The sequence below is a fragment of the Paenibacillus haidiansis genome (assembly GCF_036553665.1).
In the GTDB taxonomy this organism is placed as follows: Bacteria; Bacillota; Bacilli; order Paenibacillales; family Paenibacillaceae; genus Fontibacillus; species Fontibacillus haidiansis.
In genome coordinates, this window is sequence record NZ_JAZHPZ010000005.1 from 288357 (window position 1) to 346027 (window position 57671).

Below are 57671 nucleotides of genomic sequence, written 5' to 3' on the forward strand. Positions count from 1 at the left end.
CAGTCAAAATTGTTATTGGGGATCGGTATAACAGCTTAACAGGTAAATTGAAGGATATACTGCGAGTTCCAAGCAATCTATTTATTTGGAGACAGTTAGACACCAGTAAAGAATATAATGAATGTTCAACTGCAAATCATTTGGTTTCGGAATGGTGGAGACAACTAACAAGAAAATGTTTTGAAGTCGGTTTGAGCGAGGGTGATCTGAATGAAACTAAGGGGAAAATCATTAATTATTTTGATAAATTAGGTCGAATATGTATTCCATTGAATATACTGAGTGTCAATGGATCATGCCTAGATTTTTTGACTTCGAATGGTTTTTTGTTGGTTCAAGGTAATAAAATTTCATTTGCTCATCAATCAATATTAGATTGTTTTTTAGCTGATGAAATGCTGAAGAAATATTATGAAAGCGAAGATATATTAGAAGTTATAGGGCCTAAAGAAAGACAGTCTCCCGGAAGAAGATATCAGGTGCAAATGCTTCTACAGAATTTAATTGAGTTCGATAGCGGGGATTTTCTTAAAGCCGGTCAAAAAATGCTTGCATCCAAGCAAATCAGATATAGTGTAAAATTTGTCTTTTTTGAAGTACTAAATCAACTGGATATTTTAAACAGGAATATTCAGAACTATATAGTTGAAAATTGTGAAGATGAAACATATGGTACTCAAATAATTAATAATGTCATATATTCCAAACCACAATATATTAGATTACTTAGGGATTGCGGTCTTTTAGACAAATGGTTTGATACCCCAGAGAAAAAAAGTATTGTATTTAATCTGCTTATAAGTATGTCACCTAAATATGAAGTAGAAGATGTTGCGTTTATAGAAAAGCATGCCTTTAAATCAAAAGAAGATGATAGTTATTTTTCACGATGCTTTTTACACGATATCAATCAAGATACGGATGAAATGTTTGAATTGCGAATGAAATTTTATCATAAGTATCCACAAATGGCCGACACATATCTTGATTTTAAGGAAATGTTTAAGCGTTGTGAAATGAGAACCATAAAAGTGTTTGCATTTCTATTAGAGAATAAGCTTAAAAAAAATAGTGAGGATATCTATAGATATGAAGAGGGGCTATTGCAAGAGGATTCAGAAATATTAATTGAAAATGGTTTTGAAGTGCTTAGTCTACTATTACCATATATTCCGACTGAAAAAGATGAGATGTTGTCTTATAGTGATTGGTCTGGGAGATCAGGTCTTGAAAGAACATGCATTCAAGTTATCAAAAAGGCGAATGCAGCATTAATCGGTATAAATCCAGAAGCTTTTTGGGAACGGTATAAAGAATATATGGGAATGGGAAATGATTTATTTAACGAGATAATATTAGATGGATTTTGCAAGTTACCGCCTATGTATAGCGACTCAGTTACTAGGTATTTATGTAGTGACTTTGACAGTAACCTATTTGAAAAAACAAGTGGTAATGGCGATGAATTATTACTTGCCAAAAAAGTATTATCTAAGCATTCTGAGCACTGTAGCCAAGATGTTTTTGATGTATTAGAAAAAACGGTTATTGGTTACATGTCACCGCGCAGTAAAGATTTATATCAACGTAGAATTGAATTCAATAGGGAAGATAATGGTTATGATAGAGTCTATTGGAGTTTTTGGGGAGATCTCCAAAAAGAAATCCTGGAAGTGCTTCCGTATAATCGACTAAGTAGCAAGGCAAGAGATTTATTAAGTATTTTAAGACGTAAATTTCTCAAAGAACCTACTTTATATAATTATTCAGATGGACATAGCGGATCTGTAAGTTCCCCTATTTCGGGGAAAAAGCTAAGTAACAAAAAATGGATAGAGATATTGACTAATAATAAACTAAATAAAAAACATACTTCCCGTTGGAAAGAAGTGACGGGGGGATTTGTAGAGAGTTCGGTTGAAATGTTTTCGACGAGTTTTAGTAGTGCTGTCTCAATGGAACCTGAAAGAATGATAAATTTGGTGCTGTCGCATAACAGCATTTTAAATGTATATATTGACTCATTATTTAGCGGGGTGGCATATAGTGAAAATATGAATAAAGTACCACTAGAATTATTGGAGAAAATGATATTGAAATACTCATACGATTATACTTCACACAGGGCAAGTTACATTTGCACCCTTATTCAGAAAAGGGAAGAAAAGGAATGGTCGCAAGAGATTCTTGATATTCTTAAAGACATTGCGATTAACCATAGAAATCCCGAACTTGGCAAGCCAAATGTAACCAATAATGAAGATAAAGAAATGCGTAGCTTTAACATGTTACAAACTAATGCGATAAATTGCGTAAGAGGTAAAGCTGCTCAAGCAATTGCTAACCTTCTATGGAAAGATAGTGATTTGTTTGAACAATTTAAAGACACAATTGAAAAGTTGGTATTGGATGAGAATCCAGCAGTTAGATTGGCAAGCTTATCTGCGTTATGGCCCTCATATAATATTAATAGAGGGTGGGCTTCTGAAAAGATACTTGAACTTTATGAGCAAGATTATCGGCTAGCAGGATTCTATGGTACAAAAAATATGTTTTTTTTATTGTATCAGCAACAGCAATATCGTCAACGTGTTTTAGAAATTATTAAACAATGCTTCGATTCTGAAGATGAGGATTTAATCAAAAGAGGAGCACATTGCTTATCAGAAATGTTTATTCTTAAAAATGAATTCGTTGATGAAATGACTAATGTAGATACTATGAGCAAACTACAAGCTGAAGAAGTTCTTTATATGGTTATGTTATATTTTAATAAAGATGAATATAACTCATTAGCTAAAACTATCATACGAAGATTTAATACGAGTAAATTAGATTTAGAAATGCCGATTTCGAGATTATTTTATGATAATTTAATTGATTTAGAGAGAGATAAGGATTTTTTGATAGAAATATTGAGTTCTGATTTAAGTCGCAGAACGTTGCATGCATTTGTACATTATCTAGAAGAAGAATCGAGGTCAGTAATTGAATATAGTGATATTATACTGAAAATGAGTTGGCATCTAATTAATAGTGGCTTTGAAAAGTACGAACATGTTTGGGGAGTACAAGATGAAATTTCTAAGCTAGTTATTGGACTATATGATGAAACTTCTGAAGCCATGCGACCTGAGTTAAGAATGATTGCACAAGAATGTCTCGAAATTTGGGATATGATGTTTGAAAAACAAATCGGAACAGTTAGAAAGTTGAGTAAGGCAATAATGGAAAGGTAGCACTGCTTATTATCGATGATTTGCTGATCATCATGGATTCATTCAAAATAAATTTCTCCTTTAGGTTCTTTTCAGTTTAACTTATAATTTTAGTTTGTTGCATTTCCCATTAACATGTGGTGAAGACACTCGGTTCAAAGGACCGAGTGTCTTTTTGTAGTGCTTAACTTAACCAATCGCTGTAAGAAACAGCCTTAACAGAGCAAAGGCATCTTTCCGCTGTTTTTCGGTGCATTGATTCAGAGCATCGATAATGATTTCCGTTTCATCATGGACTTGGCTTTGCCCCAAATCCCCGAGAAGGAGTTGATTGGGGGACATCTTAAGCAGAGAGCAAATACCGAGCATAGTTTCAATGGACATTCCGACTTGTCCTCGCTCAATATCTGCGCAGAATTTAGGGACTCGTCCAATTCGCTCCGCAAAGTCCTCTTGCGAGAGTCCCAACGCTTTTCGTCGAGAACGAATACGTTCGCCTACGGCTCTTTTATCGTAATCACTCATGTCAAAACCTCCCTAAATCGGAGTTTTCAATTCATATTATGGTGTAGTTTATAATTGACTTTAATGAGTTATAAAGGTATTATTTTTAGTAGTTTTAAAAGTGTATGATTTCTAGTATTCCCAATAAAATTGAGCCAATTCTTGAGTTTCACGCTAACGCTCAAGATCAATCTTTATTCTTGACAAGAAATGGAGAGATGATTAAATGAACCAATGGGTGAGGTTACTTGATACTGAAAGGCAAAAGCTGAACCAGCTAGGTAACGAATCGCTTGCGAATGGAACTCCATTATTTGAAAACGATGCGCTCCAAGCCCAAAGCAGAAAAGTGGATGAACTCATAATCCAGTTGCACGAAAAAAGAGGATCCGTACAGCGATCAAGCTAGTTTGGAAGGAGGATCAGAGGTGATACAGATTCCGGCCTGGTTTCAAAGTGCGATTCAGCAACGATTGGACCACGTTTCGGCTCGAATCGAAAGTCATCCCGAGTTTCGGAAGCTCCGCGCCGAAGAGCACGAAGCCTTTGATGCGTTGTTTCTCGGGGTAGATAAATCGAATATGCCGGGATATATGGAATGGGAGGATAAGCACCTCTTAAGGCGTGCTTCTGAAAATGAACGTTTGTATAAACAAGGGCTTCGAGACGGCGTGCAACTTATGATTACGCTATTGAATGATTCGGACCCAGGCAAATAAGTCCGGTAGAACTAATTAAAGACGATCATCAGATCAAATGCACCCTTCAGGGGTGCATTTCTTTTACCGATCATGAAGGAAATACATGCACAATTGTCGAAAAATGGATGTATACATAAAAGGAGGGAAGAGTACATAAATGGCCAGAACATATAAGGCAGAAGGGAAGCAAGTCGCTTATGTGCTAAGAGGTTTATTCATTATTGGCGGGCTTTCTCTGTATTTCAGCATTCCGGGGTTACATTGGGGATTCTTCTTCGGAATTTTGCTTGGTTCCGTCATTGTGGCAGAGATCCTTGGTGCGATGTGGACACGATCACGACGTAATCGGAAAAAGCAGAAGTCCAAGACATCGAATAAAAAGAAAACTGCACAGACGGCTTCGAGACGTTCAAGTAATTCGGTTAGATCTGATGAAATTATTTTGACGAGCCGTTTAGATGATTTATCAGGAGCAGAGTTCGAACGGCTGCTTGCTCTTTACTTCCGAGATCAGGGGTACACCGTTAAGGAGGTTGGCGTGGGCGGCAATGATGGTGGGGTTGACCTCGTTATTATCGATCGACGCGGCGAAAAAACGGCGGTACAGGCCAAGTGTTATGCCGACCATCATCTTGTTCCAGTTATGACTGTACGTGAACTGGTTGGGGCAAAACGAAATCATGATTGTATTTTGTCCTTACTGATCACAACCTCCGATCTGACGCCTCCTGCCAAGAAAGAAGCGGAACAGTTCAAAGTTGACTACTGGCATGGTGGACTTGTTGAGCAAAAGCTTAGCGTGTGGGACAAATGGCAGCCCGGCAAGAAACGACGCCCGGCCGAAAAGAAAGAAGCCGCCTACCCTTCAGATATCGATAAGGCCAGAAAGGAAGTTGCTGCAACCAATACCGTCATCTGCAAATGTGGCGCTCCGATGGTTCGGAGAAAGAGCAAGCAAGGCGTTGAATTTTTGGGGTGCAGCAACTATCCAAAATGTCGCCATACCAGAGCTTTATGACTTTAATAAATCCACCGCACGTTAGGGTACCCTTTGCGGTGGATTTTTTCAGCCTTCTCCGCTTCGTTTAAAACACCTCCGCATATTCTTCAAATTTGATATTGACGTACGATAATCAAAAATATTAAAATTTCAATCATGAAAGCGTTGACACAAAATCGACAAATTGATATGATGAAGCCATGAAAGCCAAGAAACAATAGAATGGCAGAGGATAGTATGGGACAAGAGAAACGACTAACCATCAAAGAATTGGCCAAGCAAATCGGGGTTTCCGTCGCCACGCTCGACCGGGTACTCAACAACCGGGGGAATGTGAAGCCGCAAACCTACGATAAGGTCATGGAGAAGATCAAAGAGCTGAATTACATGCCCAACAGATCGGCGAGCTTCTTGTCGCGGATGAATGATTTCTCTATGGCAATCGTATATCCGGAGCTGCCGGAGTACTTCTGGAATCAGGTGGAGAAGGGCATCCAAGTCGCCGTCGACGATTTCCGCGATTACGGCCTGAATGTCAGCATCATCCGCTCCGAGGGCTACGATCTGGTGCCGCAGAAGAAGGTGGTGCAGCAGCTCATCGATTCCGGGAAATACGACGCGATCGCGCTGTCGCCGAACGATCCGCAGGAAATGGCCGATCTGATCGACCGCGGCGTGGACCAAGGGATCGCCGTCTGCACGTTCAACAGCGACTCGCCGCTCAGCAAGCGGCTGTTCTACGTCGGATGCGATTACCGCATTGCCGGCCGCCTGGCCGCCGACGCTTTGTGCAAGTTCATCGGACATAAGACGAGAGTCGGCTTGGTGATGTCGTACACCAATTTTCAAATGCAGCAGAAGATCACCGGCTTCCGGGAAGTGGTCGCGGAATACGATCATATCGAAATGATCGGGCCGCTCAAGCTCCGCCAGGAGGACTACGATTCGCCCGATGCGTTCGCCGATTACTTCCGCGAAGTGGACGGTATTTACGTATCCAGCGCCCGGCTGGACGTGGTTGCGAAATACCTGGAAGAACTGGAGCCGGAGCACCGGCCGGTACTGATCGGCCACGATATGACGGAAGAAACTTATCAATACATGAAAAAAGGGGTCGTCACCGCGACGATCTGCCAGGACCCTTTCAATCAGGGATATCTGACCGTCCGGTCGATGTTCGACCATCTCGTGACCGGCGACAAGGTCGCACAGAAAGAGAACATCACCAAGCTGGAACTGGTGACCAAAGAAAATGCGCGTTATTACATTTGAACAGCTTCATCGTAATAACGCTGTTTTTTAACCCAAAATGATGTACGTACATCATTTTATGAGTGATTGATGATTGCTTAGCAATCAAAATCACTCAGGACGATTTACCGGCATAACTGCCTCCCGTTTTCAGCCAAGATCTATGACAAAACGGCAGTGCATGCAAATATGCAAAATACACACAGCAGGGGGAATGGGTAATGTTCAAAAATGTAAGGGCTCTCATGGTTGCATTGGTCGCGTTGGTTGTGTTGTTGACGGCATGTGCTCCCAGCACGCAATCGGGCTCGGGCAATTCCGGAGGCTCCGGGAATGACGGGGACAAAGTGACAATCCAGTGGTGGGATTCCATGACCAGTGATGCCACTCAAGGCGCGATCCAAACGATCATCGCCGATTATGAGGCCGCTCACCCGAATGTCAAAATTGAGCGCACATATATTTCGTTCGCGGACATCAAAAACAAGCTGCTGCTCGGGTCGGTCGGCAATCAAATGCCGGATATTGTCTGGCTCGATAACCCGGACCACCAGGCTTTCGCCGCGGCGGGAATTCTGGCGGACCTGACCGAGCCGATCAAGGAATGGGGACAAGCGGATAAGTATTACGAAGGTCCTTGGTCCTCGACCATGTATGACGGCAAAAACTACGGCGTCCCGATCGGCAGCAACAATCTGGCGCTCTACTATAACAAAGATATGTTCGAAGCCAAGGGGCTGACGCCGCCGACGAACTGGGAAGAGCTGAAGGAAGCGGCCAAGCAGCTGACGACCAAAGATGTATACGGTTTCGCGATGACCGCGGTGAAGACCGAAGAGGGCACGTTCCAATTCCTGCCGCTGATGTACCAGTCGGGCTCCGACATCGATAACTTCAACAGCGAAGGCACGATTGAGGCGGCGACACTGGTTTCCGATATGGTGAAGAACGGCTACATGTCCAAAGAAGTCATTAACCAGAAGCAATCCGACACCGTAGTGCAATTCTCCACGGGCAAAGTCGCAATGATGATCAACGGCACCTGGCAAATTCCGCTATTGAAAAAAGAAGGCAAAGTCAACTGGGGCGTCGTGGAATTGCCGGTGAACAAGCAAGGCGGCACGATCCTCGGCGGGGAGAACTGGGCGATTACCAACGCCTCGAAAAATAAAGATATCGCCTTTGATATCATCAAATTCGCCAATGAGCCCGAACGTTTGAAAGCGTTTGATCAGGCGGCCGGACGTCTGCCGGCCCGCTCCGACCTGCTGCAGGATCCGTTCTGGCAGGACGACAAGGACCTGAAGGTGTTCGCCGACGCGATGGAAGTGGCCAAGGCCAGAGCTTACGGACCGGAATACCCGAAAATTTCCGAAGCGATTCAAATCATGCTGCAGGAAGTCATTACGGGCGGCAAGACGCCGGAGCAAGCGGTGAAAGAGGCGGGGGACAAAATCGACACGATTCTCGGTAAATAAGACCGCAATTGTATTTGCATAAGACATTAGACAGCTATGACAGCGGGATGCGCCGGGCGGCTATCGTCCGGTGCATCCCTAAACCAAGGAAATAGGGGGAGAAGTCATGTCCCACAAATCGGAAGCAAGCGGGAGCTATACGCTGTCCCGTAGAGCGAAATGGTTTTCGTCGTGGAACAATTATCTGTTTGTACTGCCCGCACTTCTATTCATGGTTGTATTCATCGGCTTCCCGCTGATTTACAACCTGATCATGAGCTTCCAGAACGTCAATGTTTACAACTTGACCGGGAAGCATGATTTTCTCGGATTCGCGAATTACATCAAGACGCTGCAAGACCCGGTATTTTATGTCTCTCTGAAAAATTCGGTTATTTTCACGGTGCTGAGCCTGGTGTTCCAATTTACGATCGGCTTTGCGCTGGCGCTGTTCTTTAATACGAAATTTCCGGGACGCAACCTGTTCCGTTCTTTGATGCTGTTGGCCTGGATGCTGCCGGTCGTGATCAGCGGCACCGTGTTCCAATGGATGATGTCCGGCGATTTCGGGGTCATCAACTATTTCCTGCAAACCCTCGGAATCATTGATCATCCGGTCAATTGGCTGAGCGAAAGCAGCACGGCGCTGCTTGGTACAGTTGTAGCGAATATCTGGATCGGCGTTCCGTTCAATATGATCATTCTGCTGTCCGGTCTGCAAGGCCTTCCCGATCACCTGTACGAAGCGGCGAAGCTTGACGGAGCGAACCGGCTGGTGCAATTCCGCCATATCACACTCCCGCTCATGCGTCCGACCATTCTCGTGCTGCTGATTCTGGGTATCATCAATACCTTCAAAGTTTTCGACCTGATCTTTATCATGACTGCGGGCGGACCGGTCACCTCTTCGACCGTGCTGCCGATCTACGCGTACCAAATGTCCTTTACGACGCTTGAATTCAGTCAGGGCGCCTCGGTATCGATGATCATGTTCCTGATTCTGATCCTCATCTCCATCGTATACCTGAGAATGTCCAGCAAAGAGGAGGTCCACTAAATGACGAAGACAAAATGGCGTGCAGCAGGTGGGACCCTCATTGGCATTCTGATCATGATCGTCTTTCTGTTTCCGGTGTACTGGATGATCAAAACATCGGTGACCCCGGTTACCGAGCTGTACCATAATCCGCCGCATATTTTGCCGGTGGCGGCTACATTCGATTCCTACATCGACAACTTTATCCGTAACCAGGATATGATCGGCTATATCGGCAACAGCTTCATTATCGCGCTTGGGACGATGATCTTGTCTCTGTTCATCTCGGTTCCCGCCGCCTATGCTTTGGCGCGGCTGTCGATTAAGGGCAAGGCGCTGATCATGATCTCGATCCTGTCGATTCAGATGCTGCCGGGGATTATGATGGCGATGCCGCTCTATATCATGTTTTCCAAGGTAAGGCTGATCGACAATTTCGCCGGATTGATCTTTGCCGACCTGATCCATGCGCTGCCTTTTGCGATCATTACCCTTCGTCCGTTCTTCCTGGCGCTGCCGGGCGGTCTGGAGGAAGCGGCCAAGATCGACGGCTGCAACAAATTCACTTCCTTTACGAAAATCATTCTGCCGCTGGTGAAACCGGGTCTCATGACCGTCGCGGCGTTCTGCTTCCTGTTCGGATGGGGCGACTTCATCTTCGCCTTGACGCTGACTTCCGACAATGCGGTCAGACCGCTGACGCTCGGCCTGTACCGGTTCATCGGCCAATACGGCACCGAATGGAACAACCTGATGGCCGTGGCGACGCTGGCGGCTCTGCCGATTATCGTGATCTTCGTTGCCATGCAGAAATACATCGTCGGCGGCGTGACGGCGGGGGCGATGAAGGACTAACAGAGAGCGGTTGGCTTATACTGAGGTTATGTCAAAGCCAAAAAAGGGAGCTGAAACTTAGTCATGTCTAAAAGACCAAAAGTATATATCGCCCGGGATTTGCCGCAGCCTGCGGCAGCCCTTATTGAAGAACATTGCGAGCCCCGTTATTGGCGGGGCCCGGGAAACATCGACGCCGCCCGGCTGTCGGAGGAGCTCGGCGATGCCGAAGGACTGCTCGTCACGGGCACGCCGATTGACGGCAAAGTGCTGGCGGCCGCACCGAACCTACGGGCCATCAGCGATTTGTCGGCCGGATACAACAACCTCGATCTTCAGGCGATCCGGGAGCGGGGAATCATGGCCACGCATACGCCGTATGTGCTCGACGATACCGTGGCCGACCTGGCGATGGCCCTGATGCTGGCCGCCGCCCGCAGAGTGACCGAGCTGGATCGCCTGGTGAAGGACGGCCGCTGGATTAAGGGTATGGGCGATGAGTTGTTCGGGCTGGATGTGCATCATAAACGGCTCGGCATTATCGGAATGGGCCGGATCGGGGAACGGGTAGCCCGCCGGGCCAGCCTCGGCTTTGAGATGGACGTGGTGTATTACAACCGCCGCCCGAAGCCGGAAGCGGAGGCGCAGCTAGGACTCGCCTACTGCACCTTGGAAGAACTGCTCCGCACCTCCGATTACGTGCTGCTGCTCACGCCGCTAACCGCGCAAACCCGGCATTTAATGGGTGAACGCGAGTTCAAGCTCATGAAACCGAATGCCATCTTCATTAACGTATCCCGGGGAGAAACGGTCAACGAAGCGGCCCTCATCCGGGCGCTGGAGGACAAGACGATCGCCGGCGCCGGTCTGGATGTCTTTGAACAGGAGCCAGTTTCCCCGGATAACCCGCTTTTGCGCATGGATAACGTGGTTACCCTGCCGCACATCGGCTCGGCCACGGCCGAAACCCGGCTGAACATGGCGATGTCGGCGGCCCGAAATCTGGTCAACGCCTTAACCGGACAAGGACCGGTGGATAAAATTCCCGATCTTTAAGAACAAGTCTTTATAAATATAAATAATAGAGTGGAGGAACAGAGATGAAATTTACGGACGGGTACTGGCATGTCAGACCAGGGGTCACGCTAAATTATCCGGTGGAGGTGCGCGCGGTCCGCACTACGCCCGAGAAGCTTACTGTACTGGCATCCTGCAAGAAAATCGTGACGCGCGGGGATACGCTGAATACCGCGGTGTTGACGGTAAACTATACTTCCCCGATGCCCGACGTCATCGCGGTGGAACTGATTCACCATGCCGGCAAACAACCGAAAGGGCCGGTGTTCGACAAACAGATGGAAGAGGGTTTACAGGTATCGATCGAAAACGGCGAGGAAATCGCCAGACTGACGAGCGGAAAGCTCAGCGTCGAGGTATATAAGAATGAAGGCTGGAGCACGCATTTCATGTATGATGGCAAGCGGCTGACCGGCAGCGGCTACAAAAGCCCGGGCCACATGAAAATGCCCAATCAGTCGACTTACATCCGCGAGCAGCTCGATTTGGGCGTAGGCGAGTACATCTACGGTCTCGGCGAACGGTTTACCCCGTTCGTGAAGAACGGGCAGGTCGTCGATCTGTGGAACGAAGACGGGGGAACGTGCAGCGAGCAGGCTTACAAGAATGTGCCTTTCTATCTTTCCAACTATGGCTACGGCGTTTTCGTCGACCATCCGGAGCGCGTCTCCTATGAAGTGGCTTCGGAGGTCGTGTCCAAGGTGCAGTTTAGCGTACCGGGCGAAACGTTAAAATATTATATCATTGGCGGCGCTAACCTGAAGGAAGTACTGAACAATTACACCAAACTGACCGGCAAACCGGCGCTGCCGCCGGCCTGGTCCTACGGACTGTGGCTGACGACGTCGTTTACGACCAGCTATGACGAAGGGACGGTCAACAGCTTCATCGACGGCATGCTCGAACGCGATATTCCGCTGCATGTATTTCACTTCGACTGCTTCTGGATGAAGGAATTCCATTGGTGCGATTTCCAGTGGGACAAGGATGTGTTCCCCGATCCGCAAGGGATGCTGGACCGGCTGAAAGCCAAGGGCCTGAACATCTCCGTCTGGATCAACTCCTACATCGCGCAGCAATCGTATCTGTTTGACGAGGGCAAGGAGAACGGCTATTTCGTCAAAACGAAGGAAGGCGACGTATGGCAATGGGACCGCTGGCAGGGCGGCATGGCTTTGGTCGATTTTACGAACCCGGCGGCGGTCAAATGGTACCAGGATAAGCTGAGAGCGCTGATCGACATGGGCGTCGACTGCTTCAAGACCGATTTCGGCGAGCGCATTCCGACCGATGTCGTGTACTACGACGGCTCCGATCCGGTGAAGATGCACAACTACTACACGCATTTATACAATAAGGCGGTCTTTGAGGTACTGGAGGAGACGAAGGGGAAAAATAACGCGATGGTATTCGCCCGCTCCGCCACGGCGGGCGGCCAGCAGTTCCCGGTCCATTGGGGCGGCGATTGCTCGGCGACCTACAACTCGATGGCGGAAACGCTGCGCGGCGGTTTGTCCTTAGGTCTGTCGGGCTTCGGCTTCTGGAGCCACGACATCAGCGGCTTCGAAAGCACGGCCACCCCGGATCTGTACAAGCGCTGGAGCGCGTTCGGGCTGCTGTCCTCGCACAGCCGCCTGCACGGCAGCCAGTCTTACCGGGTGCCTTGGCTGTTCGACGATGAAGCCAGCGATGTGCTGCGCTACTTCACGAAGCTGAAATCGACGCTGATGCCGTATTTGTACAACGCCTCCGTCGAGGCAACCAAGACGGGCGTTCCGGTCATGCGCGCCATGGTGCTGGAGTTCCCGGGCGACGCGGCCTGCGAAACGCTGGACCGGCAGTACATGCTCGGCGACTCCCTGCTCGTCGCGCCGATCTTCAACAGCGAAGGCTTGGCCAAATATTATTTGCCGGAAGGCCGCTGGACCAATTATTTGAGCGGCCAGGTCATGGAAGGCGGCCGCTGGGTACAGGAGCGGCATGATTACTTCAGCCTGCCGCTGATGGTCCGCCCGGGCAGCCTGATCGCGGTCGGCGCCAACGACCTTCGCCCGGACTATGACTACGCCGACGGCGTGGCCTTGCATCTGTTCGAGCTCGGCGACGGGGAGACGGCGTCAACCTCCGTCTGCAACACAAGCGGCGAGCTTGAGCTGCAAGTAAAAGTTGAACGCACGGGCGGCAAGCTGACGGTAACGGCCCAAGGCGCAGTCAAACCGTGGGAACTGGTCCTGCGCGGCATCGGCAAGATTGCGGCCGTTCAAGGCGGGACTTCCTCCGAAGGTCCGCAGGGCGTACGGATTGCGGCTGAACAAGGCACTCATCGTATTGTAATCGATTTGTAAGATGGGACACCCCGATTAGCGGATTTTCACCCTACCCGGACTCCTTGGAACAAGATACAATTTGTGTAAACGCTTTTCCAAAGGGGGAGGAAGGAATGAAGCTGCATTTTACCGGCGATGTGAAGGAGCTTTTGCCCGGTACCCGGGCGTTGTTGCCGGAGCTGGGAATTACCGAGGCCGAGGACGGCCAGCAAGTCCAGGTGGAACAGTCGGATGGCGGTCTGGAAGTCGGTCTTGAGGATGGCGCGGCCTACATCCGTTATGCGCGAAAGCATCAATTTTTCCGCGGGCTCGGTCTGCTGGTACAGTACGGGCGGGCCGGGAAGGCTTTTCGGATCCGGGAGGAGCAGCATTTCGATACGATCGGGCCGATGTTCGACTTGTCCCGCAACGGGGTGCTGAACATCGACAGCTTCAAATTCATGCTGCGCAAGATGGCCTTGATGGGTCTCAATACGGTCATGCTGTATATGGAAGACACCTACGAGATCGAGGGAGAACCCTACTTCGGATATATGCGGGGCCGTTATACAACGGCCGAACTTATGGAAATCGACGATTACGCCGATCGGTTCGGCATCGAGGCTTTTCCGAGCATACAGACCCTCGCGCATTTGGAGGAATTCCTCAAATGGGAGGCGGCAGCCGGATACCGGGACACCAAGGGCGCGCTGCTCGTCGGCGACGAGGCGGTGGAGCGACTCATCGGAAAAATGCTGGACGCCGCGAGCGCGCCGTTCCGCAGCCGTAAAATCCACGTCGGCATGGACGAAGCGGAGGAGCTGGGCCGGGGCAAATATTTGGACCGGAACGGGTACAAGGACCGCTTCGACATTATGACCGGGCATCTGGAGCGAGTGTTGGAGGCCGCGCGCGGCCGGGGATTGAAACCGATGATGTGGAGCGATATGTTCCTCAAGTTCGCCTCTGCGGACGGCAGTGAGCATTACGACGCCGACACGCCGATTCCCGAGGAAATGGCCCGCCGGGTACCGAAGGATGTGGACCTGGTGTATTGGGATTACGCGCACCAGGAGCAGGCGGACTACGAGAAGCTGATCGCCAAGCATAAGCCGCTCGGCTGCAATCTCGCGTTTGCCGGGGCGGTCTGGGTGTTCAACACCTTCGGCGTTAATTACGGCCTATCGCTGCGGGCGACCGATGCGGCGCTTCAAGTTTGCAAGCGGGAGGGCATCCGCGAGGTGTATGCCACGATGTGGGGCGACGACGGGATGGAGAGCAGCCCGTTCGGGGCGCTGCTGGGGCTGCAATTCTATGCGGAGCATGCCTACGCGGACGGACAGCCCGCTTGGGAGCAGGTGGCGGAGCGGGTCAAGTTCTGCACCGGAATCGACGCCGACCTGTTCCTCAAGCTGAAGGATCTCGACGAGACCCCGGGGGCGGAGCCGGGCAACGTGATCCAGAGCAACCCCTCCAAGTTTCTGCTCTACCAGGACGTGCTGCTCGGCCTGTTCGACAAGCAGATCGAAGGGCTGGCGATGAACGCTCATTACGCCAACCTGGAACGGGAGCTTCACGAGCGGCGGACGCCGGACGCCGAGCTGGATTACCTCTTCGAGGTGCCGGAGAAGCTGTGCGCGGTGCTGAAGCATAAGGGCGAGCTCGGCATCGAGCTGAAGCGGGCTTACGACACGGGGAATCCGGCCGAACTGAGGCGGATCGCCGAGGACGTGCTGCCCCGGGTCGCGGCGGCGGTCGGCGAGCTCCGCGCGGCGCACCGGACGCAATGGCTGCGCATGTTCAAGCCGTTCGGCTGGGAGGTGCTCGACATCCGCTACGGCGGCGTCATGAACCGGCTGGATACGGCGTCCGCCCGGCTGCTCGATTATGCGGAGGGGCGAATCGCCCGGATCGAAGAACTGGAACAGGAGCGCCTGGTGTACAGCTCGTCCAACCGCTTCAACCATAGGGGCGCGGGCTGGTGCAGCTATTATTACCGGATGGCCTCGCCCAACGTATTCTTCCATGTGCTGTATCCTTTCTGAGATACAAAACAAAACAACCGGACGGTGCCAGATACCGTCCGGTTGTTTATGTTAGCCGCAGCCGTACTTTGACTTAATACGCCACGCCGTTTGGCGGGATTGGATTGCCCAGCTGATATGTCGTCTCGCTGGAGTATCCCCAAACCATCCATAGAATCATGTACACCGGGGCTAATAAAATGTTAAAAATGACAAAAGCCCCGTTCTTCCCGAAAGCGTTCAGCAATTGGACCTGCCAGATGATCGCAAACACGAAACTCGCAATCGGCACGAAGTACATGAGTACCCACCACCCGCTTTTCTGGATCATCCGCAATTGCAGGATACTGCTGAGAATCGGGATGAAAGCGAACCAGGCGATGTGGTCGAGCCCCGCCTTCTTGGCGAGCGAGAAAAAGGCGCCCGCGTAAAGAAAATAGAGTGCGAGTGCAAGCAGAAAAGCAAACCACAACATATACAAAAATCCTCCCTCAAAAAGTTTGAATATCCCGACTATATTTCGACAAATTGCCCGAAATTCCTTCTTGAGAAAGGAAAATTATGTTTATAGCAGCTCCTTCCGTTTCTTTAAACGGACGTAAAGAATCAGGCTGACCAACGAGCAGATCACCGCGCACAGGCCGATGAAAGCATACCCCGCTTGCAGGCCCCTTAATAGGCCGATCTCCGGGTCCTGAGCGCTCATAAACAACCGCTTGATGCCGTCCGTAATCGCTCCGATCAAATAGTTGCCGATGACGCTGCCGACGCCCATCATCGTGACGATGAAGCTGATCGCCGTGTCGCTGTTCGACCGGTACCGGTCGGCGATGAGGGCCATCACGGTCGGGTATACCGGGGCGATGCCGGCCCCGGCGACGGCGAATAATACGGCCCCGGGTTCGCCGGCAAGGATGGCCGCAAAGGTGCATATGCCGGTGAAGCCCGCGAACAGAATGAGGGACAGCGTGTAGCCGATTTTGTCCGTAATCGGCCCGGCCACGAGCCGGGCGAAGGTGAAGCAGAGGAAGAAGGCGGACAACATGCCGGACGCGGAGCTTGTGTCCCAGCTATAGGCTTTCTCCAGGAAGTTGACCAGCCAGCCGCCCACCGCCATTTCGGAAATGACGCCGAACGATAAAATGATCACCAGCAGCCAGATGGCGGGATCGCGCATCAGCGACTTGGTCGGAATCCGTTCCTCGGCGGGCGTCTCTTTATCCGGAAAACGGCCCGGAAACGCCGGGATCATCGGAATGACCGAGAGCAGCAGAATGATCAGGTACATGCCTCTCCAATCAAGTGTATAACCGCCGATCGTCAGCTTCATCAGCCCGGAGGCCAGCATCGGCGCGACCGTGGAGCTGAGTCCGTAGAAGAAATGCGCCAGGTTCATCATCGTGCCCGTGTTCTTTACAAAGATTTGCGCGCCGAGCACCGCCAGTGCGATTTCCAGCATCCCGTTGCCGATGTACATGAGGAAATAGGAGCCGGACAAGGCCGGATAAGTCTGGGAAAAGAACATCAGCACTCCCGTGAGCGCCATCAGGCCGAAGGACAGGATGCTGACCCATTTCACGCCCCATTTGCGTACAAGGAGCCCCGTAAAGGAACAGGCCAGCAAGTAGCCCAGCGAGTTGAGGGACAATAGCGTCCCGATTTGCATTTCATCCAAATGAAAGTCGGTCTGAATCCGGGGAATAGCCGGACCTTTGACATTTTCGGAGAAACCGAAGATAAAGAAACCGACATATACGGTCAGGATCGGAAAAAGAACGGTGGTATAAAAATTTCGTTTGGTTTTCGTTTTCGTTAATTCCGGTTGCGTGCTGTTCATGTGCCCTCCGTGAAGTGATTGAATTGCCGAACAGGGAGAATCGTATCACAAATCACAGAGGGCAACCATACAACTTTTATAGATATTTTGCAGGTTGAATTACTTTGTTAAAATTTCCGGCGTGACGACCGTGTACTTCTGAATGTCTTCCGCCCGCACCTGCTTAATCCGTTCGATCTCTTTGTCGCTAATACGGTACCGGAACAGCTCCATCACGTCCGAGGCGGTCTCGCTGATATAATCAAAGCTGCTCCCGTCGGCATGCCACAAAATCGGAGAGACGCTAATGTACCCTTTGTCGATGGGGAGGTACTCGAAGGTTTCGGATTCCATCCGATAAAGTCCTATCTTTTCAACGGAGATCAGCCCGTAACTGAATGCGAAAGACTTCCCGTCCGGCGACCAATTTCCGCTGGCGATTTCAACCGGACCCTGTCCCTCCGATTCCAAAACGTCATTTAGCACAAAATAATCGCCCTCCGACAAATCAACCAGAATGACTCTTCTATACTCCAGATTGTAGACGGTTATGGCAAGCTGCTCACCGGTCGAGGACAGGGAGACGCTTTCTATTTCCGTAGGTTCCGGGCTCACTTTAACCGCGAAGCTTTGGTCTCCCCTGGTCAACGTCATGGAATCGATTCTCTGCTTACCTTCAGCCATTTCCTCGCTTGTGGCATCCCTTTTATGCGCCAGAAAGCTTACCCCGTTCTCCTGCCAGGAAATTTGGTCGCCGGTGACTGCGATCATTGCGTCCTTGTCTTGTTCATAATAAAGGGAAATATCAACCTCGCCATTGTTCGAATCGGCAGCTTCTTCACTTGCCTGATTTCCGGGGGAGTTCGTCGCGGATACCTGAATCGCAGGATCTTGTGCTTCCGTCTTGGGCTCCGCCGCCTCCCCATTATTTGAGCACCCGGCCAGTAAAGACAATACTAGCATTGTTGCAGCCAATACAAATTTAATATTCTTCATCAGTTCCACCCTCAATATACGTTTGATATAAAGTTTTTACACTAAATTGGGGAAAAAATCCAGTGCCCCCGATTCGATGAAACAGCCGCACCTATAAAAACACCCCCTTAGAAACTTCGCAGTTTCAATGGGGGTGTCGGTGATTCCCATGTAATTTGCCTTAATGGTTAATATCGCATTTGTTCATTATGAACGAGATTTGATTCTCCAGCCGGTGGATGCGCTCCTGGGTTTCCTTGTCCTCGGCTCCCTGGCCCCGCAGGGCGGCCAGCTCCTGTTTGAGCTGATGCAGATCCTCCCCGGCACTCGCGCAATCATAGTCGCTTTCCAGATTATCCAGCATGGTGCTTCCTCCTTGGTCGGATATTGTTCATGTTGTCCTTAACCTATTATGGAGGATTGTTCCTGAGTTATGCATGGAGCGTGGGCACGTTTGGTTGGGAAAGCTCATGGTACCTTGCCATGCGCTTCTCCGGTTACACCAGCCTTTTCCGGATCGCGCCGGAAACGAAATCGAGCACCGTAATCATAACGATGATACCGAGCAGGATAATGCCGACGCGGTCCCAGTTTCGCGAACTGAGCGCGAAGATGAGCGGCGTGCCGATCCCTCCGGCGCCGATGACGCCGAGAATGGTGGCGGAGCGGAGGTTGATTTCGAACCGGTACAAGGTGTACGACAGAAAGCCCGGCAGCACCTGGGGCAGGACGGCGAAGCGCAAAATCTGCAGCCGGCTCGCCCCCGAGGCGATCAGCGCTTCGGCCGGGCCGGGGTCGATATTCTCGACCTCATCGGCAAACAGCTTGCCGAGCATGCCGACCGAGTGCAGGCCGAGCGCCAGCACCCCGGCGAACGATCCGGGGCCGACCGCCTTGATGAACAGCAAGGCCATCACGACTTCCGGGAATGTACGGATCAGGCTGAGCAGCATTTTCCCGGAGCCGGAGGTGAACCGGGACCGGCTCATATTCGTCGCGGACCAAAAGGCGAAGGGGATGCAAATCAAGGTGGATATTATCGTTCCCAAGATAGAAATCGCCAGCGTATCGAGGAGCCCCCGCAGCAGATCCTCCCCGTCCGGCAAATATACATAATCCCAATCCGGAGAAAACAAGCCCGCAAGAATCGCCTTCGTCACTTGACCGGCCGTTTCCTTGATGCCGCTGTAAGGGACGCCGGCAAAGGCCCAAATGTACACGGCGGCCAAAGCGAGGTAGATCAGCCAGCGGGCGCGGCTTTTCTTCGGCTTGGGGACAAGTTCGCTCCAGATTTTCGGTTCGGTCATATTCGTCGTATTCCTCATATTCGTCATAACAGTTTCTCCCGCAGTTTAGTGCTGACATAATCGATGACCAGGACGACGGCCAGGGTAAACAGGATGATCATGCAGGTCTTGTCGTATTCCAAAAAGCCGAGCGTCACTTCATAATAATGGCCGATCCCCCCGGCGCCGACGAGGCCAAGCACGGCCGCGGCGCGGACGTTGATTTCGAAGGTGTACAGGACGAACGAGACGAAATGGGACCGGATTTGCGGGACGACGCCGTAGACGATGATCTGAACGAGGTTGCCTCCGGCGGCGGTAATCGCCTCCAGCGGTCCGGACTCGATGGCCTCGAGCGCCTCGTAAGTGAGCTTGGCGATCAGACCCAGCGAGAAGACGGACAGGGCGAAGATTCCCGGCAAGGGGCCAAGCCCGAAGATGGCGACGAACAGAGCGGCCAGCAGCAGATCGGGGATCGTCCGGATCAGGTTGAGCAGGAAGCGGACCGGGTAATAGATCCATCCGCTTTTGATCAGATTGGCGGCGCACAAGAGGCCGACCGGAATCGCCAGGAGGGCTCCGGCCGTCGTGCCGATCAGAGCCATGCGGATCGTCTCCAGCATCGCCTCCAGAATATTGTCGAGATAGCTCCAGCGCGGCGGGAACATTTCGCGCAGCAAATCGAGCATATTCGGCAGACCTGCGGCAAGCTCCTTCAGGCTTGAATCCGTCTGCACGAAGCTCCCCCAGACCAAGAGCAGGATAAAGACCGCCGTGAGGTAATGCTTGGTCTTGCCCGGCGGTTTCGGCCGGATTGGCGAAGCCCCCGGAGAGCCTTCTTGCTGCCCCGCTTGCAGATGGGTATTCATACGACCGCTTCCTCCAACAGTTCTTCTTTGCCGACAGGCCGGCCGTAGATTTCGGCGAACCGCTCGTCCGTCGCCTCGGCGACCGGGCCGTCAAACACGACCTCCCCCGCTCTTAAACCGATGATCCGGGTGACATACTGCCGGGCCAAGTCGATAAAATGCAGGTTCACAATCGTGGTAATGCCGGATTCGAGATTGATCCGTTTGAGATCGTCCATCACCTGCTTGGTCGTCAGCGGATCGAGGGACGCGACCGGCTCGTCGGCGAGAATGATCTTGGCCTCCTGCGCCAGCACGCGGGCGATCGCCACGCGCTGCTGCTGGCCGCCGGACAATTCGTCGGCCCGGGCGTAAGCCTTCTGGGCGATCCCGACCCGGTCCAGCGCCCGAAAGGCCAGTTCCACATCCTGCTTCGGGAACCGGCCTAATACGGTGCGCAAGGTAGAGTGATAGCCGACTCGTCCGGCCAGCACATTGCGGAGCACGGACGAGCGCTTCACGAGATTGAAGCTTTGAAATATCATGCCGATATCGCGGCGGATCAGGCGCAAGCTCTTGCCCTTGGCCGCGGTAATCGACTTGCCGTCGATCAGGATCTCGCCTTCGGAAATGTCGTGGAGCCGGTTCATCGACCGTAGTAAGGTCGATTTGCCGGCGCCGGACAATCCGACGATCGCCACGAATTCGCCCTGGCCGATCGTCAGATTGATTTGATTCAGTCCTTTGGTTCCGTTAGCGTAGGTCTTGGATACATTGCGGATTTCTATCACTCGGTCTTCACCTTTTCGTCGTATTCGCGGACGGTATCGAACATACTGTCGTCGGATTTTACGTATCCTTCATGCGTATAAATTTCGGAAATGATCTTGTGCCCTTCTTCTTCCTGGCCGATTTCGATGAAGGCGTTTTGCAGCTTCTCGATCCATTCCTGGCTCATGTCGGAACGGACGCTGACCGTGTCGTTCGGAATTTCCTCCGTATAGGTCAGTACGCGCGTATTTTCAAATACGGTCGGATAATCGTTCTTAACCGTGTTGCGCGCATCCTGGAAGATGCCGGCGGCGTCGACATCGCCGTTCAGTACGGCGAGCACAGCCTGGTCATGCCCTTTAACCGTGATCGGCTCCACGTCCTTCAGCGGATCGATTCCGGCATCCATCAGAGCGGCGGCCGGCCATACATAACCTGCGGACGAGGTCACGTTCTGGTAAGCGATCTTTTTGCCTTTCAGGTCGGCAACCGATTGGATCGGGGAATCTTTCTTGACGATGATCATCGCTTTGTAAAAGTCGACCAGCTCGTCGGTCGCTTCTCCGGTTTCATCCTTTACGCCGTAACGCTGCGCTTGGAGGATGACTTCGGCGGCGCCTTTTTCTTTAGCGAGAACATAAGCGGTCGGAGGCAGGAAGCCGACGTCGACCTTCTTGGAAGCCATAGCTTCGATGATCGTGTTGTAATCGGTCGATACGCTGACCTCGACCGGAATGCCGATCTTGTCCGACAGCAGCTTCTCCAGCGGCTTCGCTTTGGCTTCGAGCGTATCCGCGTTTTGCGACGGAACGAATTGCACGGTCAGCTTCTCGGGAACATAGCCGGTATCTTTGGCGGCCTCGGTATTCGTCGCGTTCCCCGCCTGCGCATTTCCTTGGGCGGCGTTTGCCGCGGCTTGCCCTTCGGTGCCGGTGGCGGCGTTATTGGCGCCGCAGCCGCTGATCACCGCGACGGATACAAACAGGGGCATGATGAATTTCATGATTTTTTTCAAAGGGTTGACCTCCACTCTTTTTTTAAAAATATTTACGAGCCTACTTTTTTTACTTTAAAGAGGTACTATTAAGCGCATGTCATCAATTTGAAAAATATATGTAAAGTTGTGGGATTTTTATATTGCTCTTAAATTTCGATGCTAGAATGTTCGAAAAGAGCTTACGGAGGTGCCGGCAGTATGGGATTAACGGAATCAAAATGGATTACAGTGTTGGCTACAAGCGATATTCACGGGCATATTCATCCTACGGATTATCGGGGTCCGGGCAAACGGAATCTGGGTTTGGCAAAGCTGGCTTCCTTGATTCACAAGGAACGGGGGGACAACCCGGATCTGCTTCTTTTGGATAACGGGGATTTGATCCAGGGGTCCCCGTTGGCCTCCTACGCGATCAAAACGGGAACTCGGATTCACCCCGCCGTCGCGGCGCTGAACGAACTCGACTATGATGCCGCCGTACCGGGGAATCATGAATTCAATTACGGGTTATGGACGCTGGACAAGGCGGTGAAGGATTCGCGGTTTCCCTGGTTGTCCGCCGGAATTGCGGCGGCAGGAAGCACGGAGCCGGCTTTCGGCAAGCCGTATCTTATTAAAATGATCGATGAGATCAAGATAGCGATCCTGGGGGTTACCACCCACTATATACCGAACTGGGAAAATCCTTTACATATCGAAGGTTTGGAATTTCATGACGCGCTGGCGGCGGTAAAAGAGTGGGTCCCCCGCATCCGCCGGGAGGAACGGCCCGACGTATTGATCGTGGCCTATCACGGCGGGTTCGAACGGGATATTGAGACGGGTGAACCGGCGGGGCAAGACACCGGCGAGAATCAGGGATATGCGATGTGCATTGAGGTGGAAGGGATCGATGTACTCATCACCGGGCACCAGCACCGGCTTATCGCCGGGGAGGTGAACGGGGTGACGGTCGTGCAGCCCGGCTTCGCCGGGCAGGCGCTCGGCAAAATCAGCGTTGAGCTCGTCTTGGAGCGGGGCCGCTTTGTGATCCGCGATAAGCGGGCGGAGCTGCTCAAGCCGGACTCTTCGTTAAAGCCGGACGCGGCCGTGCTCGGGCTGAGCCGGGAGCTGGAGGAAGAAACGCAGCGGTGGCTGGATCAACCGATCGGGCGGAGTGACGGGGGCATGATATTGGCCGATCCGTTTGTGTGCCGGCTTGCGGAGCATCCGTTTATCGAATTCGTCAACCGGGTTCAGATGGATTGCGCGGGCGTCGAGGTTTCGTGTACGGCCCTGCTGAGCGAGGAGTCGAAGGGCTTCGGGGAGATCATTACGCGGCGGGATGTGCTGACGAACTTCATGTACCCGAACACGCTGACCGTACTAAAGCTGACCGGCGGCGACATCCGGGCGGCCCTGGAGCAGACGGCGCGCTATTTCGAACTTGGGCAGGACGGCAAGCCCGCGGTTAATCCGGAGTATCTCTCGCCTAAAGTTCAGCATTATAATTATGACATGTGGGAGGGCATCGAGTATACGCTTAACATTGTGAAGCCTCCCGGGCAGCGGGTTGTCCGCCTGCTCTACAAGGGTGAAGATCTTCGCGACGAGACGGAGCTGGATGTCGTGCTGAACAGCTACCGGGCGGGAGGCGGCGGAGACTACGACATGTTCCGGGGCAAGCCCGTCGTCAGAGAAATCATGACGGAGTCCGCGGACCTCGTTGAGGAATATATCGCGAAGCTGGGGAGTATTCCGGCCGTGTGCAATCATAATTGGGAAGTTGTGTGGGAGAACTGACGGGGTGACTTCATGAATCTTTTCTACTCCATATTATCGGGTCTATTAATTGCCATTTTGTTGATGGCCGTATTGTCTATCGTTTATGTAAGCTGGAGAAACGGAATTTCGCCGATGCCGTCCTCGGCCCCGGTCCGGCAAAGGGCGGTCGGCGAATTGAAACGCTTCGGCGACGCCTCTGTCATTGTCGAAGCCGGGTCGGGCTGGGGGACGCTTGCGTTGCAGGCCGCCCGGTCGGACCCGAGGCTGAAGGTCATCGGTATCGAGAATTCTCCGCTGCCGCTCGCCGTTTCCAGGCTTGCCGCCCGGTGGGGCGGGGCTCGGAACGCGGTCTTTAGGAAAGGAAACCTCTATGAATTTCCCTATGAGCAGGCGGATGTCGTCGTTTGTTATTTATTTCCCGGCGCGATGAAGCGGCTGGACCCTCTTTTTCGCGAAAAGCTGGCTCTCGGAGCCTGCGTCATCAGCATCTGCTTCGCGCTTCCCGGCTGGCGGCCGGAACGTGTCATCACCTGCCGGGATATGTACCGGACAAAGATTTACGTCTACCGAAAAGACGAATAATCGCATATTTCGACAAAAAATGTTTCCCATGGAACAATTTTTACGAAATATCGTCAAAATGTGAATCATTTCTAGTATTTTTTCTATATTCCACCATTTATAATATATCTGCTTCCGCTATGGATTGATGAATTCAGGCAGCCCGGAATGGAAGACAGAGGAAAACGGAAAGGTGGAAACTAAAGGTGCGGGGAAGAAGTATCGGAACCAAAATCAACCTGATCGTCGTCAACATTTTGTTGGTATTCTCGGTGGCTACCGCGATTGTGGCCGTGGGGCAAATGAACAAGGGGATCGAGTTGTTCGCCACCGCCAAGGCGAAGAGCGATTTGGAACTGGCTCATCAATGGCTGGACGCCAAATACCCCGGAGATTGGGACATTCGTGACGGGCTGCTGTTCAAGGGCGATATCAAAATAAACGACAATTCGGAGCTTGTGGATCAGATCGGCGAGGCCACAGGCGATACGGTAACGATTTTTCAAAAAAATGTGCGCGTGGCGACCAATGTGATGAGCGAGGGACAGCGGGCCGTAGGCACAACTGTTTCACAAAGGGTCGCGGACGCGGTGCTGACGCGGGGAGAGAAATTTTCCGGGAAAGCCGAGGTGTTGGGCCAAACCTATCAAGCCGCTTATGAACCGATCAAAAATGCGGGAGGGGAAACGATCGGCATTTTCTATGTCGGTGCCTCCCAGCATCTGATTCTGGATATTCAGCAGGATTTTCTGACGACTTTCGTGATCGTGGTCGTGCTCGCCATCCTGCTCGCGTGCGTCGTCGTTATTTGGTATATCAAGCGGATGCAAAGACGTCTTACCGCCGTGACGAAAGCGATGGAGCAGGCGGGGTCAGGCGACTTTACGGCCGTGGTCCGGGACAAGTCCGGAGACGAGATCGGCCGCCTCGGGACAAGCTTTAACCAAATGGGAGCCAGCCTGAAGGAGTTGATCCGCCAGGGGCTGCAAGCCTCGGAGGAAGTTGCGGCTTCCACCGGACGACTTAAGGAGATTGCCGGGACAACTGCGGAGGAGTCCTCCCGGATCGCGGAATCCATGGAGCGGGTGAGCGAGGGCGCGGAGAACCAAACCCAGAGTACGGCGGAAAATGCGAGAGCCGTCGAGGAAGTCTCGATCGGGGTTCAAAGCATCGCCGAGCATGCGCAGGAGGTGGCCGAATCGGCGGGCCGTTCGAAGCTGCAGGCCGAAACCGGGGCAAGTCATGTCCGCCGGACTTTGGAGCAGATGGATTCGATTTCCCGGTCCGTTCAAGAAACGGATATGCTGATGAAGCGGCTGGATGAGAAGTCCCGGGAAATCGGCGAGATGATGGAGCTGATCCGCGGCATTTCGACGCAGACCAATCTGCTCGCTCTGAACGCGTCGATTGAAGCGTCGCGGGCCGGGGAGCAGGGACGCGGCTTTGCGGTGGTGGCGTCGGAAATCCGCAAGCTGGCGGAGCAGTCGGCGGCCTCCTCGAACCGGATATCCGAGGTGGTCACCGAGATCGGAGCGGACGTCCAGGTGTCGCTTGGCGCCATGGAGCATGTCATGCGCGAAGTGGCAAGCGGCTTGGAAATCGCAAAGGAGACGGATCGCAGCTTTGCCGGGATCGTGGACACCAGCGGCCGGATTGCGGAGCAAATGGAGCAGCTCGCCGCAACCTCGGAGCAAATGTCGGCCGGGATTGAGGAAATTACCGCTTCCGTTACGGTCATATCGGAAATAGCCAAAGAGACCAGCCAGAGCTCCCGCCAGGCCACGACTTCCACGGCCAGCCAGATGGAAGCGATCCGGGAGCTGAACGATTCGGCCGCCTTACTGGCCGAAATCTCGGGCGAACTGCACCGTACCTTGGATAAATTCAAGATGAACGGCTGAATTTCATTAATTTTATAAGCTATTATCAGCTTTGCCCAAGCCCCGTTTTCGGGGCTTTTTTTCGTATGGAGATCATTGCGGAACGAATTCGCTACTTGAGCGTCTTGTCTAGGCGATCGAAAACCGCTGCACCAGCGCTTTCCGTGACATAACGAGCCGTAGAGGAACGAGCTTCTCGGTATGCGGACCAATGCGTCCTCCGTTTTGGGGATGAAAGACGGTAAGCAGCAGCCGCAGGTAGGATGTGGTGAGCGTCCGGAAGGTTCCTTGTTTTAAAGGATAGGTCTCGAACCCCAAACCATGAGTAATTCCTCTATGCAGCAAAGTGATGCCCTGCAGCGCCTTTACTTGCCCGAGCTGGGGATGCGTCTGCAATTCCGCGCAGATTTGCCGCATGGAACCGCGCGTCAGCCGAGCGACCCGCAGCGCCACCTGATTGGCGTCATGATTCCGGAGCATATCCAGAATAAGCCGGTTATTCAAATGCAGCTCGCCGATCCAGTCCCCGCTTTGAATCCAAGTTCCGTCCTGGCAGGGAATGCTCGGACCGCGATATTTTGTGACGAACATTTTGCATATGCCGTATTCTCCGGAGTAGAGGGCCCGGGCCCGGCCGAATTTCTCAAAACATTGCTCCCAGCCCATCCAGACCCATTGAATCAATCGTTTAAACTTTGTTGCATCCGCCGCTTGCATGTTAATACCCCTTCTTTCATTCCGTTTGGAAATTCGTCTTTAGTATAGCGACTGGAAGGGCATATGAAATCGGGCGGACGACGTGGGCCCCGCCAAGACTCCGGTCGGGTTATCCTACTGGACCATAGGGTGGGAATCGCCGAGATTAGTTTTCTGGTAAATAAGTGCAACAAAATATTAAAAATTAATATATAATAATTCTAATTTATAAAAGTTTAAAATTCATAGAATTTAGCCGGGAGGAGCACGATACATGGGGTTAAGCAAGAGGAGGCTTTTCGGCACTACTTTTAAGACGTTTTTGGTATTTTTACTGGGGCTTCCCCTGGCATTCGGCGGAGGCGGGGGATTTACGGCCGTCAAGACGGCCATGGCCGCGGCAACGCAGCCGTTTATCAGCGAAATCCGACTGTTTCCCTACAATACGGGGATTAACGGATGGATCTATTGTGCGGGGCAGGAATTGTTTTTCGCCCAATACCCGGCGCTATTTTCTATCTTTGGAAATAAGTTTGGGGGAGACGGCAAAACTACATTCGCTCTGCCCGATTTAAGGGGCTATGAGCCGCTTAAAGGTACGGGCTATTACATTGCGGTCGACGGGAAGTACCCTTTTGCGGAAGACGATAATTTAGGGGGGCCCAGAGCAGCGGGAGAAATCAGGATGTTTCCTTTTTCGTATGACCGTTCCGTTCTGGGATGGCTGCCCGCAAACGGGGCCGAGGTCAGTAAATCCGCTTACCCCGAGCTCTACGATTTTTACGGCGACACTTTTGGCGCAGCCTTCGGCTCTGACTCTTTCCGCCTGCCGGATTTGGAACCGTTTATGATGGATAACAACGGGTATATGGGCATCCGCTACTACGTATCGACGTCCAATAATCCGACAGCGGGCCCGGAGAATTCCGATTATTTCACCGGCGAGCTAGTCTCGTTTGCGAAGGAATGGGCGGATTCTCCGTGGCCGGAGGCGGACGGGAGAGCTTTGCCCGTTATCGATAACCCGGGATTATCCGACCTGTTGAACAACCAGTACGGTTACGATGGGGCAAATTTTAATCTTCCCGATCTAGGGAACAACAGCTACGGGTTTACTTACTATGTGGCCGACGACGGCATTGATCCCGGCAGAATAGACGAGGCCCCCATGGCTTTGCAGGATAGCTACAACACCACCGAGAACAGTAAGCTTAATGTAAACCGGGAAAACGGGGTGCTGAGCAATGACACGGGCGCGATCACCGCGAAAGCGGTCGACATGCCGGCCCATGGCGTGCTTGGCTTTAAGCAAGACGGATCGTTTACATACGAGCCCGAGGCCAACTTTAGAGGTACCGATCATTTTACGTACATCGCCAGCAACGATAACACGAGCAGCGAGAAAACGTCGGTTACCATTGCGGTGGACGAAGCGACACCGACGATTACCGGGGTTGAAGACGGCGGAATCTATAGCGGTGACGTCATCATCGAATATACGAACGGGACAGGCAAATTAAACGGGAGGGATTTTGCCAGCGGCGGTACGGTAAGCGCGGAAGGCGTCCATGACTTGACGGTCACATCCCCTTCGGGGGCGAAGTCCGTCAGCGTCCATTTCACGGTTGATAAAACCGCTCCGACAGTCGTTGGAGTAAGCCCGGGCGGCAAATATAACTCGGAAGTGGCGATTCTATTCAACGAGGGGTATGCTACGTTGGACGGAAGTCCCTTTTCGAACGGCGGAGTTGTCAGCAATGAAGGTGATCACACGTTGATGGTTACGGATGCTGCGGGGAATACGACCAAGATTAATTTCTTGCTCTATTATCCCCGGGTTGTCGCCTTTGACAGCAATGGGGGAACTTCCATAGACGCGCAAACCGTGAATTACGGCGACACGGCCTCCATTCCGGCCGAGCCGGCCAAAACCGGCTTTACGTTTGCCGGATGGTATACGGATAATTTGTTCCGGGAGCTTTTTGATTTTCAATCTCCGGTTACGGATAACCTGACGTTGTTTGCCAAGTGGAGAGATTCGATATCTGTCTCGACCCCTTCGGCTCCTGCGGATTTGATCGCGACGCCCGGCGACAGGCGGGTTATGCTCCATTGGACCACGGTCACCGGAGCTACCTATTATGATATCTATCAGGGGACGTCGCCGGGGGATTACGGGGAGCTTCCTGTCTTCTCGGTGACGGAAGCAACGTATAATGCAACCGGACTGATGAACGGAACGACGTATTATTTTGCGGTCAAAGCCGGGAATGAAGCGGGCTCCAGCGATTTCTCCAATGAAGCTGCGGCTGCGCCTGCCGCATTGCCTTCGCCGGGGGGCGCGGATTTAAGCGGGCTGCTGGTTTCGGGCGGGACGTTAAGTCCGGGGTTTGATCCCGCCGTCACGAATTATTCGGTAACCGTGCCGAACGGCGTGACCAGCATCACCATCACGCCGATGACCGCCGATTCGGGATTGCGGATTACGATTGGAGGGGCCGAGGTGGCTGCGGGTGAGGCATCCGCCCCGATCAGCTTAAACGTAGGAACGAATGTGATCCTTGTCAGTGTCGATACCGGGAACGGCGACGGCAAAACTTATCAAATTATTGTAACCAGGGAAAGTGAAATCTCGTCCCCGAATCCGGATCCAGGTTCCGGCTCCGGTGGCTCCGATTCGGGTTCCGGCTCCGGCAGGGATTCCGGTAAAAACGGTTCCGACAGAACCACCACCGTTCCCGACAAGGAAATTACACCGAACGAGCCGAATGCGGGAACTCTGCAGTTTTCGGTCAACGGCCAAACGGGTAGCGGGATGCTCGGCAAGATCACAGAACATCAAGCGGACGGAAAATCCATATGGACCGTGGAGCTTGATGCGGCGGAACTGACAAAGCTGTTGGACGATACCGGCGAGGCAGCCGTTATTCGGCTCATTTCCTCGACGGAAGCGGACTCGGTCGAGGTTATTTTAAACGGCGAATCGGCGGCGGAATTAATAACTAAGCAGGCGAAGCTTGAAATTGTAACGCCGATCGGCAGTTATACCGTGCCCGTTTCGCAGCTCGGGGCGGACAAATGGCCGACGGGGACAAACTTTAAAGTTACGATTGCCAAGGGCGGTTCTGAGGCAGCCGAATTGCTCGGGCAAGCGGCCGATCGAGCGGGATTCAAACCGATTGGCGCTCCCGTCGATTTTGAGTTATTGGCCATTACTGGAGAGCACAGCGTGCCTATCGACCGGTTCGACTCCTTTGTGACGAGAGAGCTTCCGCTTCCTGAAGGGACGCTCCCGGAACGAGTGACAGCCATCGTGTTGGACCGCGATGGAACGATTCATCCGGTTCCGACGGCCATTACGGTGCGGGATGGCGTCTCTTATGCGGTAATCCGCAGTTTGACGAACAGTCTCTACGCGCTTGTGGAGAATGAGGCAGCTTTTGCCGATATGGATGGGCATTGGGCGGAGCCGGCGGTGGATGATCTCGCTTCCCGCATGGTGATCAAGGGCGTGGATTCTTCCCGGTTTGTACCTGAACAGGCGGTATCGCGGGCGGAATTCGCGATCATTCTCGTTCGGGCGTTGGGACTGGAAGGCGGCCAAGGCGAGGCGGCCTCGGAATTCAGAGACGTGGCGCCCGAGGCCTGGTTTGGCGGAGCCGTCATACAAGCCTCCGAATATGGCTTGATTCGGGGATACGAAGACGGCACATTCCAACCGAGCGGGACCATTACGCGGGAGGAAGCGATCGTCATCCTCGTCAGAGCGATGAAGCTGGCCGGGCTGGAACAAGCGGACGGCATGGGGAATGCCCTTGGCCCGCTGGCCGCATATAAAGACAGTGCGGATATTGGCGGCTGGGCCCGCGAGGACGTCGCCACGGCAGTTCGTCAGGGCCTGGTCAATGGGAGCGGCGGCAAGCTGTCGCCGAAGGACAGCATCACCCGGGCCGAAACGGCCGCGATGGTGCAGCGCCTGTTGATCGAGGCGGGACTCATCGGCGAGATCGATCTCGAAAATTAATCTAAATTTTCATGTAAATTGTAAAAAGACCCCGTAACCGGAAGCGCGAGCGTAGTAGTCATGCTTCCGTGGTGCGGGGTTTTTTGCTACAAACATCTCCCGCTTTGTGTATAATAAGGCCAGAAAAGCAACAAATCGCCTTGAGGGCGAAAAAAGGCAGGAATGCGGTATGACTACACTGCTTATTGTGGAAGATGACGTTAGTTTGAATAAAGGAATTGCGCTTACCTTGGCCCAGGACGGGATAGAGATCGAACAAGCCTATGATTTGGATGCGGCGGAGAGGCGGTTTGCCAAAGGAGGCATCGATCTCATCGTGCTGGATGTGAATTTGCCGGACGGCAGCGGGCTCGATTTTTGCGAGAAAATCCGGCGGACCTCGCAGGTGCCGGTGATCTTCTTGACGGCGAACGATATGGAGTCGGACATTGTCCTCGGCTTTGAACTCGGCGGAGACGACTATATCACGAAGCCGTTCAGCCTGATGGTCCTGCGCTCGCGAGTTATGGCGGTGCTGCGTAGAAGCCGTTCCTATTATGAGGAGCGGTTGACAATCGGCCCGCTTGAGCTCGATTTCGGCAAAATGGAGTTTCGCAAGCGGGGGCTTAGTCTTTCGCTTAGCAAAACGGAGCAGAAATTGCTCAAGGTGCTCGTATCCCACCGCGGTCAAATCTTGACGAGGGAGCAACTGATGGACCGGGTGTGGGACCGGGAGGCCGAGTTCGTCGACGAAAATGCGTTGACCGTAACGGTAAAGCGGCTGCGTGCGAAGATCGAGGACAACCCCGCCGCTCCGGTTTACATCAAAACCGTGTATGGGCTAGGGTACGTATGGTCCGAAGGAGCCGGCGATGAGAAAAAGGATTGACCGGCGCCGCTGGAGCTTCGTCTATGCGGTTTACGGCGTCTTATTCGTGCTGCTGACGGCCGGATATATCGGGGCGATAACGTATTTTACCGGCTTCGATACGGCGGTCGGCTGGGCGTCGCTCTTGTTTGTTCTAATACTTCTGATGCTCATCTTTGCTTTGGTGAGGGCGATGCAAGCCGAGACTTCCGATTCCGCCGTGACGTTAAACGAAATTGTGGACCGGGCCATCAGCGGCCGGTCCCAGTCTCGGGATACGGGGTATACGGAAAGCGCGGCCTCCGCCCTCGAACATAAGGTTACCCGCTATGTGGAGCTGTCCAGCTCCAATGAACACAAGCTGGAAAAAGAAAAGAGCCGGATCAAAGCGCTGATCTCCGACATCTCCCATCAGACAAAAACCCCTCTATCGAACATTATTTTGTACAGCGGGCTGCTGGAGGAAACTCCGGGGTTAAGCGAAGAGGCGCGCGGGCATGTCGCAAGTATCAAGGACCAGTCGGCGAAGCTGGATTGGCTGATTTCATCCCTGGTCAAAATGTCGCGGCTTGAGACCGGCATCATCGCCATCCGGGCGGACCTTGCCCCGGTGCTGGATACGATCACCCTGGCCGTGTCGCAGGTTTACGCCGCGGCCGAGCAAAAGGGAATCGAAGTCCGCATTCATTGCGATTCGGGGGTTCAGGCGAGGCATGACGCGAAGTGGACGACGGAGGCCTTGTTTAATCTGCTGGAGAACGCGGTCAAGTACGGCAAACCGTCCGGGGGAAGCATTACCATTACGGTCCAGGCGAGCGAGATGTTCACCCGGATCGACGTCGCGGACAACGGCACCGGCATTCCCGAAGGCGAATGGAACGACATCTTCAAGCGGTTCTATCGCGGCAAGGGAGCGTCGAAGGTTGAAGGCATCGGCATCGGCTTGTACCTGACCCGTGAAATTCTCACGGCCGAAGGCGGATACATCAAGGTGTCCTCGGCGCCCGGCGAAGGCTCGGTGTTCTCCGTTTTCCTGCCCGCGCTTTAAGCAAAGGGGGCAAATATGTCCATTCCGTTATTTTTCGGACACGGCACTGTCAGATTGATTTGCTACATTAAGTCTGTACCGGAAGGTACGGACTTTCATTTTTCTGATAGGAGAATCGGATATGTCGATTTTGCAAATTGATCAGTTGAAAAAATACTACGGCAAAGGCGTGTCGGTCGTCAAAGCGCTGGACGGAGTTTCGTTTACCGTGAGCCGGGGCGAATTTGTCGCCATTGTCGGCACGAGCGGAAGCGGCAAAAGCACGCTTCTGCACATGATGGGCGGCCTGGACCGGGCGACCGGGGGCAAGGTGTACGTGGACGGCAACGATATTTTCGGCATGAACGACGAGCATTTGACGATATTCAGGCGGCGGTCGGTCGGGTTTATTTTTCAAAGTTATAATCTGATTCCGATCCTGAACGTCTATGAAAATATCGTGCTGCCGATCGAGCTGGACGGGACGCGGGTGGATCAGGAGCATGTCGACCGGATTATCGGGGCGCTCGGGCTGAAGGAGAAGGTGCACAATTTGCCGTCCAGCTTGTCCGGGGGACAGCAGCAGCGGGTGGCGATCGCCCGGGCCCTGGCGACCAAGCCTTCGATCGTGCTGGCGGACGAGCCGACGGGGAACCTGGACAGCAAGACAAGCCAGGAAGTGATGATTCTGCTCAAGCAGCTTAGCGAGAAATTCGATCAGACGATCGTGATGATTACGCATAACGAGGAAATCGCCCAGACCGCCGACAGAATCATCCGCATCGAAGACGGCCGGATTCTGTCCCGCCCGGACATGATCCGCGGAGCCGGGAGGTAAGTCATGATCATGCAAACGCATAATGGTAGAGCCGTTGCCCGGCTGGCACACCGCAGTCTGCGCAGCAATCGGATGCGGAGCCTGATTATTGTCTGTGCCATCGTATTGACGACCCTGCTGATTACCTCGGTGTTTACGATGGCCTTCAGCATCAACCGGTCGATGGAGCAGACGCAGATGAGGACGGCGGGCAGCGATTTCCACGGCAGTTTCAAATATCTAACGCCGGATGAGGCGGATAAGCTGGCGGAACATTCCTCGATCAAAGAGTATGGGCGGGCCGTCCTCGTCGGTTGGGCCGCGAACGAGGCGTTCCGGGGCTCAAGGGTGGAAATCGATCAGGTTGACGAGAATTCCGCCAAACACAGCTTTATCCGTTTCGACGAAGGCGGGCTGCCCGTCGGCGAAGATGAAATCGTCCTGAGCACTTGGACGCTCGATCTGCTCGGCGTGCCGCATCAATTGGGGGCCAAGGTGAATCTGGACATGGAGATCGACGGCAAGCGGATGTCCAAAACCTTTAGGCTGTCCGGCTATTATGAAGCGGACCAGTATCTCGCCGTATCGGGGATGGCGTTCGTATCGGAGGCGTTTGTGCAAGAAGATTTGTCCGGCATCGATCCCAAGCAAACCAGGGATACCGGCTCCTATGTCAACACGACGCGGCTTGACGTGTTGTTCTACAATTCTTACGGCATTGAGGACAAAATCAAGAAGGTGCTGTCCGACACCGGCATGAATGCGGACTACGGGGTGAATTGGGCCTACGCCAGTGTCGGCATTTTTGAAGACCCGGTCAATATTCTGCCTTTCGTGGGATTGATCCTCATTACGATGCTAAGCGGGTATTTGCTTATCTATAATATTTTTCATATTTCCGTAGTACGGGATATCAAATTTTACGGCTTGGTCAAAACGATCGGGACGACGCCGCGTCAAGTCCGAAAGACCATTACGATCCAGGCCAATCGGCTGTATTTGATCGCCCTGCCGATCGGTCTGCTGCTCGGCTATGGCATTGGACTCTGGCTGACGCCGATGATGAACGCCTTTTCGACGCAGCAGGAAGTGGCGTCCTACTCGGCCAGCCCGCTTATTTTTGTGGCCGCCGCGCTGTTCTCGTATCTGACGGTGCGGATAGCCGCCAGCAAGCCCGGGCGAACCGCCGCGCGAATATCCCCCATTGAAGCCGTAAGATATACCGGTCTGAACGATACCGGCCGGAAGATTACAAAGCGTTCGACGAACGGTGCCAAATTATCCCGGATGGCTTTGGCCAACGTACTCCGGCATAAGAAGAAGCTGGTACTGATGCTGGCGTCTTTATCGCTGAGCCTAATTCTGTTCAGCATTATATATACGGTGATCGGTTCACTGAATGTGGACAAATACTTGAGCACATTTATTTCCGGGGACCTTGTGGTCAAGGAGAAGCCGGCAGCCGGCGAAGCCCGCGGGGCGGCGGGAACGACCGCGGTTACGGAGGAGATCGCGAAGGCCCTGGCGGCCGTCGATGGGGTTGAGAGTGTGGACAAGGTCTATTTTCAATCCGAAAAATTAAAGATCGATGAAAATATCAAGCAGGTGCTGGAACCCATGGCTGAAAGTGAAGATCCTCGGAGGCCGTTTTTTACATCGATTCTGAATAGCGGCATCGTCTGGCTTCAGCTTCATGGCATCGGCCCGGGGTGGTATGATGTCGTGCTTAAAGACGATATAGTCTCGGGTACGTTTGACCGGGAGAAGTTCGCCACCGGGGATTATGTCCTGATCACGGAAACACTCCTGGACGGGAACAAAGACTTGTATGCCTCCTATTATCAGCCGGGAGACAAGATCAAACTGGATGGCATGGACAAAGAATACAAAATTATGGCGGTGCTGAATCCCGATGCCCTTTATGCGGCCGGTACTCAGTTTTATACATCCGGCGGCTTTAAAGTATTTTTCCCGGCGGAGGAATTTGCCCGTGCGATTGAACATCCGGGAATCCTGTCGGCGACGATCCATGCCGATCCCGCCAAACTGGGGCAAGTAGAGCAAACCGTCCGTGCGCTGGTCGACTCCGATCCCAATCTGATGATGAAATCCAGGGAGGACTACAAGCAGGAAATGAACGGCTTTATCCGCGTTTTCCGCACGATCGGCTACGGCCTCAGCCTCATTATCGCGCTCATCGGGATTCTGAACTATGTAAATACGGTCATTACCGGCATCATCTCCCGGCGCAATGAATTTGCGATTCTGGAAAGCGTGGGCATGACCCGCAAGCAATTGAAAAAGACGCTGATGTACGAAGGGTTGTACGGTATAATATTGGTCGGCGTTATTGCCGGAACGGTCGGGCTTTACCTCACTTATCTGGTAGCCAAGGGAATTGCGGACAATTTGGCCTTCACCGTGTTCAACATGTCTGTTTGGCCGATCGCCACCTCCGTTCCGCTGCTGGTCGTGATCTCCCTCGCCGTTACGCTTGCGGCATACCGCTGGCTATCCAAGGCTACGATTGTGGAAAGGCTGCGGGAGGCGGAGTAGGGGAAAGGAAAGCCCTATAACGCATAAAGAAACCTCCATTATTGATGGAGGTTTCTTTATTATCGTTCAGGCAAGGCCTCGAGAAACGATGGTTCAAGAACGGAATTATACTGGTTAAGCATGGCCATATTCGCCAAAAGTAGTTTGTTGATATTCACGTAATAGTCCATGCCGTTTCGCATATATTTGAACCCATTTGTGTAGTCGCCTTTACGCAAATAATAAAGAGCCAATTTGTGTAAAAACTCGCTAAAGCCACTGGGAATTACCTGTCCTTTATAGAAATCATTTGTCTGAGGATGTTCATAGCTTTCAATTTGAGCTTCAAACTGCCTAATAATATGATCTACATCGATGTGGTAACGGTCTGCCGTATAAACAATATTCGATAAGGCCGTTAGAATTTCATCAGGTCTATCCTTTACATATAGGACATAATCTTCAAGGACGTCTAAGTCTCCACTTAGAAGCTTGTTAGTATATATATTTGCTTGAGACCAATCTTTAAATAACTTCAACCAATGTAGAGTCCTTTCATCAGTTTCTTTTACCCAACTTAAATCAGCGTATTCATAAGTGAACTGTAAAGACTGCTCATAATCACCTCTGCCTTCGAATGCGGCAGCATATAAAAGATTAGGATAAGCTATATATACGAACAGCGGTCTGCTGAGCTTCTTTTGCAACTCCTGAATTTTTCTCTCAGACCTTGGCACAGCGAAATAATGGATTTTAGCTTTGCGCTCCATTTCTCGGGCTAAAATTTCCATCCGGTCCCACTGACGAAGAGAACGATATATATTACATAAATCTTTTAGTGCGTCGAGTTGTTGTATCTCATCCAACCGTTCTACATATGGTTCAAATTGGCACGCCGTTTTAAAGTTTTGTATTTGATCTTTCCCGATCCGGATCGTAAACAGACGATATTGACAAAGGGCTAACCGTTCGGAGTGCTGCTTTCGTTCGCTTTCCGCAACATTTAAATATAGGATTTCCGCCGCTTCATGTTTTCCTGCGTGGAATAATTCCTCTGCGGCTTCAAATAACAGTGGGGAATACATCAAGTTATCCAGCAAAAAACTCACGATTTCCCGGATACAATCTAATTTCTCCAATTCTGCACATTTAAATAAGAATGGTCTAATTCTCCGCCAATTTGGAGTGCTTTCTACCAGATACTCGTGAATGTAATTAGTATAGAAATATCCTTTTGAAAATCCTAATATTTCAGTAATTCGATCCAATTGATCAATCGTTAGCTTGCGCGTTCCATTCAAGATATGGCTGATGGTTCCGGCATTAAGCCCCAATTTTTCTGCAAACTGTCTAACGCCGAGCTCATGTCGCTTAATGTATAAATCGAGTTCCGCAAGAATTGAAGTTGAATTCAACTAGACCATCCCCCGTTATCTCCTATAAGGTGAATAAAAACCACCTATTACTGAAAATATATCCATATTGTAGGTTATGGTCAATAATTGTTACTAAGTGACTATAATAACGAAAAGCCTCCAAATAACGTGATTTGGGGGCTTTGTTTACTTGCAGGTCTTTTAAATAATATTTAAATATGTTTCAAGTGAACTACCAACCACCATGTTGAGAAAGAGTTGTAACAATAAATTCACTTGTTTCAGTTAGCTCGGGAACAAGTAAAATCAACGATAGAATAACGCTGCCCATAATATAAGCCGTTTTTCTCCTCATAGGGCTACACACACCTTTTTAATCAGATTTTTATACTTATCAGTGATTTCATTGGATGCGGCGCTTCTAAATTCTTCAAATAGGCTTACATACTTAAGTATAATGTCTTCTTTATTTATAACAACTGAATATTCTAGACCTTTCATCGTAAAATTGAACCCGTTTAGATAATCAGAACGTTGTAAGTAATAAAGAGATAATTCGTATAATAATCTGACGTAGTCGTCAGGGATAACCTGTCCCTCAAATATATTATTGGTTTGGGGATCATCATAGCCTTTAATTTCTGACTCGAATTGTAACAAAACAGAATCTACATTGAAGCTATAACGGTTCGCAGAGTGCATAATATTAAAAAGGGCTGTACGAACTTCATGGGGCCTTTTTTCAATATATGCTACATAATCCGAAAGGACATCTAGATCCCCATTCATCAGTTTATTTGCATAGGTATTAGCCTGAGCCCAATCATTGAATAGATTCTTCCAATATACGGATTTATTATCCGTTTCTTTTACCCAGTTTAAATCCGCATAATCATAAGTAAAATGTAAAGCCTGTTCGTAATCGCCTTTACCCTCGGATACACAAGCATACAAAAGTTTTGCATAAGCTATGTATGCAAAAAGTGGTGCGCTCAACTTTTCTTGTTGTTGCTGAAACTTTTGTTCTGTTGTGAAATACTGAATTCTCGCCTTATGCTCCATCTCACGGGCAAAATGCTCTACCCGGTCCCAATGGCGCAGGGAGCGATACAGATTGCACAAGTCCTTAAGCGCATCCAGTTGTTGAATCTCATCCAACCGTTCTACGAAAGGCTCAAATTGACTTGCGATTTTGAAGTTCTGCATCTGGTCCTTCCCGATCCGGATCGTAAACAAGCGGTACTGGCACATGGCGAGCCGTTCGGAATGCTGCTTCCGCTCGCTGTCGGCCACATTCTCGTATAAAATCTCCGCCGCTTCATATTTACCGTTGTAGAATAACTCTTCCGCCGCCTCGAATAACAATGGGGAATACATCAGATTATCCAGCAGTACATTTACCACCTCCCGGATACAGTCCAATTTGCCCAATTCCGCACAATTGAATAGAAAAGGTCTGATTCTGCGCCAATTGGGGTCGTTCTCTACAAGATATTCATGAATGTAGTTGCTGTAGAAGTGTCCCTGAGAATATCCCAGCATTTCGGTGATCTGGTCCAGTTGGTCCATGGTCAGTTTCCGTGAGCCGTTCAGGATATGACTGACCGTTCCCGGGTTAAGCTCCAATTTCCCCGCCAATTGTCTTACATTAAGCCCGTGATGCTTTATGTATGAATCTAATTCCGCAAGAATCGTGCTTGAGTTCAACCAAACCACCCCCACAAATCCAATACAGTTATAAACGGTGTCTCTCTATGAAAACACAACATTCTATTCCGTTATATTTCAAATATATCCATTTTTTGGACTGTGGTCAATTATTACTATTGAATAATCTTTGACTGTTCCCTGAGGATTCACTGAGGATATTTTACACGAAAAAGAATATTTTCGACTTGCCCCAACGAGTGCTCCTCATGCATATATAGGGTAAGAAGTTATTTCCAGATTAGAAGGGAATTAAAAATATGGTTAAAAAGAGTATGGTTATAATGAGCATACTAGCCATGTTTATGACAGGATGTGACCGAAGCGGGAATCAGCCGGAAAATTCATCGGTAGAAGTACCGATTGCAACGGAGGTCGCCCAGGATAACAACTCAACGTTCGTTTGGCCCGAAGCCTCGCCGGGGGAATTGGGGGCTGATGGGGAATTGCTTTTGCAGATGGAAGAAGAGGTAACGGAGAATTACCCGGCCATAAACAGCCTTCTAATCGTCAAGAACGGAAATATCGTATACGAAAAATACTTCAATAACGCGACCAAAGATACGCCGGTGCCCGTATATTCTGTCACGAAGAGCGTCATGTCCGCTCTCACCGGCATTGCGATCGAGCAGGGATATTTTATGGGAACGGACCAGAAGCTTTCCGAGTTTTTGCCCGCAATTAAGGAGCAGGAGGACAAACGGAAGCAGGAGATTACGATTCGGCACGCCTTGACCATGACGGGAGGGCTGGAGCGGGTGGACGATAATTATTATGCGTGGTATTACACCTCGGATTGGGTCGCCTCCGCGGTCGGTCTTCCTTTGACGGATGAACCCGGGGCGGTATTCGAGTACAATACCGGGCTGCCGCATCTCCTCTCGGGCGCACTGACGGAAGCGTCGGGGATGTCGACGAAAGAATTTGCCGATAAATATTTGTTCGGTCCGTTAGAGATTACAAATTATAATTGGGATCACGACTCGACAGGGGTTTACAACGGAGGCAACACCCTCTTCTTATTGCCGAGAGATATGGCCAAATTCGGTTACTTGTATCTCAATAAGGGAAAATGGGGAGATCGGCAAATTGTCCCCGGGGATTGGGTAGAAGCTTCTACCCGCAAACAAGTGAGCGCATACGATGGCGGGGAATATGGATATTTATTCTGGATTATGAATGTAAGCGACAGTCAAGGCAACCTGCTGTCGGCTTATGAAGCCAATGGTTATCTGGGGCAGCATATCCGGGTCATTCCGGAGCTGGATACAGTGGTCGTGGTAACCTCTTCACAAGATTCCAATGTGCATGGGTTGGTGGAATCTTATATTGTCCCGGCTCTGGAGTAAGGCGCAAAAAACGGCCCGCCATCTTATTAGGATGGCGGGCCGTTCCGCAATATAGGCCGTTGCTTCAAGGGCTACTTCGCCGCTTGTTTCCGCTCCTGCGCGTAGCTGACGGCTCCGAGAATGAGCGCCAGCGTGACGATCAGCGACCCGACCCAGGGCAGCGCCGGAAGCCCGGCATGGGTAATGACCAGGCCGCCGATGAAGGCGCCGGCGGCGTTGCCGAGATTTCCGGCCGAATGGCTGGAGGTGGAGGCAAGGGCCGGAGCGGCCTGGGCCAAATTCATGATCCGTACCTGGAGGCCGGGCATGACGCCGAAGGAAGCGGCCCCCCAGAAGAAGATCGTAATCACAGCAAGGACAGGGCTTTGTATGGTAAAAGTAAATAGGCCCAAAATTACGCCCAGCAAAAGATAAAGCCCCAACAGGGAGGGCATCAGCTTCCAGTCGGCCAGACGGCCGCCGATGATGTTTCCGAGCGTCACCCCACAGCCGAAGATGACGAGAATCCACGTGACACTGTGCTCGGCAAAGCCGGTAATTTCCTGAAGCATGGGGGCGATGTACGTAAAGACGGCGAACAGGCTGGTGTTGCCGAGCGCGCCGATCAGCAGGAACAGCAGCAGCTTCGGATGCATGAGGGCGCGAATTTGCCGGGCGATTCCTTCCGGCGGTTCCGGCTTGAACCGGGGGACCAGCAACAGGATGCCGATCAAGGCGACCGCGCCCATCACGGCGATCGCCCCGAAGGAGGCTCTCCAGCCGAGATGCTGGCCGATGAAGGTTCCAAGCGGGACGCCGACGATATTGGCGATGGTCAGCCCGGCCATCATCACGGATACGGCGCCGGCCCGCTTCTCCGGCCGGACGAGGCCGGCGGCGATGACCGCCCCGACCCCGAAGAAGGTGCCGTGCGTCAGCGCGGTCAGAATCCGCGCGGCCATCAGCACGGCATAGTTCGGGGCGAACACCGATATGCCGTTGCCGAAGATGAAGAGCAACATCAGCAGGCAGAGCAGCGCCTTTTGCGGAATGCGCTGGGTGAGCAGCGTCAGAATCGGCGCGCCGATGGCGACGCCCATAGCGTAGGCGGTGATCAGCTGTCCGGCGGCGGAGATGCTGACGTGCAGGTCGTCCGCCACATTCGGCAGCAGCCCCATAATGACAAATTCGGTCATCCCGATGGCGAACGATCCGACGGTCAGGGACAAAATCGCGACCGGGAAGGATTCCTTTCGTGCTTTTTGTTGGCTAATCGCAGGTGATGTATTCATGAAGTACGACCTTTCTATAGTCAACCCCAACGGGCTTTTTCCCCTATTGTAATTTTTACTAGAAAAAAGTAAGTCCAGTAACCTATTATTAGGGCTGGGCGTGTTAAGATCAAGAACTTTTTTGCCGAATAGATAAGATATAAGGACCATATAAGTTAAAAAATTCAAAATGGGGCGGGTACATTGGGGAGAAGAGAGAGATTTCCATTAAGCTTGATCTTGCTGGGGAGTATGATCCTGCTGAGTGCATGCGGCAATTTCACCGACTTGGGGGAGAGCTACATCGGGAGCGAGCTGGAACAAAAAATTTACGCAAAGAATGAGGAGGGTTATCGTCTAAACGAAGAGGGGAAGCCAACGGAAGCGATTGAGGCATTGGAAGAAGCTATTGAATACATATATGAGTTAGAGCCCGGGCTGGAGAATCTGGATCATGAAGTGGAGAGAACGGAATTGATCGACTCCCCGTTTAACAATATCGCCTGGGCCTACAATGAGCTGGGACAATACGAATTGGGCCTGGAATACATCGGGAAGTCGCTGCTGATTTTACCGAATACGAGCGAGGAGTATAACAACAAAGGCAATGTGCTTTACGGCCTGGACCGGTATGAGGAGGCTATGGCTGCTTATGATCAGGCCTTGACCATGGACAGCGGGGTCATCAATGCCAATTACGGCAAAGGTCTGATTTATTATGACCAAGGGGAATATGAAAAGGCGCTGGGGCAGTTCGAAACCTATCTGAAGGCGGAGCCTGGCGACGCGGAATCGGCGGAGATGAAAATATACTGCCTGCAAGCGCTTGACCGTGGGCAGGAAGCGTTGAAGTACGCGGACGGGTATTTTGCCAAGCATGAGGACGTGTATGACGGATACCGGGTTAAGGGAACTGCGCTCGAGGGGGAAGCGGAGTATGAAGAAGTCGAGGATTTCTACCTGCAGATGGCCGGAAAGTTCCCCGATCAACTGGAACCCCAGTTGAAGCTCGGTGATTTCTACTACAATTACGGTGAATATGACGAAGCCGCGAGCCAATACAAGAAGCTGGAAGAGAAGTACCCCGATACGATTTCGATTCGCTTGGGGCTCATTAAGACATACAGTTCCATGGGAGATTTGGATTCGGTCCAGGAGGCATACAAGGATGCTCCGGAAGCGGCGGAAATCCATACGGCCGTGGGCAATGCTTATTTGAATAACGGGTTGTATACCGCCTCCGTCCCGTATTTTGAGAAGGCGATTGAGATGGAGCCCGAGAACCAAGAGGGCTATATCAGCAAGCTGAAAGCCTTGAACTGGGGCAAAAGATACTCCCGCTGCGCCGTTTTCGGGGAAAAGGCGATGACATGGCTGACCCCCGCCACCTCGGATATTCCCTGGTACACCGGCGAATGTCAGTCTCAGCTTGGCCAAGATCTGGATGCGCAACTTAATTTTCGGCTGGCCGCAGAAATCGATCCCGAGGATTACGAAGCATGGTCTTATCTGGCGACCGCGTACCTGGCGTTGGGAGAACCGGAAGAAGCCGAGGAAGCCAGCAATAGGGCGCTGGAGATCTACTCGGAGGACAGCATGGCCCTCTATGTGAAGGATTCGCTGGAAGAGCGAAAAAAGCCGCTTGGCGAGCGGATCGGGCAGTTCTTCCGCGATAACTATCTTTACGGGAAAAACAAGGCTGGCATGGACGACCAGCTGGCCGTACTGAAAACTCCGGGGATCTCGGAGCAACAGATAGCCGCCGCGATCGACAAGGCGAAGCTCCCCGAAGATAAATTCACGTTCATGGCTTATGGCGAATTGTACGACCTGATCACGGAAGCGCAAGATGAGGAAATCGAATACAAAGACATGGGCGATCTCCAATACTTCAAAATAGACAGCTTCACCAGGACGACGGACGATCAGTTCATCCGCTTGCTCGACGAGATTCCGGCCCCGGCGGAGAAGACGCTGGTCATCGACCTGCGCGGCAACGGCGGCGGCCTGACCGACAGCGCCAACAATATGCTGGATGCGCTCCTTCCCGATCTGGTGACCAGCACATTAATCTATAGCGATGGCTATACATACAACTATTACTCCGACCCCGAGCATGTCGACTTTCGGAGCATCTCTATTTTTGTGGACGAGAACACCGCCAGCGCCGCCGAATTGCTGACTTTGGGCCTCAAAACTTATCTGAACAACGTCACGGTATTAGGTCGCCAAACCTTCGGCAAAGGCGTCGGACAGCAGGTGTTCGAGGACAAAGAGCATAAGGTCATGGTTTACGCGGTCAACCACTATTGGAATGTGCGGCAGAACAATATTTCCGACAAGGGCATTGCTCCCGATATTGAAGTTAAGGGCGATGAATTGGACAGCTTTATGAAGAAGGTTCAACAGTGATTTTATGTTAATTTGAATAGGCTTTCGGAACACTAACTTTAAAAGTTAAATGGTTATCAGAGAGGGGAAAAATGAAAGCGATGAGAAAGAGAAAGCATTCCCGGTACGTGTTCTTGCTGCTGATCATGGCATTGATTTTGCAGGCGCCCGGCATTCTCCCGGCGGCAAAGGCGGCGCCGGCCGCCAAAGCCTCGGCTAGCGGCGTGCTTCATTATGACGTGGTCGTCATCGGCAGCGAGCTTCAGGGGGTATTGCTGGCGAAGTCGGCCCGGGATCTGGGCCTGGACGTCCTGATCCTGGACCCGCGCAGCAAGCCGGGCGGAGAATTGATTCAGGGCCAGATGATCGTGCTGGACGAGCCCAACGACAATAAGGGGCGCAGCCTGGTCCAAGGGGCGTTGAAGCCGCTGTACGCGGATTATAAAGCGGGAAAAGTGCGCAAGCTGGCCTCATTCGAGAAATTTTATCAGAAGCTGATTCAGGGTATCCCGCTGAAAAGCGGCGTTGTCATTGAAGCCGTGGACATCGTGGGGGAAGGCGCCGATAAAACGGTCAAATCTTTGACGTACAGGAACAGACTCGGTACCGAATTTACGGTCGAGGCGGAATACTGGGTGGAAAATACCGATTTCAACGCGCTGACCGGCAAGCTCGGAGAGAAACGCATTCCGGGAATGGAGAGCATATATAACGGGCAGAAGCCCGATTATATGGCCGCTACATATATGCTGAATTTCAAAAATGTGAACTGGGGCAAGCTGCATCAGGCCGTTCTGGACGATTATCCGTTGACCAATGTCCGCAAGAAATACGGTGCCAATACCTACGTGGACTGGAATTTCGCCGCGGGGTTCAGCAATATTACTTTCAAATACAAACCTCAGGATACGCAATTCATGCTGCGGGGGCTTAATGCGACTTATCAGAACGACGGCGAGGTCGCCATTAACGCGCTGCTCGTATACGATGTCGATCCTTCCGATCCGAAGTCGGTGGAGAATGCCGTGCGCAAGGGGAAGGCGGAGGCTCCGCATGTCCTCAAATATTTGCAAAAAAATATCCCAGGCTTCGAAAAAGCCCAGTTAGGCGGGCTTCCGGAGTATTTGTACATCCGCGATTATAACCGCTACGAAACGAAATATGTGCTGGATTATCCGGACCTGATGTCGAGCCGGATGTTTTGGGATAACGTTACGATTGGCGGCTATCCCGTCGACCTGCAGGCCACGCGGATCGTCACCAAAGGGGTCGGTTACGGCAAGCCGGACCGCTACGGGATTCCGCTGCGTTCGTTCATGCTGAAATCGTACGACAATGTGCTCGTCGCGGGCAAAAATGTCGGGGCTACGATCAAGGCCTACGGCAGCGCGCGGATCGTGCCGACGACCGCGCTGGCGGGCCAGACGATCGGCATCATCCTGGGCCGGGAGCTGAAACAGGGCAAACGGCTGGACGAGCTGACCCCCGCCGACTTCAGACGGATTCATCAGTATCTGGAGAAGGATTATAAGATCGCGGTGAGCCGGTAGGGCGAGGTGGGCGACCTAACCTTCTTATATTCGTTAGAATTAGGGTATACTCTTACTAGAATTATATAGAATCTTGTGGTTGGAAGGAGGATGCATGTGCAAGGCTCCAATCGAGTCGGAGGACCTTCCGGAGATAAGCAACTGAAGCTTAACGGCCTACTGGAGGAGTTTGACGATCTAAAGAGATCTATCCGAGTATTTAAAAAGTACTCAAGCAATGATGAACTGATAGACAGCTTGCGCCGTGACTTGGTTGTATCCTTTGCAGTGACTGTTGAACATGTTTTGAAGTACATTGCTTTTATAGCCAAGACGGAGTTCTTTGAAAACTGCCCTCATTCCAAAGATTCCATTCAATTTGCATTCCGACGAGGTTGGATTTCGGATGAGAGAATCTGGAGGCACCTTTTGGAGGTCAGAAATTTGACGGTTCATGTTTACAGTAGATCAATGTCTGCCTCATTTGCCGATAAAATTCTTTCCGGCGGGTATTATGAGGAACTTGAGAGATTGATGGATGTGCTGAGCCATGAGTAAGCCGCAACTGTCCGAAGAGCTGGAAATGGGGCTCAAGGCTCTTCTTTATGCACATCCGGAGATTAAACGTCTTGTTCTGTTTGGCTCCAGAGCGAAAGGCAAAGCCAGGAATAACTCGGATATCGATCTTTATGTGGATGCCGGAGAGGACAGCTTGACGATCCGGGAAGATGTCGCCGATAGTACGGGGATTGTTCCGGCGGATGTCATCGTACCGGAGATGCTGGATAACAGTCCGGTCTTAAGGGAACAAATCGAGGAACACGGGATAGATTTGGTAAAATATTTTGGGTATTGCAAATAGGGTAATCCAATCCGGCTGTTCCCATGAAGCATCCAACCTATGCTATACTTAGAACAAATGTTCTATAAATCATGCAGCGGGTGAAACGATGAACAAGCCGGTAGTAAACATAGCGGTAAGGCCGCTCGTCGAGTATGTGTTTCGCGGCGGGGACCTGGACGGAGGATTCCGCACCGCCAGTGCCTTAATCGAGGGTACCAGGGCGCATCAGCAGGTGCAGCGGCAGTACGGAGAGAATGATCAGAAGGAAGTGTACGTATCGGCGGAGATCCCTTGCGGGGATCTCCTCTTTGCCGTGGACGGACGCTGCGACGGGCTGCTCGCGGGTGAGGACGGCATGCTGATGATCGACGAAATCAAGTCGACCTCGGGCGATCTGGCGCTCATTACGGAGGAGACGTATCCGGTGCACTGGGCGCAAGCCAAATGCTACGCGTACATGATCGCGAAGGATCAGGGCCTGCCGCGGATGAGAGTCCAGTTGACCTATGTGCAGCTTCCGTCGGGCGAGCGGAAGCAATTCCGGCAGGAGGCCGATTTTGCCGAGCTGGAGTCTTTCATCCACGAAGTGGTGCGGCGATATGCGCCTTATGCGCAAATGCTGCGCGACCACCGGAAGGCGCGGGACGAAAGCATCGCGGGGCTGTCTTTTCCGTTCCCGGCTTACCGGGCCGGGCAGCGGAAGCTGGCGGGCGCGGTCTACAAGACAATTGAAGAGAAGGTGAGCCTGTTTGCCAAGGCGCCGACCGGAATCGGCAAGACGATCTCGACCACGTTTCCGGCGATCAAGGCGATCGGGGAAGGGCATTTACAGCATCTGTTCTATCTGACGGCCAAGACGATTACCCGGACGGCGGCGGAAGAGGCGTTTGCCTTCATGCAGAATAAGGGCCTGCACCTGCATGCCGTGACCATCACCGCCAAGGAGAAGGTTTGCCTTCAGGACGAGGTAAGCTGCCGGAAGGAAGACTGCCCGTTCGCGGACGGCCACTACGACCGGATCAATGACGCGGTGCTGGATATGCTGTCCCATGAGACGCTGATCGGACGGGAGATCATCGAGCGGTACGCCCGCAAGCATCGCGTGTGCCCGTTCGAATTCTCGCTCGATTTGGCTTATGCCGCCGATGCGGTGATCTGCGATTACAACTATATTTATGACCCCAAGGTGTCCTTGAAAAGAATGTTCGCCGAGCAAAAGGGAGCGACGGCGCTGCTGGTGGACGAGGCCCACAACCTCGTGGACCGGGCGCGGGAGATGTATTCGGCTTCCCTGAACAAAGCCGACTTTCTGGCCTTGCAGCGGGAGTACAAAGGAGTAAACACCGGGGTATACCGGGCCGCCAAGGCGGTCAACGGCTTCTTTATCGACCTGCGCAAAGAAACGGACGGCCCGCACCGGATCGACCGCGCCAAGCCGGAGGCACTGCTCGCGCTCGCCGAGGAGTTCATCCTGGAAGCCGAACGGGAGCTGGCTTCTCCCGGGGCATCCGGGGATGCGGGCGAGCGGGGAGCGCTGCTGCTGGATGCCTATTTCGCCGCACAGGGCTTTGTCCGAACCGGGAAATTCTACGACGAGCGTTATGTGACCTATGCCGAGGTTTCTTCCCGGGATGTCGTCATCAAAATGTTCTGCCTCGATCCTTCGCATCTTTTGCGCGAAATGGGCAAGGGGTTTCGGTCGCGCATCTTCTTCTCGGCCACGTTGTCGCCGATGTCCTATTACCGCGATATGCTCGGCGCAACGCCGGAAGACTACACCGTTTCTCTTCCGTCCCCGTTCTCTCGCGAACAGCTCGATGTGCGAATTCATCCGCTGTCGACCCGGTACCGGGACCGGGAGCGGACGAAGGAGGCGCTGGCCCTGCTGCTGCGGCAAACGGTGCTTGAGCGCCGGGGCAATTATCTGTTCTTTTTTCCGTCCTATGCTTATATGAATCTCGTCTGCGAACGGTTTGCCGACGGCCTGCCGGCGGAAGGAATCCGGATGCTGGTGCAGCGGAGCGCCATGTCTGAAGGGGAGCGGGAGGATTTCCTGGCCGCGTTCGATGCCGCCAATGAGGATACGCTGGTGGGGTTTGCGGTGATGGGAGGGATTTTTTCCGAAGGGATCGACCTGGTCGGAGACCGGCTTACGGGCGTCGCCGTGGTCGGCGTCGGGCTGCCGCAGATCGGCCTGGAGCGGGACATCATTCGCGACTACTTTCATGAACAGGGGAAGGACGGATTTGATTACGCGTATGTTTTTCCGGGGATGAACAAAGTGCTGCAGGCCGGAGGCCGGCTGATCCGCTCGGAGAACGATCGCGGCGTGCTGCTGCTGGTGGACGACCGCTATCTCCATCCGCACTATGCCCATTTGCTGCCGGACGAATGGAATGGTCATGAATCGGATCCTTCCTGAATACACATGTGACGAATGAAGCGTTTGAACTTTGTGTGAAAGAGGGGATAAACACGCATGACGCTCACAGGAGTCACGTATATTAAAGTTTCCGTAGTTTATTTTGTAATCGGGGTGCTGCTTGGCATGTACATGTCCATGGCGCATGATTACACGCTGGCGAGTGTACACGTGCATGTGAATTTGCTGGGCTGGGCCTCGTTTGCGCTTGCGGGCATCATTTATTGGCTGTTTCCCAAGGCCGGCGCAAGTCTTCTGGGGAAAATCCAGTTCTGGACGTACACCATCGGTTTGCCGATTATGATGATCGGCCTGGCTTTTGTGCTGGAAGGAAAGGCCTCGTTCGAAGCGATCATTCCGATCGGGGCGACGCTGGTTGTGGTGAGCGTGATTCTGTTTGCGATCAACGTGCTGATCAATGTAAGACCGCAAAGTAATGTCCGGAGAAAATAACGGGGATCCCAAACGGAAGAAAAGTCTCGACCCGCCCTTGTGTTTGGGCTGGGTCGAGACTTTTTTCGCGGGTGAACGCTTATTGCGGATTGTTGGTCCAAATGCCGGCGGTTTTGACGACGACCCGTCTCGGCAGCTTTAAAGTGGCCAAGGCCAGCTCCGCGACATCCTCCGGCTGCATCATCCGGTCTTCTTCGCCGATCTTCAGCCCGGCGTTCACCGCCAGCTCGGTATTCACGGTGCTCGGCGTCAAGGCCACCACCCGGACGTCCGATTTGCGGACTTCCTGCATCAGCGCTTCCGTCATTCCGAGCAAGGCGAATTTGGACGCGCAGTAGGCCGAACCGGTGGCAAAGCCCCGTTCCCCGGCCGTGGAGGCGATGTTGATAATATCCCCGCTTTGCTTCTCCAGCATCGTAGGCAGGGCGGCGCGGGTTACATAATAAGTCCCCATCAGGTTCACCTGAATGATCCGCTCCCAGTCGGCCGGGTCCATATCGAGGAATTTGCCGAATTGGGCGATCCCCGCGTTGTTGATCAGAATATCCACCGTTCCGAGCGCCTCGATCAACTTCGATACGGCGGCTTCCGCCTCGGCCTGCTTGGAAATATCCGCGGCAGCGATATGTACTTGGACGCCGTATTCCTTCCCAAGCTGCTGCTGGAGCGCCTCCAGATCCCCCGCGGTTCGGGCGATCAAGCCCAAATGCACGCCTTCCTTGGCGAGCGCGACGGCCAGCGCTTTGCCGATCCCTTTGCCTGCCCCTGTGATGATGGCAGTTTGATTTTGAAGATTCATTCCGCTGCAGCCTCCCTCATGGATAATTTGTAGGATTTGTTCTCCATTATAAAGGATACCCTTTTTCGCGATCTGCGCCAAAATTGGCATTTGCATGAAACTTTTCAGAAATGGACACAATTTTAGCTGGAAATAAGGTTCGCTTGACGCGCCCTGTTTCAAGAAGTAATATCAAATTACAATAGTTAAATGTATTTAACCATTTAAATCTTTTAATTATACTGGCGCTGCGTGGCCGGTCATAACACTTGGTTATTTCTTTTGGAAAGCGGAGGTGATGGAGACTGGAGAAGAGCGATCTACTTTCCTATTTGCTGTCGCAGCAAATGACCAAATTTGTAGTATCTTATGGCAAAATACTGGATCCCGATCTCACCGCCCAGCAGTACTTGATTTTGCAGATATTGGGGGCGGGGGATAAAACCAGCTCCGAGCTGGCCGAAGAGTTGGATGTGACCCTGCCTGCGGTAACGAACCTGACGAACAAACTGGCCGGCAAAGGGTATATTGAGCGCAGGTCGGTTCCCAATGACAGACGGAGCATAAAGCTGCAGTTGACCGATCAGGGCCGCGAGGTTGAGTCCCGGCTGGTGGAACGGTATAAGGAGCTGACAAGTCAGCTATGGTCGGAGTTTTCGGAACAGGAATTGGATTTGCTCCTGGCATCCTATCGGAAAATGGTGGATAGCTTTCGGCAAATCCCGGGCCGGAATTCGGAATCAAATCATGCAGTGAATACGAAAAAACAGGAGGAATCATGATGGGAAGATTGGATAACAAGGTTGCTATTATTACCGGTGCAGCCGGAGGTATGGGGAAAGCGGACGCGGTGCTGTTCGCTAAGGAAGGCGCAAAGGTTGTCATTACGGATATCCAGGAGGAGAAAATTGCCGCCGCGGCCGAGGAGATTAACAAAAACGGCGGGGAAGCGATCGGGTTGGTGCAAGACGTGACCTCCGAAGCAGATTGGCAGCGAGTCGTGGACGAAGCCATGGCCAAATTCGGCAAAATCGACATACTCGTCAACAACGCCGGGATTTCCAGCCCCACGCCGATGCTCGACACCACGGTGGAGCTCTGGAACAAGGTAATGGATATTAATATCAAGAGCGTATTTTTGGGGCAAAAATACGTCATCCCGAAAATGATCGAGGGCGGCGGCGGATCGATCGTCAATATCTCTTCGATCGCCGGCCTGACCGGCGGCAACGGCGCCGGCCCGTACACGGCCAGCAAAGGGGCGGTGCGGATGCTGACGAAGGCGACGGCCGTCGATTTCGCCAAGCATAACATCCGCGCCAACTCGGTGCATCCGGGAATCATTCAAACCCCGATGACGGAAGGCTTGATGAAGGACGAGAACATGAAGGCGTGGTTCCATTCCGTCACCCCGCTTCCGCGTCTCGGCCTCGCCGAAGACATCGCGGCGGGCGTATTGTTCCTCGCCTCGGACGAGTCATCGTATATCACCGGGATCGAGCTCCCGATCGACGGCGGCTTCACGGCGAAGTAAGCTGCTATCTCTGCGACAATAGAGGCGGTTTTTGCACAACCCGGCGCTGCCGGGTTGTTTTTGTCGTCAAAGCTGATTTTTGGGCGAATCCAAAATAACTGGAAAACATACAGCTATTTCAGCGGTTTATCTGATCATGGAACAATTAACTGGAAAACCTACATCTAATCCCGTAATTTATGTTAAGGGGCTGGGCTTTTGGCCAAATTAAATGGAGGTTATCCATCTATTTTCGTGGATTAGGTTAAATTGGAGAAAATAGCTGGAGGAAATCCAGTTAATTTCTCACGCTTTACTGAACTAAATTTATTCTCGGCGAATGCTTGACAATATAAATCAATTGTATTATCTTTATATCAAGATAATTAATATAGAGATAAATCACATCAAGATAAATACACATAAATGGCTCGATGATCAAATCGCGAAACGCACACCGCGCACAATGTACAACGCAAATAGATTGCTAGAGGAGGTACATCCTATGAAATACGAACAAGACGACGCCTTGAATCTTCATATCGCCCTGTCGCGGGCTAGCCAATGGGTGAACGCTCATACGGACCGGGATATCCGCAGCTACGGGCTTACGCGAACGGAGTTCGGCGTGTTGGAGCTGCTTTATCACAAAGGGCCGCAGCCGATCCAGCAAATCGGCGGGAAAGTGCTGATGAGCAGCGGCAACATCACTTATGTCGTCGACAAGCTCGAGAAGAAGCAGTACGTCCGGCGCAAACCTTGCGCCGAGGACCGGCGTCTCATCTTCGCGGAGATCACGGAGGAGGGCACGAAGTTTATCGAAGAAGTGTTCCCCAAGCATGCGGAAGTCATCGCCAAGGCGACGGCGGGATTGAATGCCGAAGAGAAGAGGATCGCGGCGGAGCTGCTGAAGAAGCTCGGCAAACATGCGCAGGAGGGATTCAAGTAGCCGGAGGCGGCCATAAACATGAAGACATGAAAACACGAATCCGAAGCCGTATCCGCACTACAACGCCGACTGCTTAAACCTAGCCCAGATAATAAATCCGGGTTTAGAAAGCGGAAGGCCTTCTCGGGTCAAATATCTTAATATAAAGAGTCTTTATTTTAACAAAACTAATGATTAAAGGAGAAATAAACAATGAGCATAGCTATTGGATTGTTGATTATACGGTTGGTTGTCGGTTTGTCTTTTATGGCGCACGGCGCGCAGAAGCTGTTCGGCTGGTTCGGCGGCCACGGCCCGAAAGGGACCGGAGGATGGATGGAATCCCTCGGGTTCAAACCGGGCGTGCTGATGGCGGTCCTGGCGGGCGGCGCCGAATTTGCCGGCGGGCTGCTGTTTGCCGCGGGATTGTTGACCCCATTGGGCGCGCTGTTGATCATCCTGACGATGATCATGGCGATCTTCGCGGTTCATGGCAAGAACGGTTATTGGTCCACGGCGAACGGCTACGAATACAACCTGCTGATTATTGCCGTAGTTCTCGGTGTAGCCTTGATTGGCGCGGGCGACTTTTCTTTCGACGCCCTGCTGTTCTAAACGAAACATAAACATGAAATTATTACGGAGTGAGGAGACTATGCGATGAGCGATTTTACGGAAGTATTAAAAAACCGCAGATCCGCCAATAAATTCATGCAAGGCGTGGAGATCCCGCAAAAGGATCTGGAGGAGATATTCAATCTGGTCAAATATGCTCCGTCGGCATTCAATCTGCAGCATACCCATTATATCGTGGTCAAGGATCCCGAGCTTAAGGAAAAAGTATATGAAGCTGCGAATAAACAATACAAAGTACGTACAGCATCGGCGGTTATTGTCGTATTGGGGAATCCTGACGCTTACAAGGATGCGGCGGTATTAAACGAAGGCCTGTTGAATCTGGGTGTGCTCAGCAAGCAGGAATACGATATGACCGTGGAATCCACGCTTGCTTTCTACGAAGAACGGGGCGAGACGTTCCGGCGGGAGGACGCGATCCGCAATGCCAGCCTGTCCGCGATGCAATTGATGCTGATCGCCAAGGACCACGGGTGGGATACGTGCCCGATCAACGGGTTCGACCCGGAGGCGCTGAGCAAGGCGCTTGCGCTTCCTGAAGCCTATGTTCCGGTCATGCTTGTCACCATCGGCAAAGAGGACACGTCCAGCTTTCGTCCGCGCGGCTACCGCAAACCCGTAGCCGAATTCGTAAAATTCATTTAAGGAGGAAATTAAAATGACACAACGTACAGCAGGTATTCATCATATTACCGCCTTTGTGGACAGCGCTCAGGAAACGACTGATTTCTATGCGGGTATCCTGGGGCTTCGCCTGGTCAAGAAAACGATCAACTTCGATGCGCCGGAGGTGTATCATCTCTATTTCGGCAATGAGGCGGGCAGCCCGGGGACGATCATCACCTTCTTCCCTTCGCCGGGTTCCCGCAAGGGCCGGGTCGGCGGCGGGCAGGTCGGAATTACGACTTACGCGATTCCCGACGGGACGCTGGATTTCTGGGAAGCGCGCCTGCGGCGGTTCGGCGTTTCCGTCGAAAAGCGGGAAAGATTCGGCGAGACCGTTCTGCACTTCCGCGACAACTCGGGATTGATCCTGGAGCTGGTAGAGCGGGCGGAAGGGCCGGCAAGCACCTGGTCGTTCGGCGGAGTGCCGGCGGATAAAGCGATCAAGGGCTTTGGCGGCGCGGTATTGTACAGTGTGGCTCCCGAGAAAACGAGCCATCTTTTGGAACATGTGCTCGGAATGGAAAAAATAGGGCAAGAGGGGTCCTACGCCCGATACAAAACGACCGGGGAGTTAGGTAATATAATCGATATCAACATCAACCCCATGGAATACGGCGCCGGGGGTGCCGGAACCGTGCATCATATCGCCTGGCGGGCAAAGGATGACGAAGATCATGCCGCTTGGAGAACTAAACTGTCCGGGCTTGGTTATCATGTGACCCCGTTTGTCGACCGTCAATATTTCAACGCGATTTATTTCCGGGAAGAAGGGGGCATCATGTTCGAAATCGCCACCGATCCCCCTGGATTTGCCCGGGACGAACCCGCCGATATGCTTGGCGAGAAGCTGATGCTGCCGGACTGGTATGAGAAACATCGGGCGCTGATTGAAGCGAATTTGGAACCGTTCGAGGTTCGGGTATTGGAGGAGGATAGAGAATGAAACATATTTTTCAGCAGGGAACGAGCAACGACGCGCCGGTGCTGTTGCTCCTGCACGGTACCGGCGGAACGGAGCGCGACCTGCTGCCGCTGGGCGGCATGATCTCCCCGCAGTCCTCGGTGCTGAGCGTCCGGGGGAATGTGCTGGAGAACGGAATGCCGCGGTTTTTCCGGCGGCTGGCCGAAGGGGTCTTCGATGAAGAGGACCTTGTGTTCCGGACCAAGGAACTGAACGACTTCCTCGATGAGGCGTCCGGAACTTACGGGTTTAACCGCCGCAATATCGTGGCGGTCGGTTACTCCAACGGCGCGAACATCGCCGGCAGCCTGCTGTTCCACTTCGGGGACGCACTGCGCGGGGCGATCCTGCACCACCCGATGGTGCCGCGCCGGGGGATCGCGCTGCCGGACCTGTCCGGCGTCCCCGTATTCATTGCCGCGGGGCAGCGCGATCCGATCAGTCCGCCGCAGGAAGCGGAAGAACTGGAGCGCCTGCTGAGCGGGGCCGGGGCGGCCGCGCACGTCCATTGGGAACCGTCCGGCCACCAGTTGACCCCGTCCGAGGTCGATGCCGCCTCGGCCTGGTATCAGCGGACTTTTGCCTAACCTAAAGGAGTGGACGCCATGCTTTCCATAGATCCCGACCTGCAGAGCGAGCGGGACAATTACAAGCTGCTGACGGGCAGCATTATTCCGCGGCCGGTAGCCTTGGTGACGACGTTGTCGGAGGCCGGCACCTTGAACGCGGCCCCGTTCAGCTATTTCAACATCGTGACCGCCGATCCGCCGCTCGTCTCGGTTTCGGTCCAGCGCAAGCAGGGCCGGCCCAAAGATACGGCCCGGAACGCGGCGGAGCGCGGCGCCTTTGTCGTTCACATTGCCGATGAATCCTACATCCGGCAGGTGAACGAGACGGCGGCCTCGCTGCCCCCGGAGGAGAGCGAGGCGGCGCTGGCCGGCCTGACGCCGGTGCCGAGCGAGACCATCGCCGTCCCCGGCGTGGCCGAGGCCAAGGTCCGGATGGAATGCCTGCTGGAGCAGGCGATTCCGCTTGGCGGCAAGCCCGGGGAACCGGCGGCCGATCTGCTGATCGGCCGGGTGGTCCGCTTCCATATCGACGAGTCCGTGTACGAGGACGGGCGAATCAGCGCCGATACACTTAAAGCCGTCAGCCGCCTCGCCGGAAACGATTATGCCAAACTCGGTCCCACATTTTCGATACCGCGACCGGGATAAACGGATATGATACAGCCTTCTCGATAATTTGGGAAGGCTGTATTTTTATGAACTTTTATAGTTTTTCTAAGCAAGAACTAAAATTTTCCGGGTAAATACTTAATTTCCGGCATAGAGAATTATACGGGTTCTCGGTTAGGTTGAGGTTAAAAGTTTTCCTATTCTCAAACCATGAAGCTATGATAGCATAAATAATGAGTGCGCTTTCAAAATAGCAGTTTAGTACAACTTCAGGGGAGCGATATATCTATGATGAATGTGCTATTGGTGGATGACGAGCCTTGGGTAATTGAGGGACTCCGCACGATGGTGAATTGGACGGACCACGGGTTTCAAGTGTGCGGAGATGCTTCCAACGGTCCTGATGCGTTCAGGATGATTCAAGAGCTTGGGCCGGAGCTGGTTCTGACGGATATCAATATGCCGGTGATTAACGGGTTGGAGCTGATTGAGCGATCGAACCGGGCGCTGGCCAGGCCTCCTAAGTTTGTTATATTGAGCGGCTACGACAATTTTAATTATGCGCGTACCGCAATGCATCAACGGGTAACGGAATATTTGCTCAAACCGATCGACGAGGAAGAGATTGAGGCGCTGCTGGTCCGCTTGCGCAAGAGAATCGAGGAAGAGCTTGAAACGGAGCAGAGCCAAACCCGCATGCATTTTTTGCTGGTGAACAATTTGCTGAACCGCCTGATTCAAGGTGAAGACGGCGTGCAGCTGATGCAACAGGCCGCCCATGCCCTTCTTCTTTCGGAGGATGCCGGGCTGCGCTGCGTTCTGATTGAGGCTTCCGGAACTGCTTCCGATTTGCGCAGCCGGGCGGCGAAGTATTTCGCGCAGACACCGGGCCGTATATTCGAGGACAGCGCGGGAAGGATCGGCGTGATTCTGACTGACGATAATTTTTCATTCGGCCGGGTACAGGAGCTCGCCGTACAACTTCACAATGAACTTACGGATGAATCAAACCGGCCTGTCATTGTGACGATCAGCGGCGCTCTTCCGGGAATCGCATCGGTTCGCGAACTGTATATGCAGGCGCTTGAGGTCAATAAATGCAAGCGTTGTCAAGGAAGAGACGGTGTGTATAATTACAGGGATTTGCGGCGGGCCGGAATTTCCCGCAAGCACGCCAAGGAGAAATTCAAACAGCTCACGGAGATCGTGACGGCGGCCCGGACCGGCAAAATTCACTCCGCCGTGGAAGACGCACTGGCTTCCATTACGGAGGGGCTGTCCGATCTGAAGCATGCCATGGCCCATGTGGCCGACCTCGAATTGAATCTTTGCAGACGGATCGGGGAAATGAACGGGGACCCGGATGCTTTCATGAAGAAGCTTCAGGATGAATATGGTAGTATCGGGAGTTTCGAGACTTACTCGTCCTTGAGAAAAT

48 protein-coding genes (2 of these 48 cut by a window edge) are annotated in these 57671 nt (G+C 52.3%); 34 read left to right on the forward strand and 14 right to left on the reverse strand.

Annotation, left to right across the window (positions count from 1 at the left end):
* Positions 1–3239, forward strand: the 3' portion of a protein-coding gene (locus tag V3851_RS12895) for a hypothetical protein (RefSeq protein WP_331846944.1). Its footprint begins 1315 nt before the window's first position; only the last 3239 of its 4554 coding nucleotides appear in the window; its start codon lies beyond the left edge, outside the window; it ends in the stop codon at positions 3237–3239.
* A gap of 168 nt (positions 3240–3407) precedes the next feature.
* Here V3851_RS12895 and V3851_RS12900 read toward each other — a convergent pair whose 3' ends face one another.
* Positions 3408–3743 (reverse strand): helix-turn-helix domain-containing protein, encoded by a 336-nt coding sequence (locus V3851_RS12900; protein ID WP_331846945.1) that lies wholly within the window; start codon positions 3741–3743, stop codon positions 3408–3410.
* A 407-nt stretch (positions 3744–4150) separates the two neighbouring features.
* Here V3851_RS12900 and V3851_RS12905 point away from each other — a divergent pair, with 407 nt between their 5' ends.
* From V3851_RS12905 to V3851_RS12945, 9 genes are all read left to right on the forward strand, one after another.
* The gene (locus V3851_RS12905) at positions 4151–4441 is read left to right on the forward strand and encodes a hypothetical protein (RefSeq protein ID WP_331846946.1); all 291 of its coding nucleotides are present in this window, start codon (positions 4151–4153) and stop codon (positions 4439–4441) included.
* 139 nt (positions 4442–4580) lie between these two features.
* Positions 4581–5441 (forward strand): restriction endonuclease, encoded by an 861-nt coding sequence (locus tag V3851_RS12910; protein ID WP_331846947.1) that lies wholly within the window; start codon positions 4581–4583, stop codon positions 5439–5441.
* A 204-nt stretch (positions 5442–5645) separates the two neighbouring features.
* Positions 5646–6695 (forward strand): LacI family DNA-binding transcriptional regulator, encoded by a 1050-nt coding sequence (locus V3851_RS12915; protein ID WP_331846948.1) that lies wholly within the window; start codon positions 5646–5648, stop codon positions 6693–6695.
* Positions 6696–6895: 200 nt separating this feature from the next.
* Complete coding sequence (locus V3851_RS12920; protein WP_331846949.1) at positions 6896–8152, forward strand: ABC transporter substrate-binding protein; 1257 nt, start codon at positions 6896–6898, stop codon at positions 8150–8152.
* Positions 8153–8258: 106 nt separating this feature from the next.
* Positions 8259–9188, forward strand: coding sequence for a carbohydrate ABC transporter permease (locus tag V3851_RS12925; RefSeq protein ID WP_331846950.1), 930 nt, complete (start codon positions 8259–8261; stop codon positions 9186–9188).
* The gene (locus V3851_RS12930) at positions 9189–10022 is read left to right on the forward strand and encodes a carbohydrate ABC transporter permease (protein ID WP_331846951.1); all 834 of its coding nucleotides are present in this window, start codon (positions 9189–9191) and stop codon (positions 10020–10022) included. It begins immediately after the preceding gene.
* Positions 10023–10085: 63 nt separating this feature from the next.
* On the forward strand, positions 10086–11057 hold the full coding sequence (locus tag V3851_RS12935) for a 2-hydroxyacid dehydrogenase (RefSeq protein ID WP_331846952.1): 972 nt from the start codon (positions 10086–10088) through the stop codon (positions 11055–11057).
* Between the two features lie 44 nt (positions 11058–11101).
* Complete coding sequence (yicI, locus tag V3851_RS12940; RefSeq protein WP_331846953.1) at positions 11102–13423, forward strand: alpha-xylosidase; 2322 nt, start codon at positions 11102–11104, stop codon at positions 13421–13423.
* Positions 13424–13518: 95 nt separating this feature from the next.
* Entirely contained in the window at positions 13519–15429 is a 1911-nt protein-coding gene (locus V3851_RS12945) for a beta-N-acetylhexosaminidase (protein ID WP_331846954.1), read from the forward strand.
* 73 nt (positions 15430–15502) lie between these two features.
* Here the strand turns inward: V3851_RS12945 and V3851_RS12950 are convergent, their stop codons facing one another.
* The 8 genes from V3851_RS12950 to V3851_RS12985 form a co-directional block, all read right to left on the reverse strand.
* Positions 15503–15883, reverse strand: a complete 381-nt coding sequence (locus tag V3851_RS12950) for a DUF5684 domain-containing protein (protein ID WP_331846955.1) — start codon at positions 15881–15883, stop codon at positions 15503–15505.
* 90 nt (positions 15884–15973) lie between these two features.
* The gene (locus tag V3851_RS12955; protein WP_331846956.1) at positions 15974–17245 is read right to left on the reverse strand and encodes an MFS transporter; all 1272 of its coding nucleotides are present in this window, start codon (positions 17243–17245) and stop codon (positions 15974–15976) included.
* Between the two features lie 99 nt (positions 17246–17344).
* Positions 17345–18220: a hypothetical protein gene (locus V3851_RS12960; protein ID WP_331846957.1), complete on the reverse strand. Its 876-nt coding sequence runs from the start codon at positions 18218–18220 to the stop codon at positions 17345–17347.
* A gap of 160 nt (positions 18221–18380) precedes the next feature.
* The gene (locus tag V3851_RS12965; RefSeq protein WP_331846958.1) at positions 18381–18563 is read right to left on the reverse strand and encodes a DUF2524 domain-containing protein; all 183 of its coding nucleotides are present in this window, start codon (positions 18561–18563) and stop codon (positions 18381–18383) included.
* Positions 18564–18696: 133 nt separating this feature from the next.
* Positions 18697–19524, reverse strand: a complete 828-nt coding sequence (phnE, locus tag V3851_RS12970) for a phosphonate ABC transporter, permease protein PhnE (RefSeq protein ID WP_414859308.1) — start codon at positions 19522–19524, stop codon at positions 18697–18699.
* Positions 19525–19529: 5 nt separating this feature from the next.
* Complete coding sequence (phnE, locus tag V3851_RS12975; RefSeq protein ID WP_331846959.1) at positions 19530–20354, reverse strand: phosphonate ABC transporter, permease protein PhnE; 825 nt, start codon at positions 20352–20354, stop codon at positions 19530–19532.
* Positions 20351–21124 (reverse strand): phosphonate ABC transporter ATP-binding protein, encoded by a 774-nt coding sequence (phnC, locus tag V3851_RS12980; protein WP_331846960.1) that lies wholly within the window; start codon positions 21122–21124, stop codon positions 20351–20353. Before phnC ends, phnE (V3851_RS12975) begins: the two co-directional genes overlap by 4 nt.
* Complete coding sequence (locus V3851_RS12985; protein WP_331846961.1) at positions 21121–22119, reverse strand: phosphate/phosphite/phosphonate ABC transporter substrate-binding protein; 999 nt, start codon at positions 22117–22119, stop codon at positions 21121–21123. Before V3851_RS12985 ends, phnC begins: the two co-directional genes overlap by 4 nt.
* Positions 22120–22299: 180 nt before the next feature.
* Here V3851_RS12985 and V3851_RS12990 point away from each other — a divergent pair, with 180 nt between their 5' ends.
* The 3 genes from V3851_RS12990 (at position 22300) to V3851_RS13000 (ending at position 26327) form a co-directional block, all read left to right on the forward strand.
* Complete coding sequence (locus tag V3851_RS12990) at positions 22300–23883, forward strand: bifunctional metallophosphatase/5'-nucleotidase (RefSeq protein ID WP_331846962.1); 1584 nt, start codon at positions 22300–22302, stop codon at positions 23881–23883.
* Between the two features lie 12 nt (positions 23884–23895).
* Positions 23896–24447: an SAM-dependent methyltransferase gene (locus tag V3851_RS12995; protein WP_331846963.1), complete on the forward strand. Its 552-nt coding sequence runs from the start codon at positions 23896–23898 to the stop codon at positions 24445–24447.
* A 185-nt stretch (positions 24448–24632) separates the two neighbouring features.
* Positions 24633–26327 carry a methyl-accepting chemotaxis protein gene (locus V3851_RS13000; protein ID WP_331846964.1) on the forward strand — a complete coding sequence of 565 codons (1695 nt, stop codon included), beginning with the start codon at positions 24633–24635 and terminating at the stop codon, positions 26325–26327.
* 108 nt (positions 26328–26435) lie between these two features.
* Here the strand turns inward: V3851_RS13000 and V3851_RS13005 are convergent, their stop codons facing one another.
* Positions 26436–27023 (reverse strand): YkoP family protein, encoded by a 588-nt coding sequence (locus V3851_RS13005; RefSeq protein WP_331846965.1) that lies wholly within the window; start codon positions 27021–27023, stop codon positions 26436–26438.
* 253 nt (positions 27024–27276) lie between these two features.
* Here V3851_RS13005 and V3851_RS13010 point away from each other — a divergent pair, with 253 nt between their 5' ends.
* The 5 genes from V3851_RS13010 (at position 27277) to V3851_RS13030 (ending at position 36273) form a co-directional block, all read left to right on the forward strand.
* Entirely contained in the window at positions 27277–31026 is a 3750-nt protein-coding gene (locus tag V3851_RS13010; RefSeq protein WP_331846966.1) for a tail fiber protein, read from the forward strand.
* A gap of 169 nt (positions 31027–31195) precedes the next feature.
* The gene (locus V3851_RS13015) at positions 31196–31894 is read left to right on the forward strand and encodes a response regulator transcription factor (protein ID WP_331846967.1); all 699 of its coding nucleotides are present in this window, start codon (positions 31196–31198) and stop codon (positions 31892–31894) included.
* A complete protein-coding gene (locus tag V3851_RS13020; protein ID WP_331846968.1) occupies positions 31878–32921 on the forward strand; it encodes a sensor histidine kinase in 1044 nt (347 codons plus the stop codon). Before V3851_RS13015 ends, V3851_RS13020 begins: the two co-directional genes overlap by 17 nt.
* A gap of 121 nt (positions 32922–33042) precedes the next feature.
* Positions 33043–33738: an ABC transporter ATP-binding protein gene (locus tag V3851_RS13025; protein ID WP_331846969.1), complete on the forward strand. Its 696-nt coding sequence runs from the start codon at positions 33043–33045 to the stop codon at positions 33736–33738.
* 3 nt (positions 33739–33741) lie between these two features.
* Positions 33742–36273, forward strand: a complete 2532-nt coding sequence (locus tag V3851_RS13030) for an ABC transporter permease (protein ID WP_331846970.1) — start codon at positions 33742–33744, stop codon at positions 36271–36273.
* A gap of 59 nt (positions 36274–36332) precedes the next feature.
* Here V3851_RS13030 and V3851_RS13035 read toward each other — a convergent pair whose 3' ends face one another.
* Both V3851_RS13035 and V3851_RS13040 read right to left on the reverse strand, forming a co-directional pair.
* Positions 36333–37667, reverse strand: coding sequence for a helix-turn-helix domain-containing protein (locus V3851_RS13035; RefSeq protein ID WP_331846971.1), 1335 nt, complete (start codon positions 37665–37667; stop codon positions 36333–36335).
* A 312-nt stretch (positions 37668–37979) separates the two neighbouring features.
* Positions 37980–39344, reverse strand: coding sequence for a helix-turn-helix domain-containing protein (locus V3851_RS13040; RefSeq protein WP_414859302.1), 1365 nt, complete (start codon positions 39342–39344; stop codon positions 37980–37982).
* 275 nt (positions 39345–39619) lie between these two features.
* Between V3851_RS13040 and V3851_RS13045 the strand changes: the two genes are divergently transcribed.
* On the forward strand, positions 39620–40684 hold the full coding sequence (locus V3851_RS13045) for a serine hydrolase domain-containing protein (RefSeq protein WP_331846973.1): 1065 nt from the start codon (positions 39620–39622) through the stop codon (positions 40682–40684).
* Positions 40685–40755: 71 nt separating this feature from the next.
* Here the strand turns inward: V3851_RS13045 and V3851_RS13050 are convergent, their stop codons facing one another.
* Positions 40756–41955, reverse strand: a complete 1200-nt coding sequence (locus V3851_RS13050; RefSeq protein WP_331846974.1) for an MFS transporter — start codon at positions 41953–41955, stop codon at positions 40756–40758.
* A gap of 183 nt (positions 41956–42138) precedes the next feature.
* Here V3851_RS13050 and V3851_RS13055 point away from each other — a divergent pair, with 183 nt between their 5' ends.
* From V3851_RS13055 to V3851_RS13080, 6 genes are all read left to right on the forward strand, one after another.
* Positions 42139–44346 carry a S41 family peptidase gene (locus V3851_RS13055; protein ID WP_331846975.1) on the forward strand — a complete coding sequence of 736 codons (2208 nt, stop codon included), beginning with the start codon at positions 42139–42141 and terminating at the stop codon, positions 44344–44346.
* Positions 44347–44426: 80 nt separating this feature from the next.
* Positions 44427–45875: an FAD-dependent oxidoreductase gene (locus V3851_RS13060; RefSeq protein WP_331846976.1), complete on the forward strand. Its 1449-nt coding sequence runs from the start codon at positions 44427–44429 to the stop codon at positions 45873–45875.
* A 96-nt stretch (positions 45876–45971) separates the two neighbouring features.
* The gene (locus tag V3851_RS13065; RefSeq protein WP_331846977.1) at positions 45972–46412 is read left to right on the forward strand and encodes a nucleotidyltransferase substrate binding protein; all 441 of its coding nucleotides are present in this window, start codon (positions 45972–45974) and stop codon (positions 46410–46412) included.
* Positions 46405–46716, forward strand: a complete 312-nt coding sequence (locus V3851_RS13070; RefSeq protein WP_331846978.1) for a nucleotidyltransferase family protein — start codon at positions 46405–46407, stop codon at positions 46714–46716. Before V3851_RS13065 ends, V3851_RS13070 begins: the two co-directional genes overlap by 8 nt.
* An 88-nt stretch (positions 46717–46804) precedes the next feature.
* Positions 46805–49120 carry an ATP-dependent DNA helicase gene (locus V3851_RS13075; protein ID WP_331846979.1) on the forward strand — a complete coding sequence of 772 codons (2316 nt, stop codon included), beginning with the start codon at positions 46805–46807 and terminating at the stop codon, positions 49118–49120.
* A 57-nt stretch (positions 49121–49177) separates the two neighbouring features.
* A complete protein-coding gene (locus V3851_RS13080) occupies positions 49178–49573 on the forward strand; it encodes a cytochrome-c oxidase (protein WP_331846980.1) in 396 nt (131 codons plus the stop codon).
* A 79-nt stretch (positions 49574–49652) separates the two neighbouring features.
* Here V3851_RS13080 and V3851_RS13085 read toward each other — a convergent pair whose 3' ends face one another.
* Positions 49653–50372: a 3-ketoacyl-ACP reductase gene (locus V3851_RS13085; RefSeq protein ID WP_331846981.1), complete on the reverse strand. Its 720-nt coding sequence runs from the start codon at positions 50370–50372 to the stop codon at positions 49653–49655.
* Positions 50373–50698: 326 nt separating this feature from the next.
* Here V3851_RS13085 and V3851_RS13090 point away from each other — a divergent pair, with 326 nt between their 5' ends.
* The 9 genes from V3851_RS13090 to V3851_RS13130 form a co-directional block, all read left to right on the forward strand.
* Positions 50699–51133, forward strand: coding sequence for a MarR family transcriptional regulator (locus V3851_RS13090; RefSeq protein ID WP_331846982.1), 435 nt, complete (start codon positions 50699–50701; stop codon positions 51131–51133).
* Positions 51133–51885 (forward strand): SDR family NAD(P)-dependent oxidoreductase, encoded by a 753-nt coding sequence (locus V3851_RS13095; RefSeq protein ID WP_331847063.1) that lies wholly within the window; start codon positions 51133–51135, stop codon positions 51883–51885. Before V3851_RS13090 ends, V3851_RS13095 begins: the two co-directional genes overlap by 1 nt.
* 484 nt (positions 51886–52369) lie before the next feature.
* The gene (locus V3851_RS13100) at positions 52370–52813 is read left to right on the forward strand and encodes a MarR family winged helix-turn-helix transcriptional regulator (RefSeq protein ID WP_331846983.1); all 444 of its coding nucleotides are present in this window, start codon (positions 52370–52372) and stop codon (positions 52811–52813) included.
* Positions 52814–53005: 192 nt separating this feature from the next.
* On the forward strand, positions 53006–53407 hold the full coding sequence (locus V3851_RS13105; RefSeq protein WP_331846984.1) for a DoxX family protein: 402 nt from the start codon (positions 53006–53008) through the stop codon (positions 53405–53407).
* A gap of 45 nt (positions 53408–53452) precedes the next feature.
* Positions 53453–54073, forward strand: a complete 621-nt coding sequence (locus V3851_RS13110) for a nitroreductase family protein (protein ID WP_331846985.1) — start codon at positions 53453–53455, stop codon at positions 54071–54073.
* 13 nt (positions 54074–54086) lie between these two features.
* Positions 54087–55037: a ring-cleaving dioxygenase gene (locus tag V3851_RS13115; RefSeq protein ID WP_331846986.1), complete on the forward strand. Its 951-nt coding sequence runs from the start codon at positions 54087–54089 to the stop codon at positions 55035–55037.
* Positions 55034–55642, forward strand: coding sequence for an alpha/beta hydrolase (locus V3851_RS13120; protein WP_331846987.1), 609 nt, complete (start codon positions 55034–55036; stop codon positions 55640–55642). Before V3851_RS13115 ends, V3851_RS13120 begins: the two co-directional genes overlap by 4 nt.
* Positions 55643–55660: 18 nt before the next feature.
* The gene (locus V3851_RS13125) at positions 55661–56272 is read left to right on the forward strand and encodes a flavin reductase family protein (protein WP_331846988.1); all 612 of its coding nucleotides are present in this window, start codon (positions 55661–55663) and stop codon (positions 56270–56272) included.
* 249 nt (positions 56273–56521) lie between these two features.
* Positions 56522–57671, forward strand: partial view of a response regulator transcription factor gene (locus V3851_RS13130; protein ID WP_331846989.1) — the 5' portion only. 395 nt of this gene lie beyond the right edge of the window; 1150 of the gene's 1545 nt are visible here — the first part of the coding sequence; the start codon lies at positions 56522–56524; the stop codon falls past the right edge of the window.

Coding starts and splice junctions, on each gene's coding strand:
- V3851_RS13015 (WP_331846967.1), top strand. CDS start 31,196: ATGACTACACTGCTTATTGTGGAAGATGACGTTAGTTTGAATAAAGGA.
- V3851_RS13030 (WP_331846970.1), top strand. CDS start 33,742: ATGATCATGCAAACGCATAATGGTAGAGCCGTTGCCCGGCTGGCACAC.
- V3851_RS13095 (WP_331847063.1), top strand. CDS start 51,133: ATGGGAAGATTGGATAACAAGGTTGCTATTATTACCGGTGCAGCCGGA.
- phnE (WP_331846959.1), bottom strand. CDS start 20,354: ATGAATACCCATCTGCAAGCGGGGCAGCAAGAAGGCTCTCCGGGGGCT.
- V3851_RS12955 (WP_331846956.1), bottom strand. CDS start 17,245: ATGAACAGCACGCAACCGGAATTAACGAAAACGAAAACCAAACGAAAT.
- V3851_RS13090 (WP_331846982.1), top strand. CDS start 50,699: ATGACCAAATTTGTAGTATCTTATGGCAAAATACTGGATCCCGATCTC.
- V3851_RS12990 (WP_331846962.1), top strand. CDS start 22,300: ATGGGATTAACGGAATCAAAATGGATTACAGTGTTGGCTACAAGCGAT.
- V3851_RS13080 (WP_331846980.1), top strand. CDS start 49,178: ATGACGCTCACAGGAGTCACGTATATTAAAGTTTCCGTAGTTTATTTT.
- V3851_RS13085 (WP_331846981.1), bottom strand. CDS start 50,372: ATGAATCTTCAAAATCAAACTGCCATCATCACAGGGGCAGGCAAAGGG.
- V3851_RS13020 (WP_331846968.1), top strand. CDS start 31,878: ATGAGAAAAAGGATTGACCGGCGCCGCTGGAGCTTCGTCTATGCGGTT.
- V3851_RS13125 (WP_331846988.1), top strand. CDS start 55,661: ATGCTTTCCATAGATCCCGACCTGCAGAGCGAGCGGGACAATTACAAG.
- yicI (WP_331846953.1), top strand. CDS start 11,102: ATGAAATTTACGGACGGGTACTGGCATGTCAGACCAGGGGTCACGCTA.
- V3851_RS12930 (WP_331846951.1), top strand. CDS start 9,189: ATGACGAAGACAAAATGGCGTGCAGCAGGTGGGACCCTCATTGGCATT.
- V3851_RS12920 (WP_331846949.1), top strand. CDS start 6,896: ATGTTCAAAAATGTAAGGGCTCTCATGGTTGCATTGGTCGCGTTGGTT.
- V3851_RS12915 (WP_331846948.1), top strand. CDS start 5,646: ATGGCAGAGGATAGTATGGGACAAGAGAAACGACTAACCATCAAAGAA.
- V3851_RS13070 (WP_331846978.1), top strand. CDS start 46,405: ATGAGTAAGCCGCAACTGTCCGAAGAGCTGGAAATGGGGCTCAAGGCT.
- V3851_RS12945 (WP_331846954.1), top strand. CDS start 13,519: ATGAAGCTGCATTTTACCGGCGATGTGAAGGAGCTTTTGCCCGGTACC.
- phnE (WP_414859308.1), bottom strand. CDS start 19,524: ATGAGGAATACGACGAATATGACCGAACCGAAAATCTGGAGCGAACTT.
- V3851_RS12900 (WP_331846945.1), bottom strand. CDS start 3,743: ATGAGTGATTACGATAAAAGAGCCGTAGGCGAACGTATTCGTTCTCGA.
- V3851_RS13005 (WP_331846965.1), bottom strand. CDS start 27,023: ATGCAAGCGGCGGATGCAACAAAGTTTAAACGATTGATTCAATGGGTC.
- V3851_RS13110 (WP_331846985.1), top strand. CDS start 53,453: ATGAGCGATTTTACGGAAGTATTAAAAAACCGCAGATCCGCCAATAAA.
- V3851_RS13025 (WP_331846969.1), top strand. CDS start 33,043: ATGTCGATTTTGCAAATTGATCAGTTGAAAAAATACTACGGCAAAGGC.
- V3851_RS13045 (WP_331846973.1), top strand. CDS start 39,620: ATGAGCATACTAGCCATGTTTATGACAGGATGTGACCGAAGCGGGAAT.
- V3851_RS12935 (WP_331846952.1), top strand. CDS start 10,086: ATGTCTAAAAGACCAAAAGTATATATCGCCCGGGATTTGCCGCAGCCT.
- V3851_RS13100 (WP_331846983.1), top strand. CDS start 52,370: ATGAAATACGAACAAGACGACGCCTTGAATCTTCATATCGCCCTGTCG.
- V3851_RS13010 (WP_331846966.1), top strand. CDS start 27,277: ATGGGGTTAAGCAAGAGGAGGCTTTTCGGCACTACTTTTAAGACGTTT.
- V3851_RS12965 (WP_331846958.1), bottom strand. CDS start 18,563: ATGCTGGATAATCTGGAAAGCGACTATGATTGCGCGAGTGCCGGGGAG.
- V3851_RS12925 (WP_331846950.1), top strand. CDS start 8,259: ATGTCCCACAAATCGGAAGCAAGCGGGAGCTATACGCTGTCCCGTAGA.
- V3851_RS13115 (WP_331846986.1), top strand. CDS start 54,087: ATGACACAACGTACAGCAGGTATTCATCATATTACCGCCTTTGTGGAC.
- V3851_RS13060 (WP_331846976.1), top strand. CDS start 44,427: ATGAGAAAGAGAAAGCATTCCCGGTACGTGTTCTTGCTGCTGATCATG.
- V3851_RS13120 (WP_331846987.1), top strand. CDS start 55,034: ATGAAACATATTTTTCAGCAGGGAACGAGCAACGACGCGCCGGTGCTG.
- V3851_RS13075 (WP_331846979.1), top strand. CDS start 46,805: ATGAACAAGCCGGTAGTAAACATAGCGGTAAGGCCGCTCGTCGAGTAT.
- V3851_RS12960 (WP_331846957.1), bottom strand. CDS start 18,220: ATGAAGAATATTAAATTTGTATTGGCTGCAACAATGCTAGTATTGTCT.
- V3851_RS13050 (WP_331846974.1), bottom strand. CDS start 41,955: ATGAATACATCACCTGCGATTAGCCAACAAAAAGCACGAAAGGAATCC.
- V3851_RS13105 (WP_331846984.1), top strand. CDS start 53,006: ATGAGCATAGCTATTGGATTGTTGATTATACGGTTGGTTGTCGGTTTG.
- V3851_RS12995 (WP_331846963.1), top strand. CDS start 23,896: ATGAATCTTTTCTACTCCATATTATCGGGTCTATTAATTGCCATTTTG.
- V3851_RS12910 (WP_331846947.1), top strand. CDS start 4,581: ATGGCCAGAACATATAAGGCAGAAGGGAAGCAAGTCGCTTATGTGCTA.
- V3851_RS12950 (WP_331846955.1), bottom strand. CDS start 15,883: ATGTTGTGGTTTGCTTTTCTGCTTGCACTCGCACTCTATTTTCTTTAC.